The sequence below is a fragment of the Mesorhizobium sp. WSM4807 genome (genome assembly GCF_055811615.1).
Genome location: NZ_JBVVQY010000001.1, coordinates 1 through 56,061, shown reverse-complemented (window position 1 = coordinate 56,061; position 56,061 = coordinate 1). Strand labels below are relative to the sequence as shown.

General features: G+C 62.7%; 53 protein-coding genes and 1 pseudogene. 31 read left to right on the top strand and 23 right to left on the bottom strand.

Annotated elements, in window-relative coordinates; all coding sequences use genetic code 11:
* Positions 1–38: 38 nt before the first annotated feature.
* From coaA to hisB, 9 genes are read right to left on the bottom strand one after another with little or no spacing between them, the layout of a single operon-like run.
* Positions 39–998, bottom strand: a complete 960-nt coding sequence (gene coaA, locus AC0L3N_RS00270) for a type I pantothenate kinase (protein ID WP_095494005.1) — start codon at positions 996–998, stop codon at positions 39–41.
* Between the two features lie 24 nt (positions 999–1,022).
* Positions 1,023–1,349, bottom strand: coding sequence for a phosphoribosyl-ATP diphosphatase (locus AC0L3N_RS00265; RefSeq protein WP_095494006.1), 327 nt, complete (start codon positions 1,347–1,349; stop codon positions 1,023–1,025).
* 60 nt (positions 1,350–1,409) lie between these two features.
* On the bottom strand, positions 1,410–2,204 hold the full coding sequence (gene hisF / locus AC0L3N_RS00260) for an imidazole glycerol phosphate synthase subunit HisF (RefSeq protein ID WP_473545253.1): 795 nt from the start codon (positions 2,202–2,204) through the stop codon (positions 1,410–1,412).
* On the bottom strand, positions 2,201–3,037 hold the full coding sequence (locus tag AC0L3N_RS00255; RefSeq protein ID WP_473544741.1) for an arginase family protein: 837 nt from the start codon (positions 3,035–3,037) through the stop codon (positions 2,201–2,203). The genes hisF and AC0L3N_RS00255 overlap by 4 nt, the downstream gene beginning before the upstream one ends.
* Complete coding sequence (gene hisA, locus AC0L3N_RS00250; protein WP_473544739.1) at positions 3,034–3,783, bottom strand: 1-(5-phosphoribosyl)-5-[(5-phosphoribosylamino)methylideneamino]imidazole-4-carboxamide isomerase; 750 nt, start codon at positions 3,781–3,783, stop codon at positions 3,034–3,036. Before hisA ends, AC0L3N_RS00255 begins: the two co-directional genes overlap by 4 nt.
* A gap of 2 nt (positions 3,784–3,785) precedes the next feature.
* Positions 3,786–4,076 (bottom strand): DUF1330 domain-containing protein, encoded by a 291-nt coding sequence (locus tag AC0L3N_RS00245; RefSeq protein ID WP_473544737.1) that lies wholly within the window; start codon positions 4,074–4,076, stop codon positions 3,786–3,788.
* Between the two features lie 4 nt (positions 4,077–4,080).
* Positions 4,081–4,731 (bottom strand): imidazole glycerol phosphate synthase subunit HisH, encoded by a 651-nt coding sequence (gene hisH / locus AC0L3N_RS00240; RefSeq protein ID WP_473544735.1) that lies wholly within the window; start codon positions 4,729–4,731, stop codon positions 4,081–4,083.
* Between the two features lies 1 nt (position 4,732).
* Positions 4,733–5,209 (bottom strand): DUF2628 domain-containing protein, encoded by a 477-nt coding sequence (locus AC0L3N_RS00235; protein WP_473544733.1) that lies wholly within the window; start codon positions 5,207–5,209, stop codon positions 4,733–4,735.
* A gap of 3 nt (positions 5,210–5,212) precedes the next feature.
* Positions 5,213–5,812, bottom strand: a complete 600-nt coding sequence (hisB, locus tag AC0L3N_RS00230; protein WP_473544732.1) for an imidazoleglycerol-phosphate dehydratase HisB — start codon at positions 5,810–5,812, stop codon at positions 5,213–5,215.
* Between the two features lie 223 nt (positions 5,813–6,035).
* Here hisB and hslV point away from each other — a divergent pair, with 223 nt between their 5' ends.
* The 5 genes from hslV to AC0L3N_RS00205 all read left to right on the top strand — a co-directional run bounded on the left by hslV (position 6,036) and on the right by AC0L3N_RS00205 (position 10,338).
* Entirely contained in the window at positions 6,036–6,587 is a 552-nt protein-coding gene (gene hslV / locus AC0L3N_RS00225; protein ID WP_192357920.1) for an ATP-dependent protease subunit HslV, read from the top strand.
* 73 nt (positions 6,588–6,660) lie between these two features.
* Complete coding sequence (locus tag AC0L3N_RS00220; RefSeq protein ID WP_473544730.1) at positions 6,661–7,176, top strand: GNAT family N-acetyltransferase; 516 nt, start codon at positions 6,661–6,663, stop codon at positions 7,174–7,176.
* Positions 7,177–7,204: 28 nt separating this feature from the next.
* Positions 7,205–7,804: a DUF2585 domain-containing protein gene (locus tag AC0L3N_RS00215; protein WP_473544728.1), complete on the top strand. Its 600-nt coding sequence runs from the start codon at positions 7,205–7,207 to the stop codon at positions 7,802–7,804.
* Between the two features lie 4 nt (positions 7,805–7,808).
* Positions 7,809–9,122 carry an ATP-dependent protease ATPase subunit HslU gene (gene hslU / locus AC0L3N_RS00210; RefSeq protein WP_473544726.1) on the top strand — a complete coding sequence of 438 codons (1,314 nt, stop codon included), beginning with the start codon at positions 7,809–7,811 and terminating at the stop codon, positions 9,120–9,122.
* Positions 9,123–9,378: 256 nt separating this feature from the next.
* On the top strand, positions 9,379–10,338 hold the full coding sequence (locus tag AC0L3N_RS00205) for a DUF1402 family protein (RefSeq protein ID WP_473544724.1): 960 nt from the start codon (positions 9,379–9,381) through the stop codon (positions 10,336–10,338).
* A gap of 40 nt (positions 10,339–10,378) precedes the next feature.
* Here the strand turns inward: AC0L3N_RS00205 and AC0L3N_RS00200 are convergent, their stop codons facing one another.
* From AC0L3N_RS00200 to AC0L3N_RS00190, 3 genes are read right to left on the bottom strand one after another with little or no spacing between them, the layout of a single operon-like run.
* Complete coding sequence (locus tag AC0L3N_RS00200; RefSeq protein WP_473544722.1) at positions 10,379–11,608, bottom strand: NAD(P)/FAD-dependent oxidoreductase; 1,230 nt, start codon at positions 11,606–11,608, stop codon at positions 10,379–10,381.
* A gap of 5 nt (positions 11,609–11,613) precedes the next feature.
* Entirely contained in the window at positions 11,614–11,928 is a 315-nt protein-coding gene (locus AC0L3N_RS00195) for a MocE family 2Fe-2S type ferredoxin (RefSeq protein WP_473544720.1), read from the bottom strand.
* A gap of 51 nt (positions 11,929–11,979) precedes the next feature.
* Entirely contained in the window at positions 11,980–13,089 is a 1,110-nt protein-coding gene (locus tag AC0L3N_RS00190; protein ID WP_473544718.1) for a fatty acid desaturase family protein, read from the bottom strand.
* A gap of 171 nt (positions 13,090–13,260) precedes the next feature.
* On the opposite strand from AC0L3N_RS00190, the gene AC0L3N_RS00185 reads away from it, so the two are divergent.
* From AC0L3N_RS00185 to AC0L3N_RS00150, 8 genes are all read left to right on the top strand, one after another.
* Positions 13,261–14,289, top strand: a complete 1,029-nt coding sequence (locus AC0L3N_RS00185; RefSeq protein ID WP_473544716.1) for a LacI family DNA-binding transcriptional regulator — start codon at positions 13,261–13,263, stop codon at positions 14,287–14,289.
* 380 nt (positions 14,290–14,669) lie between these two features.
* A complete protein-coding gene (locus AC0L3N_RS00180; protein ID WP_473544714.1) occupies positions 14,670–15,611 on the top strand; it encodes a sugar ABC transporter substrate-binding protein in 942 nt (313 codons plus the stop codon).
* Between the two features lie 213 nt (positions 15,612–15,824).
* The gene (locus AC0L3N_RS00175; protein WP_095494027.1) at positions 15,825–16,901 is read left to right on the top strand and encodes an ABC transporter permease; all 1,077 of its coding nucleotides are present in this window, start codon (positions 15,825–15,827) and stop codon (positions 16,899–16,901) included.
* A gap of 2 nt (positions 16,902–16,903) precedes the next feature.
* On the top strand, positions 16,904–17,671 hold the full coding sequence (locus AC0L3N_RS00170; RefSeq protein WP_473544712.1) for an ATP-binding cassette domain-containing protein: 768 nt from the start codon (positions 16,904–16,906) through the stop codon (positions 17,669–17,671).
* A 129-nt stretch (positions 17,672–17,800) separates the two neighbouring features.
* Positions 17,801–18,802 carry an inositol 2-dehydrogenase gene (gene iolG, locus AC0L3N_RS00165; RefSeq protein WP_473544710.1) on the top strand — a complete coding sequence of 334 codons (1,002 nt, stop codon included), beginning with the start codon at positions 17,801–17,803 and terminating at the stop codon, positions 18,800–18,802.
* Positions 18,803–18,825: 23 nt separating this feature from the next.
* Positions 18,826–19,620: an SDR family oxidoreductase gene (locus tag AC0L3N_RS00160; protein WP_473544708.1), complete on the top strand. Its 795-nt coding sequence runs from the start codon at positions 18,826–18,828 to the stop codon at positions 19,618–19,620.
* Between the two features lie 371 nt (positions 19,621–19,991).
* Positions 19,992–21,755 (top strand): adenylate/guanylate cyclase domain-containing protein, encoded by a 1,764-nt coding sequence (locus tag AC0L3N_RS00155; protein ID WP_473544706.1) that lies wholly within the window; start codon positions 19,992–19,994, stop codon positions 21,753–21,755.
* 447 nt (positions 21,756–22,202) lie between these two features.
* Positions 22,203–23,294 carry a 3-deoxy-7-phosphoheptulonate synthase gene (locus AC0L3N_RS00150; protein ID WP_473544704.1) on the top strand — a complete coding sequence of 364 codons (1,092 nt, stop codon included), beginning with the start codon at positions 22,203–22,205 and terminating at the stop codon, positions 23,292–23,294.
* Positions 23,295–23,623: 329 nt separating this feature from the next.
* On the opposite strand, the gene AC0L3N_RS00145 is transcribed toward AC0L3N_RS00150, so the two are convergent.
* A complete protein-coding gene (locus tag AC0L3N_RS00145; RefSeq protein WP_473544703.1) occupies positions 23,624–24,733 on the bottom strand; it encodes a Gfo/Idh/MocA family protein in 1,110 nt (369 codons plus the stop codon).
* A 155-nt stretch (positions 24,734–24,888) separates the two neighbouring features.
* Between AC0L3N_RS00145 and AC0L3N_RS00140 the strand changes: the two genes are divergently transcribed.
* The 9 genes from AC0L3N_RS00140 to phnN all read left to right on the top strand — a co-directional run bounded on the left by AC0L3N_RS00140 (position 24,889) and on the right by phnN (position 34,570).
* On the top strand, positions 24,889–25,734 hold the full coding sequence (locus tag AC0L3N_RS00140) for a MurR/RpiR family transcriptional regulator (protein ID WP_473488534.1): 846 nt from the start codon (positions 24,889–24,891) through the stop codon (positions 25,732–25,734).
* 130 nt (positions 25,735–25,864) lie between these two features.
* Positions 25,865–27,799, top strand: a complete 1,935-nt coding sequence (locus AC0L3N_RS00135; protein ID WP_473544701.1) for a bifunctional 5-dehydro-2-deoxygluconokinase/5-dehydro-2-deoxyphosphogluconate aldolase — start codon at positions 25,865–25,867, stop codon at positions 27,797–27,799.
* Between the two features lie 35 nt (positions 27,800–27,834).
* Complete coding sequence (iolD, locus tag AC0L3N_RS00130) at positions 27,835–29,685, top strand: 3D-(3,5/4)-trihydroxycyclohexane-1,2-dione acylhydrolase (decyclizing) (RefSeq protein WP_473544699.1); 1,851 nt, start codon at positions 27,835–27,837, stop codon at positions 29,683–29,685.
* Between the two features lie 171 nt (positions 29,686–29,856).
* On the top strand, positions 29,857–30,774 hold the full coding sequence (iolE, locus tag AC0L3N_RS00125; protein ID WP_473544697.1) for a myo-inosose-2 dehydratase: 918 nt from the start codon (positions 29,857–29,859) through the stop codon (positions 30,772–30,774).
* Positions 30,775–30,821: 47 nt separating this feature from the next.
* On the top strand, positions 30,822–31,040 hold the full coding sequence (locus AC0L3N_RS00120; protein WP_473544695.1) for a DUF3329 domain-containing protein: 219 nt from the start codon (positions 30,822–30,824) through the stop codon (positions 31,038–31,040).
* A gap of 6 nt (positions 31,041–31,046) precedes the next feature.
* Complete coding sequence (gene iolB, locus AC0L3N_RS00115) at positions 31,047–31,859, top strand: 5-deoxy-glucuronate isomerase (RefSeq protein WP_473544693.1); 813 nt, start codon at positions 31,047–31,049, stop codon at positions 31,857–31,859.
* A 153-nt stretch (positions 31,860–32,012) separates the two neighbouring features.
* A complete protein-coding gene (locus AC0L3N_RS00110; protein ID WP_473544691.1) occupies positions 32,013–32,720 on the top strand; it encodes a DUF1045 domain-containing protein in 708 nt (235 codons plus the stop codon).
* 93 nt (positions 32,721–32,813) lie between these two features.
* Positions 32,814–33,953 carry an alpha-D-ribose 1-methylphosphonate 5-triphosphate diphosphatase gene (locus tag AC0L3N_RS00105; RefSeq protein WP_473544689.1) on the top strand — a complete coding sequence of 380 codons (1,140 nt, stop codon included), beginning with the start codon at positions 32,814–32,816 and terminating at the stop codon, positions 33,951–33,953.
* A complete protein-coding gene (gene phnN / locus AC0L3N_RS00100) occupies positions 33,950–34,570 on the top strand; it encodes a phosphonate metabolism protein/1,5-bisphosphokinase (PRPP-forming) PhnN (RefSeq protein ID WP_473544687.1) in 621 nt (206 codons plus the stop codon). Before AC0L3N_RS00105 ends, phnN begins: the two co-directional genes overlap by 4 nt.
* 237 nt (positions 34,571–34,807) lie before the next feature.
* Here the strand turns inward: phnN and AC0L3N_RS00095 are convergent, their stop codons facing one another.
* The 3 genes from AC0L3N_RS00095 to AC0L3N_RS00085 all read right to left on the bottom strand — a co-directional run bounded on the left by AC0L3N_RS00095 (position 34,808) and on the right by AC0L3N_RS00085 (position 38,568).
* On the bottom strand, positions 34,808–35,803 hold the full coding sequence (locus AC0L3N_RS00095) for an ABC transporter permease (protein WP_095494041.1): 996 nt from the start codon (positions 35,801–35,803) through the stop codon (positions 34,808–34,810).
* A 24-nt stretch (positions 35,804–35,827) separates the two neighbouring features.
* Positions 35,828–37,372, bottom strand: coding sequence for a sugar ABC transporter ATP-binding protein (locus AC0L3N_RS00090; RefSeq protein ID WP_473544685.1), 1,545 nt, complete (start codon positions 37,370–37,372; stop codon positions 35,828–35,830).
* Positions 37,373–37,605: 233 nt separating this feature from the next.
* Positions 37,606–38,568 carry a sugar-binding protein gene (locus AC0L3N_RS00085; protein WP_123146202.1) on the bottom strand — a complete coding sequence of 321 codons (963 nt, stop codon included), beginning with the start codon at positions 38,566–38,568 and terminating at the stop codon, positions 37,606–37,608.
* 611 nt (positions 38,569–39,179) lie between these two features.
* Here AC0L3N_RS00085 and AC0L3N_RS00080 point away from each other — a divergent pair.
* Both AC0L3N_RS00080 and AC0L3N_RS00075 read left to right on the top strand, forming a co-directional pair.
* A complete protein-coding gene (locus AC0L3N_RS00080; RefSeq protein ID WP_473544683.1) occupies positions 39,180–40,319 on the top strand; it encodes a LacI family DNA-binding transcriptional regulator in 1,140 nt (379 codons plus the stop codon).
* 280 nt (positions 40,320–40,599) lie between these two features.
* Entirely contained in the window at positions 40,600–41,532 is a 933-nt protein-coding gene (locus tag AC0L3N_RS00075) for a polysaccharide deacetylase family protein (protein WP_473544681.1), read from the top strand.
* Positions 41,533–41,565: 33 nt separating this feature from the next.
* Here AC0L3N_RS00075 and AC0L3N_RS00070 read toward each other — a convergent pair whose 3' ends face one another.
* Positions 41,566–41,889, bottom strand: a complete 324-nt coding sequence (locus tag AC0L3N_RS00070; protein ID WP_023796951.1) for a winged helix-turn-helix transcriptional regulator — start codon at positions 41,887–41,889, stop codon at positions 41,566–41,568.
* Here AC0L3N_RS00070 and AC0L3N_RS00065 point away from each other — a divergent pair.
* Positions 41,888–42,892 carry an NAD(P)-dependent oxidoreductase gene (locus AC0L3N_RS00065; RefSeq protein ID WP_473544678.1) on the top strand — a complete coding sequence of 335 codons (1,005 nt, stop codon included), beginning with the start codon at positions 41,888–41,890 and terminating at the stop codon, positions 42,890–42,892. The two genes, AC0L3N_RS00070 and AC0L3N_RS00065, sit on opposite strands and share 2 nt — an antisense overlap.
* Before the next feature lie 563 nt (positions 42,893–43,455).
* Here the strand turns inward: AC0L3N_RS00065 and AC0L3N_RS00060 are convergent.
* Entirely contained in the window at positions 43,456–44,532 is a 1,077-nt protein-coding gene (locus tag AC0L3N_RS00060; RefSeq protein WP_473544676.1) for a D-alanine--D-alanine ligase family protein, read from the bottom strand.
* A 260-nt stretch (positions 44,533–44,792) separates the two neighbouring features.
* Here AC0L3N_RS00060 and AC0L3N_RS00055 point away from each other — a divergent pair, with 260 nt between their 5' ends.
* The 3 genes from AC0L3N_RS00055 (at position 44,793) to secDF (ending at position 48,865) form a co-directional block, all read left to right on the top strand.
* Positions 44,793–45,122: an ArsR/SmtB family transcription factor gene (locus AC0L3N_RS00055; RefSeq protein ID WP_473544674.1), complete on the top strand. Its 330-nt coding sequence runs from the start codon at positions 44,793–44,795 to the stop codon at positions 45,120–45,122.
* Entirely contained in the window at positions 45,106–45,582 is a 477-nt protein-coding gene (locus AC0L3N_RS00050) for an SRPBCC family protein (RefSeq protein WP_473544672.1), read from the top strand. Before AC0L3N_RS00055 ends, AC0L3N_RS00050 begins: the two co-directional genes overlap by 17 nt.
* A gap of 727 nt (positions 45,583–46,309) precedes the next feature.
* On the top strand, positions 46,310–48,865 hold the full coding sequence (secDF, locus tag AC0L3N_RS00045) for a protein translocase subunit SecDF (protein ID WP_473544670.1): 2,556 nt from the start codon (positions 46,310–46,312) through the stop codon (positions 48,863–48,865).
* Here secDF and AC0L3N_RS00040 read toward each other — a convergent pair.
* The 4 genes from AC0L3N_RS00040 to AC0L3N_RS00025 form a co-directional block, all read right to left on the bottom strand.
* Complete coding sequence (locus tag AC0L3N_RS00040; RefSeq protein WP_473544669.1) at positions 48,860–49,978, bottom strand: cysteine desulfurase family protein; 1,119 nt, start codon at positions 49,976–49,978, stop codon at positions 48,860–48,862. The genes secDF and AC0L3N_RS00040 overlap by 6 nt on opposite strands.
* Positions 49,979–50,027: 49 nt before the next feature.
* Entirely contained in the window at positions 50,028–50,483 is a 456-nt protein-coding gene (locus AC0L3N_RS00035) for an EF-hand domain-containing protein (protein WP_473545252.1), read from the bottom strand.
* 180 nt (positions 50,484–50,663) lie between these two features.
* Entirely contained in the window at positions 50,664–51,935 is a 1,272-nt protein-coding gene (locus AC0L3N_RS00030) for an MFS transporter (RefSeq protein ID WP_473544667.1), read from the bottom strand.
* A gap of 3 nt (positions 51,936–51,938) precedes the next feature.
* Positions 51,939–52,679 (bottom strand): MBL fold metallo-hydrolase, encoded by a 741-nt coding sequence (locus tag AC0L3N_RS00025; protein WP_473544665.1) that lies wholly within the window; start codon positions 52,677–52,679, stop codon positions 51,939–51,941.
* 73 nt (positions 52,680–52,752) lie between these two features.
* Here AC0L3N_RS00025 and AC0L3N_RS00020 point away from each other — a divergent pair, with 73 nt between their 5' ends.
* Both AC0L3N_RS00020 and AC0L3N_RS00015 read left to right on the top strand, forming a co-directional pair.
* Positions 52,753–53,421: an ArsR/SmtB family transcription factor gene (locus AC0L3N_RS00020; protein ID WP_473544663.1), complete on the top strand. Its 669-nt coding sequence runs from the start codon at positions 52,753–52,755 to the stop codon at positions 53,419–53,421.
* Between the two features lie 24 nt (positions 53,422–53,445).
* Positions 53,446–54,288: a nucleoside phosphorylase gene (locus tag AC0L3N_RS00015; protein ID WP_473544662.1), complete on the top strand. Its 843-nt coding sequence runs from the start codon at positions 53,446–53,448 to the stop codon at positions 54,286–54,288.
* A 73-nt stretch (positions 54,289–54,361) separates the two neighbouring features.
* On the opposite strand, the gene AC0L3N_RS00010 is transcribed toward AC0L3N_RS00015, so the two are convergent.
* Positions 54,362–55,033, bottom strand: coding sequence for a hypothetical protein (locus AC0L3N_RS00010; RefSeq protein WP_473544660.1), 672 nt, complete (start codon positions 55,031–55,033; stop codon positions 54,362–54,364).
* Between the two features lie 253 nt (positions 55,034–55,286).
* Between AC0L3N_RS00010 and AC0L3N_RS00005 the strand changes: the two are divergent.
* A pseudogene (locus AC0L3N_RS00005) lies at positions 55,287–55,697 on the top strand (YbhB/YbcL family Raf kinase inhibitor-like protein); the annotation flags it as partial.
* Between the last annotated feature and the right edge of the window lie 364 nt (positions 55,698–56,061).

Here is a 56,061-nt window from a genome sequence, read left to right as displayed (position 1 = left end):
GGTAGCGGGTACTGCCTAAAGCGCCGTTAACCGCTTCGTTACAGCTTCCTGAGCGCCACTTCCTCGACCAGATGATTGGCGCCCTTGCGCAGGATGAGATCGGCGCGGGCTCGCGTCGGCAGGATGTTCTCGCGCAAATTCTTCAGATTGATGTTGGTCCAAAGGCCTTCGGCGATGGCGCGGGCCGCTGCCTGCGAAAGTTGCGAATAGCGGTGGAAGAAGGAGTCCGGATCGCGGAAGGCGGTCTCGCGCAGCCGCATGAAGCGGGCGATGTACCATTGATGGATCAGCTCCTCTTCGGCATCGATATAGATGGCGAAGTCGAAGAAATCTGACAGGAAAGGCACGATCTTGCCGTCCTTCGGCAGCTTGCCCGGCTGCAGCACGTTGATGCCTTCGAAGATCAATATATCCGGCCGGTCGATAGTCTGGAACTCGCCGGGAACGACGTCGTAGGTCAGGTGCGAATAAACAGGCGCGCGGACATTGCGCTGCGCCGATTTGATGCCCGACAGGAAACGCAGCAATGCGCCGACATCGTAGCTGTCGGGAAAGCCCTTGCGCTCCATCAGATTGTTGCGGCGCAGGATTTCGTTGGGAAGCAGGAAGCCGTCAGTGGTGATCAGATCGACCTTGGGGCTCGACGGCCAGCGCGCCAGCAATTCCTTGAGCACGCGAGCCGTGGTCGATTTGCCGACCGCGACAGAGCCGGCAATGCCGATGATGAAGGGCGTTTTGACGACATCCATCGCGTTGAAGAAGGCCTGGCGCTGCCTGAACAGAAGCTGGCTCGCCTCGACATGGGCCGACAAAAGCCGCGACAGCGAAAGATAGATGCGCTTGACCTCTTCAAGGTCGACCGGGTCGTTGAGCGAACGCAGGCGACGGACCTCGTCCTCGCCGAGCGTCATCGGCGTGTCGGCGCGGAACTGCGACCATTGCTCCGCCGAGAAAAAACGAAAGGGCGAATATTTCTCGGTGGGGGCGAGCTGGTCCATCGAGTTTCCTACCCTCCGCAGCGATCAGCCCCGGTCCTGCCGAGACGCCTTTTCGGCGATGCCCGAACGACCGGTGCGGCGTTCGAGTTCGGTCAGGACATCGGCAAGCGGAATGCCGGCGACGCCCAGAACGACAAGCCAATGATAGATGAGATCGGCGCTTTCCGAAACGAGGGCTTGTCTGTCACCGCCAACGGCCGCGATAACCGTTTCGACCGCCTCTTCGCCGAGCTTCTGCGCCGCCTTGTCGATGCCGCGTGCGAACAGCTTTGCCGTCCACGAATCCGGATCGCCGGAATGCGCGCGTTCCCTGATGATTGTCTCCAGCTCGGAGAGCGAAAACTCAGCCATTGCGCCATCTATCTGCTTGTTTAAGCATGATCTTTTCCGAAAACCGGTTGCCACTTTGCTTTAGAGCCGATCACCTGGGGTGTCCAGTCGCATCGGCAGGCCGGCGCGGGCCATATGCGCCTTGGCTTCGGCAATGCTGTAGGTGCCGAAATGGAAGATCGATGCCGCCAGCACCGCGCCGGCATGGCCGTCGCGAATGCCCTCGACCATGTGATCGAGCGTGCCGACGCCGCCGGAGGCGATGACCGGCGCACGCACGGCGTCGGCGACCGCGCGGGTGAGCGCGATGTCGTAGCCGGCCTTGGTGCCGTCGCGATCCATCGACGTCAGCAGGATCTCGCCGGCGCCGCGATCGACCATCTGCTGAGCGAATTCGACCGCGTCGATGCCGGTCTTCTCACGGCCGCCATGGGTGAAAATCTCCCAACGGTCGGCCTCGCCTTCGGCCGACACTATCTTGGCGTCGATGGCGACGACGATGCACTGGTTGCCGAACTTATCGGCCGCCTCGGCGACGAAATCGGGATTCTTCACCGCCGCCGTATTGATCGATACCTTGTCGGCGCCGGCCAAAAGCAGCTTTCTTATGTCGGCGACCTGGCGCACGCCGCCGCCGACGGTCAGTGGCATGAAGCATTGTTCGGCGGTGCGGGCGACGATGTCGAAGATGGTCTCGCGATTTTCGGACGTAGCGGTGATGTCGAGAAAGCAGAGCTCGTCGGCGCCGGCGGCATCATAGGCCTTGGCTGCCTCGACCGGATCGCCGGCATCGACCAGGTCGACGAAGTTGACGCCCTTGACGACGCGGCCGTTCTTGACGTCGAGACAGGGGATGACGCGGGCTTTCAGCATCAGATCCTTCCAAACGCGGCAAGAAAATCGCCAAGCAATTGCCCGACGACAGGCGGAACCTCGCCCTTGGCGTCAAAGGCAGGATCGTAGGCGGACAGGGTAATGCCGACGATCGGGATCGACTTGGCCAGCTCGCAAACCAGTTGCCGCAGCTGCTCCGGATTTGGACCTCCCGGCCGTGCATAGCGATTCACCTGCAGCACATCCGGATCGTGAACGTCCAGATCCAGATGCAAATGGACTTGGGCCGCGCCGGCCGCCTTGAGCTTTCCGACATTGTCGAGTGCATCGGCCCATTGGGCACGAATGATCGGCAACGTCTCTAGAAGCCCCCTTTCATCGGGGTCGAGGTCGCGTGCATCGACCAGCATGCACCGCGACGGGTCGATCGCCTGAAAGCCGGGAATCGCTGACGTCATCGGGCGCCAGCAGAGCCCCAGCGTCGTTGCCAGCGCCATGCCGTCGAGAAACCCGTAGGCGGACGTCTCGGGCGTATTGAGGTCGCCGTGCTGATCGATCCAGATGATCGAATCTGCGGTATCGCCAGCCACCGCACCGACGGCGGTCAGGCAATTTCCGGCGAGCACGATGGGAAAACGCTCATCGTCGCGCGCCATGTCGACCTTGGTGGCGACTGCCCGACAAACCGCGAAGCCTGTCGCGATTTCGCGCTTCTGGGCATCGCCGACCTCGCCGATGTCCTCGACGATGACATCATGGCCGCGCAAGGCAAGTTCATCGACAAGCCCGCCGGCAATGATGGCGTCGGGGCCCTGGCCAAAGCCGGCGTGGTAAAAGCCGCTGTCATAGGGTGCAAGGATAATCGAGAGTTTCATCGCGCCCTCGCCTTCTCCGATCCTGCCGCCAGGATGGCCAGTGCTTCGGCCGGATCGACACGCCCGTCATATAGCGCGCGGCCGGAGATGGCGCCTTCGAGTTTTTGCGCATCGGGCATGGTCATGCGCACGATGTCGGCGATCGAGGCGAGCCCCCCGGAGGCTATGACCGGGATCGAAACCGCTTCGGCGAGATCGATGGTGGCATGCCAGTTTATGCCGGTCAGCACACCGTCGCGGTCGATGTCGGTGTAGATGATGGCGGCGACGCCGGCGCCCTCGAACTTCCTCGCCAGTTCGATGACGCCGAGGCTCGAGGCCTCTGCCCAGCCCTCGACCGCCACCTTGCCGCCCTTGGCGTCGATGCCGACGGCGATCTTTCCCGGGAACGCCTTGCAGGCCTGCCTGACCAGATCGGGATCGCGCACCGCCACCGTGCCGAGAATGATCCGGGCCAGCCCGCGATCGAGCCAGTCCTCGATCTGCGCCAGGGTGCGGATGCCGCCGCCGAGCTGCACCGGGTTTTTTGTCGCCTTGAGGATGGCGCCGACCGCCGCGCTGTTGACACTCTTGCCCTTGAAGGCGCCGTTGAGGTCGACGACATGCAGCCATTCAAAGCCCTGTTGCTCGAAGGCCCTGGCCTGCGCGCCCGGGTCGTCATTGTAGATCGTCGCGGTCGCCATATCGCCGTGCTTCAGGCGCACGCACTTGCCGTCCTTCAGATCGATAGCCGGGAACAGGATCACTTTCAGGCGCCCTCGACGATCGCGAAATGGCCGGTCGAAGCCGCCAGTCGATTCCGTAGTGCGGTCTGATAGGCCGGCGACTGGTAACAATTCAGCGCTGTCTGGTAAGAGTCGAACTCGACCACAACATGCCTGTCAAATTCCGATCCTTCGGGGTTTGTGACCTCTCCGCCGCGCACGAGATAGCGACCGTCGTAGCGCGAAATGGCGTCACCGATGGCGTCGCGGTAGCGCTGGTAACCCTCGGGGTCAGTCACCGTGAGCATGACCACCCAGTAGCCTTTCTTACTCATGATCCTAGGGCCTCCAGCGTAAGAAATTGGTGATCAGCGCCAGGCCAAGCGCCTGGCTCTTTTCGGGATGGAACTGCGTGCCGGCGAGATTGTCGCTGACAACAGTGGCCGTCACCGGACCACCGTAATCGGCAATCGCCAGCACGTCCTCCGGCTTCTGCGCGTCGAGATGATAGGAATGGACGAAATAGGCGTGCAATCCCTTGGCGCCGGTCGGAATGCCGGAAAACAGCGGGTGCTTGCGCGTGAGCTCGATCGTGTTCCAGCCGATCTGCGGGATCTTCAGCGCAGGATCGGCCGGGGTGATCTCCTTGACGTCCCCGGCGATCCAGCCAAAACCTTTTGTAACGGTCTTTTCCAGGCCCCGCTCCGACATCAGCTGCATGCCGACGCAGATGCCGAGGAACGGCCGCCCCTTGACGGTCGCGACCTCCTCGATCGCTTCCCACATGCCGGCCACAGCGCGCAGCCCGGCCGCGCAATCGGCATAGGCGCCGACGCCGGGCAGGACGATGCGGTCGGCGGTTCTAACACGCTCGGCGTTGGCGGTCAGGTCGATCGCGGCGGCTATACCGGCTTCATGCGCGGCGCGCTCGAAGGCCTTGGTGGCCGAGCGCAGGTTGCCCGAGCCGTAATCGATGATTGCGACCCGCATGTCAGGGTCTTCCCGGAGTGTGGTTCAACCCCAGCGCGATGCCCATATGTGCTGGCCGGGCATGGGCTGGATCCGGGACGATGCGTTGCGCGGGCGCTTGCTCATCCGAATGCGCTTCGGCTTCCAGCACATAGCGCGTATCGGCATCATCGATCCTGTCGGCCGCGACGACGCCCCATTCAAGCCAGCCACGACGGCGCAATGCGGCAATCCGCAAGGCCTGACCTTCCAGACCGACATAGAGCGATACAAGCAGCGACAGCAGGGGGCCAGCGAGCCCAAGGCTCAATCCTTCGGCAAGCATCGAAAGGAGAGCCATGGCGACAAACGTCAGTGCTGCCTCGATCCACAACCGGTGCCAGAGCAACCACAGCGGCGGCACGAGGAAGCCGAGCCAGGAAAACCCATCCCGGACAAAGGCCGTTGTGTCAGGCTTTTTGCCGCGGCCCGGCGGTTCCATCACGACATAGATCGCCATCGCCTATCCCTTCAGAGATCCCTTGGTGGAAGGAACCGCATCCGGCTGGCGCGGGTCGCTTTCAAGCGCGATGCGCAGCGTACGCGCCACCGCCTTGAAGCAGGTCTCGGCGATGTGGTGATTGTTGGCGCCGTAATGGTTGGTGACATGCAGCGTGATGCCGGCATTCTGCGCCAGCGCCTGGAAGAACTCGCGCACCAGTTCGGTGTCGAACGTGCCGATCTTCGGCGACGAGAACGCAACGTTCCAGACAAGGAAAGGACGGCCGGAGACGTCGATCGCCGCGCGCGTCAGCGTCTCGTCCATGGCGAGATCGACCGAGGCATAGCGCATGATGCCGCGCCGCTCGCCCAACGCCTTGGCCAGCGCCTGGCCGAGCGCGATGCCGGTGTCCTCGATCGTGTGGTGGTCGTCTATGTGCAGATCGCCCTTGGCCTTGACCGTCATGTCGATCAGCGAATGGCGCGACAACTGGTCCAGCATGTGGTCGAAGAAGCCGACGCCCGTCGAAATATCGGATTTTCCCGAGCCGTCGACCTGGACCGATACGGAGATGTCGGTTTCCCCAGTCTTGCGGCTGGCGTTGGCGGAACGGGGCGGCATAACCTCATCCTTGTGCAGAGTTCAGACGTTCCAAGCGTTCACGTGCTTGAAAACGAGAGCCTTCTAGCAGCATGATCCGGCGATTGCCAGTTGCCATGCCAAGGGATATCGAGCCTGCGGATGACCGGTTTGCAATCATCGGACCTATGCATACATATGGTCGATCAAGTCACTCGTAACGCGCCAATCGCCTTTTCGGGATCGGTGCTGATCGGAGCAGAAGATGTCGAATGAACTGACCATGCACGCCACGACGATTCTGACCGTGCGCAGGGGCGGCAAGGTGGTGATCGCCGGTGATGGCCAGGTCAGCCTTGGCCAGACGATCATGAAAGGCAACGCCAAGAAGGTGCGCCGCATTGGCAAAAGCGGCAATGTCATTGCCGGTTTCGCCGGTGCCACCGCTGATGCCTTCACGCTTCTGGAGCGGCTCGAGGCCAAGCTCGAACAATATCCGGAGCAATTGACGCGGGCCTGCGTCGAACTCGCCAAGGACTGGCGCACCGACCGCTATCTGCGCCGGCTGGAAGCGATGATGCTGGTTGCCGACAAGTCGGTCTCACTGGCGCTGACCGGCACCGGCGACGTGCTCGAACCCGAACATGGCGTCATGGCCATCGGTTCGGGCGGCAACTACGCGCTGGCCGCGGCGCGCGCGCTGATGGACTCCGACAAGGATGCCGAAGAAATCGCCCGCAAGGCGATGCAGATCGCATCCGACATTTGCGTCTACACCAACAACAACTTTGTCATCGAAACCCTCGATGCCGGCTGAGCCGGCCGCTGGCTATGATCCCGAAAAGTGGAAACCGGTTTTTGCTTCGCTGACCTTCGGTTCGGAGGAGATCATGGCCAAACAAGAAAATAGATATGATTTTCGGCCGGTGACGGAGGCGGACCTGCCGATGATCGCGGCATGGCTGGCCGAGCCGCATGTCGCGGAGTGGTGGGACGATCCCGAGACGGAGATCGCGCAGATCCGCGAACACATCGACAGCATTTCCGTTGAGCCGCTGATCATCGAGCTCGACGGCTCGCCGATCGGGTACATGCAGAGCTACGACCCGCATCTCGAGGATGGCCATCCCTACAGCGACCAGCCGTTCGGCACGCTCGGCATCGATCTGTCGATCGGCAGGCCTGATCTTGTCGGACGCGGCCACGGCTCGGCAATTGTCCGGCAGTTCGTCGAACAGCTGTTCGAAGAAGGGGTGCCGCGTGTCATCATCGACCCGGATCCATCCAACGGACGAGCGATCCGCGCCTATGAAAAGGCCGGTTTCAGAGCTATCGATCGAAGGCAATCGGAATATGGCGACGCCGTGCTGATGGCAATCGACGCAGAAGAAGGTGACGCCGAATAGGGCGACGCCGAAGAGGGGCAGTAACAGCATGAGCACAACCGGCGCCGACAAACCCGTCTCGGCCTATGAAGACAGCTGGCGGATGGGACTTCTGCTCGTCCTCGGCCTGATCATATTCCAGGCCGGAGTCCTTTACGGCATGGGCCGAACCCCGATCTGCACATGCGGCTATGTCAAGCTGTGGCACGGCATCGTGCAGAGTTCGGAGAATTCCCAGCATATTTCCGACTGGTACACATTCTCGCACCTCATCCACGGCTTCCTGTTCTATGCGCTGGCGTGGGCTCTGTTCCCGCGCTCGCCGATCGGGCTCAGGCTGGCATTTGCGGTCGTCATAGAGGGCGGCTGGGAACTTCTCGAGAACAGCCCGTTGATCATCGAGCGCTATCGCGCTGGCACAATTTCCCTGGATTACTACGGCGACAGCATCATCAATTCGGTGGCGGATACGCTGGCGATGGTGCTGGGATTTGTGATGGCGCGCAGGCTTCCTATATGGGTGATCGTGACCCTCGCTCTCATCTTCGAATTCGGTGTCGGCTACATCATCCGGGACAATCTGACACTCAACGTGATCATGCTGCTGCATCCGTTCGAGTCCATCCGGCAGTGGCAAAGTGGAATTTAGTAATATGAGCACATTCTCGCCGCGCGAAATCGTTTCGGAACTCGATCGCTTCATCATCGGCCAGAAGGACGCCAAGCGCGCCGTGGCCATCGCCTTGCGCAACCGCTGGCGCCGCCAGCAGCTCGAAGGCCAGATGCGTGAAGAGGTGATGCCGAAGAACATCCTGATGATCGGCCCGACCGGCGTCGGCAAGACCGAGATCTCGCGCCGCCTGGCACGCCTTGCCGGTGCGCCGTTCGTAAAGGTCGAGGCGACCAAGTTCACCGAGGTCGGCTACGTCGGCCGCGACGTCGAACAGATCATCCGCGACCTGGTCGAGATCGCCATCGGGCTGGTGCGCGAGAAGATGCGCGAGGACGTCAAGGCGCGCGCCCATATCAACGCCGAGGAACGCGTGCTGGAAGCGCTCGTCGGCAAGACGGCGAGCCCGGCCACGCGCGACAGTTTCCGCAAGAAGCTGCGCGACGGCGAACTCGACGACAAGGAGATCGAGATCGAAGTGAGCGACACCGGCACTGGCGGCATGCCCGGTTTCGAGATCCCCGGCATGCCGGGCGCCAATATCGGCGTGTTGAACATCAACGACATGCTGTCGAAAGCGATGGGCGGCCAGAAGACCAAGACGCGCAAAACGACGGTGAAGGAATCCTACGCGGTGCTGGTCGGCGACGAGTCCGACAAGCTGCTCGACCAGGACGAGGTGGTGCGCAGGGCGCTCGAATCGACCGAAAACGACGGCATCGTCTTCCTCGACGAGATTGACAAAATCGCCTCGCGCGAAGGCGGCATGGGCGCCGGTGTTTCCCGCGAAGGCGTGCAGCGCGACCTGCTGCCGCTTGTCGAAGGCACCACGGTCGGCACCAAATACGGACCGGTGAAGACGGATCACATCCTGTTCATCGCATCGGGTGCGTTCCACGTTGCCAAGCCATCCGACCTGCTGCCCGAATTGCAGGGCCGTCTGCCGATCCGCGTCGAGCTGCGTGCGCTGGAGAAGGACGATTTCGTCCGCATCCTGACCGAGACCGAGGCCAGCCTGATCAAGCAGTACATCGCGCTGATGAAGACCGAGGGCGTCGATCTCGTCTTCACCGACGACGCCATCGATTCGCTGGCCGGCATCGCCGTCGATCTCAACGCCAGCGTCGAGAACATCGGCGCCAGGCGGCTGCAGACGGTGATGGAACGGGTGCTGGACGAGATCTCCTATGATGCGCCGGACCGCCACGGCACGGCGGTGACCATCGACGCCGCCTATGTGCAAAAGCATGTCGGCGATCTGTCCAGAAACACGGATTTGTCGCGATTTATCCTGTAGCAGGCGATCCATTCTACAAGAGATGGCGCTGGGCGACCCGGCAAGTTCCGAGACGTGTGGCCAAATGGATGCATCTGGCCAGCTTTTGTCTTGCCGGTTGCAGGGGCCCTCGACTCCCGTTCCAGCTTTACCTAGTTTGCCGGCAACACCAGCGCCGCGCATCAGTTGGACGTGCAAAGAGCGCTGAACAGTTGGTTCTGCGCATGACCCCCGAAAATCGATTCCGAGGGTCATGCGCTGTTGCAGGCGGCGGCGCATGAAAAAAACGATCCTCGTCACTCTCGGGCTGACGCTGGCGACAGCCATGTTCGCCGCCGAAGCGGCGACGATGGTGCCGCCGGGCAACAGTCATGCCGAGCAGCCCAATATACCGGGCGCCTCCAGCCGGCGCACCCAGGCCACCAACACCACCTTCCAGGCGAAATACCGCAAGGTCTACGCGCTGCTGCAGCACGACGCCGGTCTCCGCGGCAAGATCGAACAGGCAGCAGCGACCTATGGCATCGATCCGATGCATATCGTCGGCGCCATCGTCGGCGAGCACACCTACAATGTCGACGCCTACGACCGGCTGCAGACCTACTACGTCAAGGCGATCTCGTATCTGTCGAGCAAGCTGGCCTTCGCCTATGAAGGCGAGGACATCACCGATTTCGTGCAACGGCCGCAATTCCAGGAATGCGTCGGCAAATCGGATAGTTACGAGCTCTGGGAATGCCGCGAGCAGGTGTGGAACCAGTCCTTTCGCGGCAAGACTGTCAGCGGCGAGAGCTTCCCCGACGACCGCTTCGGCGCCACCTTCTTCCAGCCCTATTATGCCGGCCAGACTTTTGGCCTCGGTCAGCTCAATCCGCTGACCGCGTTGCAGATGAGCGATCTCGTGCACCAGGTTTCCGGCCTGCCGAAGCTCGACGTCGGCGATCCGAACGCGGTTTACAAAACCATCATGGATCCGGACCTGACACTGGATTATGTCGCAGCGACGATCCGGAAATCGATCGATGCCTACCAGAGCATTGCCGGCTTCGACATATCGGGCAATCCCGGCATCACATCGACGCTCTACAATGTCGGCAATCCGGAACAGCGTGCCCATGCGCTGAAGGCCGAGAACGACAGGCGCCGCGACGCGGGCGAACCGGAGAAGCTGCCCGAGGAAAATTACTACGGCTGGCTGGTCAACGACAAATTGCCGGAGCTGAAGGCGCTGTTTTAGTGGTGAAATCCGACGCTGACGACCACAGCCGCCCCGGGACTCATCCCGCCAGCAGCGACTTCAGCTTGATCGTTTGCGAACCGAGCGCCTCAGGCGCCGGCTTTGCCCTTCTTGCGATCAGCATCTCGGCCAGCCTTATGTCGCGGGCAACCGAATTGCCTGGGCCGATGCCGCTCGCCGCGACCAGCCTGCCATCCTGCGCCAGATGAAACAGGATGAAGGCGCCCTCGTCGAGATCGCGGCGCACGACCTTGCTGCCCTCGTCCGAGAGCCCAGATATCTGCAAGGTCAAGCCGTACTGATCCGACCAGAACCATGGCACCGCCGCGTGGGCCTCACCGGCGCCAAGCATGTTCCTGGCCGCAAGCGCGCCCTGCTCCTGCGCGTTGCGCCAGGCTTCCAGCCGCACGCGCCGGCCGCCATAGACGGCAAGCGGAAACGAGCAGCAATCGCCGGCGGCGAAGATGTCCGGATCGCTGGTGCGAAGCGCGGCATCGACAGCTATGCCGTTGTCGATCGTCAGCCCCGCTTCCGCGGCAAGTCCGGTCACCGGCACGGCGCCGATGCCGATCACCGCCAGATCGGCGACGATTTCCTGCCCGCCGGCAAGCGCGATGCGCATCTGGGCGCCGTCGTCGACGATCGCCGCGATGCCGTCGCCGCACAGGATTTTCACGCCTTCGGCTTCATGCGCCTCGTGGACGATTTTGGCGATCTCGGCCGGCACGCCGCGCATCAGGATGCGCGGCTGCGCCTCGATGACGGTGACCGTGGCCCCCAGCCTGCGCGCCGCGGCGGCAAGCTCGAGGCCGATGAAGCCGCCGCCAACTATGGCAATGCGGTTTCCGGCGCTGAGATGGGCGCGAATGGCCAACGCGTCGTTGAAGGTCCGGAGATAGACACAGCGCGCGCCGAGGCCGGGCAATGGCAGCCTGCGCGGTGTCGAACCAGTCGCCAGCAAGAGCTTGTCGTAAGGCAGGACCGAACCGTCCGACAGGTGTACGAGATGCGCCGCGCGGTCGATCGCCACCGCCTGGACCGAATGGATATGCCGGATCGACCTCTCGGCCAGGATCTCATCGCTGGCGATCGCCTTGATCGCGGGCGCATCGCCGACCATCGCGTCTTTCGACAGCGGCGGCCGCTCGTAGGGCAGATGCGGCTCGTCGCCGACCAGCGTCACCGGCCCATCATAGCCGAGATCGCGCAGCGCCAAGGCAGCCCGCCCGCCGCATTCGCCGGCACCGATGATCACCATCCCTTTCGTCATCACCGTCACCCGATCTGAATGAGGATTTTGCCGGCGTCGAGCTTGACCGGATATGTCCTGAGATTGACGCAGACCGGCGCTCCCCTGGCCGCCCCGGTCTTGTAGTTGAAGCGGCCATTGTGCTTCGGGCATTCGATGACGTCGTCCATCACCAGCCCGTCAGCCAGATGCACCTTCTCATGCGTGCAAAGACCGTCCGTCGCGAAATATTCGTCGTCCGGACTGCGATAGACGGCGAAGGTGCGGCCGCCATGGTCGAACCGCATCACGTCCTCTTCGTCGATGTCTTCGGCATCGCAGGCCTCGACCCAGTCGCTCATCAGTCCTCCCGGCAGTTTTTGCTTGGCCAACTTGCCCGGCACGGGCGCATGTCATTCCGCTGCTGCCGAGACAGCATCGTTGTCGTTGTGGAATTCCTCGCGATAGGGCTTCGCGGTCGGCGGCAGCGCGCGCTTGAGGAAATAGTCCTCTTTGCGCAGCTGGCGCACGAAGGCAGGCACCATCTCGCGATAGCCGGCCAGGATCGACGGCGTCGGCGCCGGCAGATCGTGCTTGATCAGCTCATGCAGCCTCGGCAGCGCGTGATAAGGCACCATCGGGAACATGTGATGCTCAACATGGTAGTTCATGTTCCAGTAGATGAAGCGGCTGATCGGGTTCATGTAGACGGTGCGGCTGTTGAGGCGGTGGTCGATGACATTTTCGGCGAGGCCGCCATGCTGCAGCAGGCCAGTCATGACGTGATGCCAGGCGCCGTAAAGACTGGGCAGCCCGACCAGCATCAAGGGCAGGAACGAGCCGCTATAAAGTGCCAGCGCGATCGTCGCGGCATAGATCGCGGCCCAGATGCGGGCAATGCGGATCGCCTTTGGCTGCTCCTGCTCCGGAATGAAGGTCTTTTCCGCCGGGCTGATGATGCCGGCCGCATTGCGAACCACGTCGGCCATGGCATGCCAGGCATCAACAATGCCGAAGAAGTTGAGCACGACGCGCAACAGGTCCGGTGGGCGCATCACCGCGATCTCCGGATCGCGGCCGACGATGATCGTATCGGTGTGATGCCGCGTATGGCTCCAGCGCCAGGTCACCGGGTTGCGCATGATCATGAAGCAGGCGATCTGATAGATCACGTCGTTCATCCACTGCGTCCTGAACGCCGTGCCGTGACCGCATTCGTGCCAGCGTGAATCGGTGGAAGAGCCGTAGAGAACGCCATAGACGAAGAAGAACGGCACGCACCACCACGTGCCCCAGAACCAGGCACCGCCCGCTCCGCTCAGGATCAGGGCGCCGAGCCAGATGATGGTGTCGCGGATCGCCGGCCCGTCGGAGCGCTGCATCAGCTCCTTCATCTGCTTGCGGGGCACGTCGGTATGATACCATTCGGCCGCCGTCAGCCCGGTCTCGACGGCAAGCTTCGCGTCGCGGCCGAGCAGGCTGTAGTCTCGCCGGCACGGTGCTGCGTCCATCGTTGCGTCCATCGGAGTGCCTCCACCAGCGTCCTGCGATCCGCCCCGGCCAATGACCGGGCCGCGGTCGTAAGCATCGTAGGCTAGAAATAGCGCCAAGCCATGATAGGCTCAATATCACAAAGATAGTTTCTATCATTTCCCATCAGAATGATGTAAACTTTGGCAAGCGGAGAGACAGCCATGGCAAAACGGCCGACAATCACCGATCTGGCGCGCGCCTCCGGCGTCAGCGTCGCCACCGTCGACCGTGTGCTGAACAATCGCCTGCCGGTGCGCGAGGAAACCGCGCGCCGTGTCTATGAGGCGGCAACCGATATCGGCTATCACGCCGCCGGGCTGATCAAGCAGCGGATGCGCCAGGAACTGCCCGAATACCGGCTCGGCTTTCTGCTGCTGAGGGGCAATGATGTTTTCTACAGCGATTTCGCGCGGGAGCTCGAACTGGCGGTGTCGCAATCGCAGCGCTTCCGCGGCGTCGCAACCATCGACTTCGCCAGTTCGCTGGCGCCTGACGAGATCGCTGCCCAGATGCGCAAGCTGGCGGCGAAATCCAGGGCCGTCGCCCTTGTCGGTCCGGACCATCCGACGCTGACGGCAGCCGTCGAGACCCTGAAGGCAAGGGGGCAACCCGTCTTCTCCCTGCTATCCGACTTTGCCGCCGGCATCCGCGAAGGCTATGTCGGCCTCGACAACCGCAAGGTTGGCCGCACCGCGGCTTGGATGATCGCCAGGGCGGCGAGGAAACCCGGCAAGGTCGCCCTTTTTGTCGGCAGCCATCGCTTCCATGGCCATGAGCTACGCGAAATCGGCTTCAGATCATTCTTCCGCGAGCATGCGCCGGAATTCACGGTGCTGGAGACGCTGGTCAATCTGGAGGCCAACCAGGTGACCCATGATGCGATGATCGATCTTCTGGCGCGGTACCCGGATCTTGCCGGCTGCTACGTCGCCGGCGGCGGCATGGAAGGCGCGGTCTCGGCGCTCAGGGCAGCGAGGCCCGTAAATATGCCGGTGGTCTGCAACGAGATCAACGCCGAGTCGCGCGCGGCGCTCGCCGACAACATCCTGACCATGGTGATTTCGACGCCGCTGGCAGCACTATGTCGCGAGCTTGTCGGGCTGATGGCGCATGCCATCGAGGCAGGCGCTGCCAATGCGCCGGGCCAGACCTTTCTGCCCTTCGATATCTATCTACCGGAAAACATCTAGGTTCGGGCAAAACGTCTGGGCTCAGACAGGGATCCAGGTTCAGATCAGGCACCATGATGCGTCGGCAATGATGTGAACCATCAAGCTGATAGATTCTTGCAGAAGATTTGCCGGCCCTCAGCCGCGTTATCCGAAAATCCGTCATCCGATTTCGGAATCTCCTTGACGCCCGCACGCAGAATGGAATAAATATTTCACCAACTAGGCATTTTGGTTCTTTCGTTCCGGAACGTATGTTTCAGGCAGAGGAATTGGCGTTCCAGTCAACGCGGAAATCGCCATCGGGAACGGAGATGGCAATCGGGAGAGGTTCCCTGGGAGATCGGGGATTCCGGGTAGATCGGTGCAGCCGGACACCAATTCTGTGGAGGAGAGTTAAAATGAAGAAACTGCTTTTGGGCGTCGTGTTTTCGGCGCTGATGAGTTCGTCCGCCCTCGCCGCCAAGATCGGCGTGTCGATGGCGCTGTTCGACGACAATTTTCTCACCGTGCTGCGCAACGGCATGATCGAGCAGGCCAAGGGCATGGATGGCGTGGAACTGCAGGTCGAGGACGCGCAGAACGACGTCGCCAAGCAGCTAGACCAGATCAAGAACTTCGTCGCCTCGGGCGTCGACGCGATCATCGTCAATCCGGTCGACACCTCGGCCACGCAGGCAATGTCGGACGCCGCGGCTGCGGCCAACGTTCCGCTGGTCTATGTCAACCGCGAGCCGGTCAACGTCGACACGCTGCCGGACAACCAGGCTTTCGTCGCCTCGAACGAGGTTGAGTCAGGCACTCTCGAGACCCAGGAAGCCTGCCGCCTGTTCAAGGAAGCCGGCAAGACCGAGGCCAATGTCTATGTGATCATGGGCGAGCTGTCGAACCAGGCCGCGGTGCAGCGCACCAAGGACATCGACGATGTGATCGCCACTCCGGAATGCAGCTTCATCAAGATCATCGACAAGCAGACGTCGAACTGGAAACGCGAGGAAGCGCAGAACCTGATGACCAACTGGCTGTCGACCGGCACGCCGTTCGACGGCGTGATCGCCAACAATGACGAAAGCGCCATCGGCGCCATCCAGGCTATGAAGGCTGCCAACATCGACATGAAGTCGGTTGTCGTCGGCGGCGTGGACGCCACTCAGGACGCGCTTTCCGCGATGCAGGCAGGCGATCTCGACGTGACCGTGTTCCAGGACGCGGCCGGCCAGGGTGCCGGGGCGCTGGACGCGGCGCTCAAGCTTTCCAAGGGCGAGGCGGTTGAACAGAAGGTCTACATCCCCTTCCAGCTGGTCACGCCGGCAAACATCGACAAGTTCCTGCAGAAGAACTGAGGCAGAGGACCGTTTTCGATAGGGAGCGGCGCGTCAGAGCATCGGACCGTTTGAGAATCCGATGTTCGAAAAACAAGAGCATCGGACCCAAAAGTGGAAGCCGGTTTTGGGGAAATCCGATGCTCAAAGCAAAGGACAGCGCCGCTCCTCCTTCCCCTCATCGCCGTAGACAGGCGGCGGGAGGGCGACTGTGGCTGATGGAGGAAGCAAGATTTGGCACAGACAACCCATGGCGTCGGCGGACTCAGCTATGATGCGAAGAAGCGCACATGGCCTGCCGAATTCAACGTTTTCCTGGCGCTCATCATCCTTGTCGGCGCCTTCGAGCTGATAGGCCGGGTCTTTCTTGGCGACAGTTTCCTTTTCAACACCCGCGCCAACGTCGATACGATCTTCAACGAAGCGCGCCTGCAGATCATCATCCTGCAGGTGTCGATCGTCGGCATCATCGCCATCGGCGTGACGCAGGTCATCATTTCCGGCGGCATCGACCTTTCCTCTGGTTCGATCGTCGGCGCCACAGCGATGATCGCCATGAGTTTCGCCCAGGTGGCGACGGTCAACGGCAACCCTAACCCCAAGGCGATGTTCCTCGCGCAGGGCTGGACCGACCTGCCGGTGATCGTGCCGGTGCTCGTCGCGATCGGCTGCGGCCTGCTGGCGGGCCTGGTCAACGGCTCGTTGATCGCCTACACCCGCATTCCGCCCTTCATCGCCACGCTCGGCATGATGGTCACCGCACGCGGCATCGCCAAATGGTGGTCCAAGGGGCAGCCGATCTCGTTTCCCACCGAAAGTTTCGCCGCCATCGGCAAGGGGCTGATGCCGGTCATCATCTTCATATCGCTGGCGATTCTGTTCCAGCTGATCCTGTCATACACCAGGTACGGGAAGCACTGTTATGCCATCGGCTCCAACGAGGATGCCGCCCGCATGTCCGGCATAAATGTCCAGAACCACAAGATCCTCGTCTTCGTCATTGCCGGTATCCTCGCCTCGCTGGCCGCCGTGGTGCTGAGCTCCAAGAACCTCACCGCTCAGGCCGGCATGGGCGTGATGTACGAACTGGACGCGATCGCCATGGCGGTCATCGGCGGCGTCTCGCTTTCGGGCGGCCGCGGCTCGATCATCGGAACGGTGATCGGTGCGCTGATCTTCGGCGTCATCATCTCCGGCTTCACCTTCCTGCGCCTCGACGCCTATTACCAAGAGATGGTCAAGGGCGTGATCATCATCGGCGCAGTCGTTCTCGACCAGTGGCGGCAGCGCCTGCGGGCAATGAGGGCTTGATCATGTCAGACATCGTCCTGAAGACCGAAAACCTGACCAAATACTATGGCGGCGTGCATGCGCTGGAAAGCGCGAACTTCGAACTGCGCAAGGGCGAGCATGTCGCCATCATGGGTGACAATGGCGCCGGCAAATCGACCTTCGTGCGCCAGATCACCGCCGTCGAGCAGCGTACCAGCGGCAAGGTCTGGTTCGACGGCAAGGAAGTGAACTTCGCGGGCCCGATCGCGGCGCGCGAGGCGGGCATCGAAACGGTGTTCCAGAACCTGGCGCTCGCCGACGATCTCGACGTGCCGTCGAACCTGTTTCTCGGCCGCGAAAAGGTGCTTTTCAATCTCGGGCCTTTCTCGATCCTCGATCGCAAGTTCATGCGCAAGGCGACCGAGGCGGCGCTGATCCGCACGGCGGTCAAGATTCCCAACCTTTCCAACACCATCCGCCACATGTCGGGCGGCCAGCGCCAGTGCGTGGCAATCGCCAGAACCGCGACTTTCGCGTCCAAGCTCATCATCATGGACGAGCCGACGGCAGCACTTGGTGTGCAGGAGACGATGCAGGTCGAAAACATCGTCCGCACGCTGAAAGCCAATGGCGAGCCGCTGATCCTGATCAGTCACAACATGCGCCAGGTGTTCGACCTTTGCGACCGCATCGTCGTGTTCCGGCGCGGCCGCATAGTCGCCAATCTGCGCAAGCAGGACACCGACGGCAATGATGTCGTCTCATACATCACCGGCGCCAAGACCGGGGAGGCCGAACTTGCCGCCTAGGGCGGATGCCGGCGCGGTGGGTCATCGGCCCGTCGCCGATCAGCCGCGATAATAAAATCTACTGCGCCTCGCCCTGAACGGTGCAGTAAAGACACACTTCCATTTCGAACCATCCTCAAAGGAATTCCCATGCCTCTCCGCTTCGCTCTTCTCGGTGCCGGCCGCATCGGCAAGGTCCACGCCCGTGCCGTCGGCTCCAATCCGCAGGCCAGGCTGGTCGCAGTTGCCGATGCCTTCGAGAAGGCCGCGACGGATCTGGCGTCGGCCTATGGTGCTGAAGTACGCAGCATCGAGGCCATCGAAAAAGCCGGGGATATCGATTCGGTCATTATCTGCACGCCGACCGACACCCATGCCGATCTGATCGAGCGGTTCGCCAAGGCCGGCAAGGCGATCTTCTGCGAGAAGCCGATCGACCTCGACGCCGGCAGAGTGGAGGAATGCCTGGCCGTGGTCGACAAGGCCGGCGCCACTTTGATGGTCGGATTCAACCGCCGCTTCGATCCGCATTTCGCCGCCGTGCGCAAGGCGATCGACGACGGCGCCATCGGCACCGTCGAGATGGTGACCATCACGTCGCGCGATCCCGGCCCGCCGCCGCTCGACTATATCGGCCGCTCGGGCGGCATCTTCCGCGACATGACCATCCATGATTTCGATATGGCGCGCTTCCTGCTCGGCGAGGAGCCGGTGGCGGTCAGCGCCCATGCCTCGGTGCTGGTCGACAAGAAGATCGGCGAGGCCGGCGATTTCGACAGCGTCAGCGTCATCCTCGAAACCGCCTCCGGCAAGCAGTGCATCATCTCCAATTCGCGGCGCGCCACTTACGGCTACGACCAGCGCATCGAGGTGCATGGCTCGAAAGGCATGGTCGCGGCCGAGAACCAGCGGCCGGTGTCGATCGAGCTGGCCAATGAAAACGGCTATACGCGCCCGCCGCTGCACGACTTCTTCATGACCCGCTATCTCGACGCCTACGCCAACGAGATCGCCGCCTTCATCGCGGCAGCGACGTCAGGCAAGAAGGCGGCGCCGAGCGGCAAGGACGGGCTCGTCGCGCTGAGGTTGGCGGACGCGGCGCTGAAATCGGCTAGGGAAGGCAAGACCATTCGCCTCGACAAGACCATCTGAATATCAAGCACAGGAGCAAGGCGATGAACGGTTCCGCCGGTCGCAATTCCGAAACACGCGCCATCGTCACCGGCGGCGCGCAAGGCATCGGCTTCGCCGTCGCCGAGACGCTGGCCGACGAGGGCTGCCGCGCCCTGGCGCTGGTCGGCCGTTCCAGGGAAAAGGGCGACAAGGCGGTCGCCGCACTTGGGAAAAACGGCGTCGACACCATCTTCATCAGCGCCGACGTCTCAGTGGTGGCCGACTGCAAGCGGGTCGTCGAAACGGCGATCGCTCATTTCGGCACCGTCAATTCGCTGGTCAACGCTGCCGCCACCTCGGCCCGCGGCTCACTGGTCGAGACCTCCGAGGAAACATTCGACCAGATATTCCAGACCAATGTGCGCGGCCCCTTCTTCCTGATGCAGGGTGTGGTGGCGCATCTGCTCGACCGCAAGGCGCCCGGCTCGATCGTCAATGTGCTGTCGATGTCGGCGCATTGTGGCCAGTCGTTCCTGGCGCCCTATTCGTCGAGCAAGGGCGCACTGGCGACGCTGACCAAGAACGTCGCCAATGCCTACCGCAGCAATCGCATCCGCTGCAACGCCGTGCTGCCCGGCTGGATGGATACCGAGGGCGAGGCGATCGTGCAGAAGAAATGGCACGACGCGCCGGACGACTGGCTGGAAAAGGCAGAGGCCGCGCAGCCGATGGGCCAGTTGGTGAAGCCGGCGCAGCTTGCCCGGCTGATCACCTATATGATCAGCTCGCAGTCCGGCGTCATGACCGGCTCGCTGGTCGACTACGACCAGAACATTGCAGGGTCGTGGCCGGAGTAGCATCGACGGAATGGCATCATCACACGCGTGGGTGGTGTCTCAGTTTGAATTTCGGCTGTGGGTGGAAAGTTGCCGTTCGGCTCGTCGATGGGAATGAGAAAGTGGCGCCAGTAGCAGGCGTTCATCGCCTGGCCTGCGAATTACCGCTTTCGATGTTAGGCAGCCCTTCCGCGGCGGGCGCGCTGCGAGGCAATTTGACTCATTTGCGTCTGTCGTGAACCGGTACTGATGTCCCTAGATGACCCTGGTCTGAATCGCATGCGAGGCCGTAGTCAGTCTTCGACGATCTATTAGAGATGACGAATATCCCGTACAGTACGACCTGCTAGCCAAGGCTAGTGGTGTGAAGCGCATCGCCTGTGGGGGTCCGTATGTCGGAACAGCAGATTACGCGCCGGCTCGCCGCCATCCTCGCCGCCGACGTCGCCGGTTACAGCAGCATGATGGAGACCGACGAGGCCGGCACGATCGCTGAGCTGCGGCAGATTTGGAGCGAGACATTCAATCCCGCCGTCGCTGCGCGTCATGGCCGCATTGTCAAAATGATGGGCGACGGTGCGCTGGTCGAGTTTGGCAGCGTCGTTGAGGCGGTCGAATGCGCGGTTGCGATCCAGCGGGCCATGAGTGGGCGCAATTTGGCTGCTCAGCGGCGCGTCGAGTTCCGCATTGGCATCAATCTCGGCGACATCGTCATCGAGGGCGATGACATATTCGGCGACGGCGTCAATGTCGCAACCCGGCTTGAAGGCCAAGCGCCGCATGGCGGCATTCTCGCCTCAGACGTCGTCCATGCCCAGGTGAGCGGCAAGATCGGCGTCACGTTTGTCGATTCTGGCGAAGTTAAGCTCAAGAACATCGATCGGCCGTTGCGGGTGTGGCGATGGCACGGCGACGAAGTCGCGTCGAAGGCAGGCCCCATGGCCAATTTCACCCGGCCGCTCGGCACCGACAAGCCGTCTATTGCGGTCCTGCCGTTTTCGGTGATGAGCAACGACCCGGAGCAGGAATTCTTTGCCGACGGCCTCGTCGAGGACATCCTTACCACCCTCTCAAAGCTCTCCGGCCTGTCCGTAATCGCGCGCCATTCAAGCTTCGTCTACAAGGGGCGCTCAGTGGACGTGCGCCAGGTCGCCCGCGAACTCGGCGTGCGCTTCGTGCTGGAGGGAGGCATCCGCAAGGCCGGCAGCCGCATCCGCATTACTGCGCAGTTGATCGACGCCACGACAGGGGTTCACATCTGGGCAAATCGTTTCGACCGTGACATCGGCGACATCTTTGCGGTGCAGGACGAGATCACGCTAACGCTCGCGACCGAGATGCAGGTCCGGCTGACCGAAGGCGAGCAGGCGCGCCTACGCTATACCACGACCACGAATGTCGAAGCGTGGAGCCTGTGGATACAGGGGCTGAACCACTATCGCGGTCCGAATACAACGAATGCCCATGTCCAGACCCGCCGCTGCTGGGAGAAGGCGCTCGCGCTTGATCCCGATTCGGCGACGCTCAACGCCATGCTCGGCTTCGAGCACTTCGCCGACGCCCGCCATGGCTGGACGGGCGAAGACCGCGAAACCGCATTGAACAAAGCGCAAGCCTATGTCGAGCGGGCGCTGACGATCGACCCCGAGAATCCCGACGCCCATCGCGCCACCGGCGGGATCTTGCTCCTAAGATCGCGGTTCGACGAGGCAGCCGCCGCTGCCCGGAAGGCTGTCAAGCTCGGCCCCAATCTGCCCGACGTGCTGGTGTTCGGAGCCTTTGTACTCGCTTGTTCCGGCCATGCCGCCGAGGGGATCGGCCAGATCGAGAGGGCCGTTACGCTAAGCCCGAATTATCAGGCGTGGTATCTCGGCGTGCTGGGCAACGCCTATCGGCTCGCCGGCCGCTCCGAGGAGGCGATTGCGGCGTTCCGTGCGTATCATGCCCGCAGTCCCGGCTATGGTTTGGCCGACATCGTGATGGTCCAGGAACAGGACGGGCGTCTCGAAGAGGCCCGCGAGACCGCCGTGCAGCTTGCCGCGGCGCGGCCAACCTTCACTGTTACGTCCTGGCTCAGAACGCAGTTCCGCGGCGATACCGAGCAGATGGCGGCCGACTTGGCCTCGCTCCGCGCTGCCGGTGTTCCGGAACAATAGATGCGTACTCAAAGGCGGTTTTGGGCGCAAGTAGGCAGGACCTGTGCCGACCGACATGTAGTCTTTTTTGCGCGAATGCGTCCATCAGTCGGCTGCAATGAATGACGGTTCGTCATCCCAATCCGGAACTTTGAGGTGATACGATGGAACGGCAGGAACGGGTCATGGGCGTGAATTCGACTGAGGGCGAACGAGCTTCCGCTTAGGGTCGTGAGCCGAAATTCAAATAGAGACACTACCGACGCGTGACAAACGCCGCGGCTTCCGATATAGGGGCGCGCATGATCCACCTGACCGCCTCGTTCTGGTACTTTAGCTACGGCAGCTCGCTGGCGGCGGGAGGATTGCGCTCGATCTGAAGATTGCAGCAACAACATCCGAACAGCCGCCAGACCTGGCGGCTTTTTTGTTTCAGCCGGCAGGTCTCCCAACCAGGAGCAGAAAGCCGTGTTGACCACCACCGACGATCTTCGGGTCAAGGAAATAAGGGAATTGAGTACGCCGGACCAGGTGATGCGGGAGATACCGCGCACGCTGACGGCGACGCGCACCGTTGCCGCGTCGCGCAACGCCATCCACGCCGTGCTGACCGGCACTGACGATCGGCTGATCGTCGTCGTCGGCCCCTGTTCAATCCACGACCCGGCCGCTGCCGTAGACTATGCCAGCCGTCTGGCGGGGTTGCGCGAGAGCCTGTCGGACCGGCTGGAGATCGTGATGCGCGTGTATTTCGAGAAGCCGCGCACAACGGTCGGCTGGAAGGGCCTGATCAACGATCCCGACCTGGACGGCAGCTTCAACATCGACAAAGGACTGCGGATGGCCCGCAACGTCCTCTCTGCGATCAACAATCTCGGCCTTCCGGCGGCGACTGAATTCCTCGACATGGCCATCCCGCAATACGTTGCCGACCTCGTCGCCTGGGGCGCGATCGGCGCGCGCACGACAGAGAGCCAGATCCATCGCGAACTTGCGTCCGGCCTGTCCTGCCCGGTCGGCTTTAAGAACGGCACCGACGGCAATTTGCGGATCGCCGCCGAGGCGGTGAAATCCGCCGCCCAGCCGCACCATTTCATGGCGGTGACAAAGGGCGGGCGCAGCGCCATCGCCACGACCACCGGCAACGAGGACTGCCACGTCATCCTGCGCGGCGGCATCGTGCCGAACTATGACGCGACGAGCATAGCTGCCGCCTGCGCGGAACTCGGCCGGATCGGCATATCGCCACGGCTGATGATCGATGTCAGCCACGCCAACAGCAACAAGAAGCCGGAGAACCAGCCGACGGTGGCGGCTGACGTGGCGGGCCAAGTCGCGGCAGGCGATGAGCGCATCATCGGCGTCATGATCGAGAGCAACCTCGTCGCTGGCCGGCAGGACATCATGCCCGGCAAGCCGCTGGTCTACGGCCAGAGCATCACCGATGGCTGCATCGACTGGACAACCACCGAGTCGGTGCTGCACGGCCTTGCCGACGCCGTCGAGCGGCGCCGGTCAGCGCGACGCGCTATGATCGACAATCGTCAAGGAGCGGCCTGAGACAGCTGGTGGAAAGCAGGGAAATTCTGCGGCGGTTGCTACCTTGCCGCTTCGTTGAAAGGCCGGCGCAGCCCCTCATTGCCCTGCCGGGCATTTCTCCCCGTATAGAGACGGGGAGAAAGACGCCGTTATCGACGGTTTCGCCAACTACAAGCGTTGCAGGAAGGGCGCCGAGGGTGCAGCCACCTTCTTTCTCCCCGTTTACGGGGAGAAATGCCCGGCAGGGCAATGAGGGGCGGCGTCAATACCGACAATTGGCATTCGCCAACACAAGTTCTCCCGCCCTGGCGTCGGTAGCGCGAGGCTCGGGGCGGCGGAGGATACGACCGTTACCGCGCCGCGATCCAGCGCTGTTCCTCGAACGAGCGCGCCATCGCATGCACCGTCCGCTCGATCTCAAGTCCTTCGTCGAAATCGATGATGCGCGCCGGCTTGCCGGCCAGCCGCGTCAAAAGCTCCCGGCATTCGATGATCTTGAGGTCGTTGAAGCCGAGACCGTGGCCGGGTGCCGGCAGGAAGGCGTCGTAGGGCTTGTGATGCGGCGCCACCAGGATGGTGCGATAGCCTTGCTCGGTCGGCCGGTCGGCGGTGAGATAGAGCTGGAACTCGTTCATCCGCTCCTGATCGTACAGGATCGAGCCCTTCGAGCCGAAGATCTGGATGGCGATGCGGCCCTTGCGGCCCCAGGCCGAACGATTGACCAGCAGCGTGCCGGCAATGCCGTTTTCGAGATGCATCAGCACGCTGGCGATGTCGTAGGTCTCAACCGCCCGGCGCCCGCCCGACGCGAGGCGGCGATCGGCATAGGGTTTTGCCATGTCGCACATGACTCGGGCGACGCGGCCGAACAGCACGGCGACCAGCGACAGCGGATGCACGGCGAAATCGTCGAGCGCGCCGTAACCGGAGGCCGCCTCATGCTTCCAGAAGAACGGCGCCTCCGAGTCGGCCATGAAATCCTCGTCCATCTCGATGCGCAGATGGTTGACCTCGCCGATGATCTTCTCGTCGAGCAGCGCACCGATATGGCGGATGGCCGGGTTCTGGATGTAGTTGTAGCCGAGCGCGGCCACCCTGCCGGACTTTTTGGCCGCCGCCGCCATGGCTTGCGCGTCGGCAAAAGTTGGCGCCATCGGCTTTTCGCACCACAGATGCTTGCCGGCTTCGAGGATGGCGATGGCCATCTCCGGGTGGAACTGGTTGGGCGTGGTCAGCGAGACGATATCGACTTCCGGATCGTCGACGACGGCGCGCCAATCGCCGGAGCCCTTGGCGAAGCCGAATTCGGTGGCACGGCGTCTGGCAAGGTCCTCTGTGACCTCGCCGAGATGGACCAGCCTTGGCTTGGCCACGTCGGGAAAGACGGTGCCGACCGTGTTCCAGGCGATGGCGTGACACTTGCCCATGAAGCCCGTGCCGATAAGACCGACTCCGACCATTTCCTTGCCTCCATCATCGGAAAGTTTTTGTGTGGATGAATTAGTCCATTTTATCCAGAAATGGAACGCATGCCTCATTTTTTATGGCCTTCTTGCACAGGCTCGCTATGATGGGGCACACACGGCATCGACTGATGGGCCTAGGCGGAGCGACGATGGACGAACGGGTGCCCCGCGATTTCGAAACGCTGCGTTCGACGATCCTGGAACGGCGCCATAGCCTGCCCAAGCGCATCGCGCAGATCGCCGCCTATGCGCTCGACAATCCCGACGATATTGCCTTTGGCACCGCCGCCAGCATCGCCGCCTCCGCCGGCGTCCAGCCTTCGACCTTGATCCGCTTCGCCCAGCAGCTCGGCTTCGACGGCTTCACCAGCCTGCAGCTGGTGTTCCGCGAGCGCCTGCGTGAGCGCAATTCGTCCTATGACGAAAGGCTGGCGGCATTGCGCGCCAAGGCCGAGGAAGGTGCCGGTCACCGGGCGATTTTCGACGGCTTCGTCGCCGCGGCCAGCACCTCGCTCAACGATATTTCAGGCAGGTTGAACGAAGACCATTTCGAAGATGCGATCGCCCTGCTGGCGAAGGCGGAGACGATCTACGTGCTGGCCAAGCGCCGTTCGTATCCGGTCGCCTCCTACATCGCCTATGCGCTGGGCAAGCTCAAGATCCGCAACCAGCTGATCGAATCGGCCGCCGGCCTCAACGCCGAGATGATCAGCTTTGCCTCGCCCAGGGATGCCGTCATCGCCATCAGTTTCTCACCCTATGCCCCGGCGGCCATCGAGGAGGCGCGCGTCATTTCCGAGCAAGGCGTGCCGATCGTGGCGATCACCGACAGTTCCTTTTCGCCGCTCGCCCAGTTCGCCAAAGTATGGTTCGAGGTCGCCGAGGCCGATTTCGCCGGCTTCCGCTCGCTGTCGGCAACGATGGCGCTGGCCATGGCGCTGACCGTTGCGGTTGGCGAAAAGCGGCGCGATGCGGGCAGGAAGCGCAAGGCCTAGACAGCCATTTTTCAGCAAAGGAATGCGCGTTCCATATTGACTATGGATTGGAATTATTATTTCATATTGCCGGCGCCACGCTGCCGCTCGCGCGTGTTACCCAAGACAACAAGGCTGATGGGAGGTTCGAATGGGCGAAGCCGTGGACGCGAAACATGCGCCGCTCGACGTCATCACCATTGGCCGCGCCTCCGTCGACCTCTACGGCCAGCAGATCGGCTCGCGCCTGGAGGACATCACCTCGTTTGCCAAATCGGTCGGCGGCTGTCCGGCCAACATCTCGGTCGGCACGGCGAGGCTCGGCCTGCGCTCGGCGCTACTCACCCGCGTCGGCGACGAGCAGATGGGCCGATTCATCCGCGAGCAGCTGACACGCGAGGGCGTTTCCGTCGCCGGCCTCAAGACCGACCCGGACCGGCTGACCGCGCTGGTGCTGCTGTCGGTCGAGGACGAAGGCGTCTCGCCGATGATCTTCTACCGCTCCGACTGCGCTGACATGGCGCTTTCGGAAGACGATATCGACGAAGCGTTCATCGCTTCGGCACGCGCCATCGTCGTCACCGGTACGCATTTCTCGCGGCCCAACAGCGACGCCGCGCAGCGCAAGGCGATCCGCACTATTAAAGCCAAAGGCGGCAAGGTGGTGTTCGACATCGACTACCGCCCTAATCTGTGGGGACTCGCCGGCCATGCCGAAGGCTTCGAGCGCTATGTGAAATCCGACCGGGTCTCCGCCCAGCTGAAGACAGTGCTGCCCGAGTGCGACCTGATCGTCGGCACCGAAGAAGAGATCATGATCGCCTCCGGTGCGGACGATTGCCTGAGTGCGTTGAAGACGATCCGCTCACTGTCCAAGGCCACCATCGTGCTGAAGCGCGGCGCCATGGGTTGCATCGTCTATGACGGGCCGATCAGCGATGATCTCGAAGACGGCATCGTCGGCAAGGGCTTTCCGATCGAGGTCTACAATGTGCTGGGTGCCGGCGATGCCTTCATGTCGGGTTTTTTGCGCGGCTGGCTCGGCGAGGAAAGCCTGGAGACGGCGGCGACCTGGGCCAATGCCTGCGGCGCCTTCGCCGTGTCGCGGCTGCTCTGCGCGCCGGAATACCCGACCTTCGAGGAATTGCAGTTCTTCCTGAAGCACGGCAGCCAGCACCTGGCGCTGCGCAAGGACGAGGCGATCAACCATATCCATTGGGCGACGACGCGCCGGCGCGATATTCCCTCGCTGATGGCGCTGGCCTGCGATCATCGCATCCAGCTTGACGATGTCGCCGCGAAAGCCGGCGCCGACCCGTCGCGCATCCATGATTTCAAGGTGCTGACGGTCAAGGCGGCGGCAAAGATTGCCGCCGGCCGCGCCGGCTACGGCATGCTGCTCGACGAAAAATACGGCCGCGAGGCGATGTTCGAATTCGCCCGCCATTCCTTCGCCTGGCTTGGCCGGCCAGTCGAATTGCCCGGATCTCGGCCGCTTCGTTTCGAATTCTCGCAGGATATCGGCTCGCAATTGATCGAGTGGCCGGTCGACCATTGCATCAAGTGCCTGTGCTTCTACCACCCCGACGACCCGGAGGCGCTGAAGACCGAGCAGCAGCAGAAGCTCAAAAGCCTGTTCGAGGCCGCGCGGAAAGTGGGGAGAGAACTTCTCATCGAGATCATCGCCGGCAAGCACGGCGAGCTCGACGACACGACGATCCCGCGCGCGCTCGAGGAACTCTATGCGCTTGATATCAAGCCCGACTGGTGGAAGCTTGAACCGCAGGCCTCAGCCGGGGCCTGGGCGAAGATCGAAGCGGTGATCCTGAAGAACGATCCGTGGTGCCGCGGGATTGTGCTGCTCGGCCTGGAAGCGCCACAGGACGAGCTGGAAGCGGCCTTCGCCGCCACCGCCAAGGCGCCCATCGTCAAGGGCTTCGCCGTCGGACGCACCATCTTCATCAACGCGGCCGAACAATGGCTTGCCGGCAAGATGTCGGACGACGAGGCAGTTGCCGACATGGCGTCGCGCTTCGAGAGGCTGACCGAGGCATGGCTTGCCGCGCGCGGCCGCAAAGCAGCATAAGAAGGCGCGGCATAAGGACTGCGGAGGAAAACACCATGACCAAGACAATCCGCCTGACGATGGCGCAGGCGTTGACCCGCTTTCTTGCTCGCCAGATGACCGAGATCGACGGCAAAAAAATTCCGATCTTCGGCGGCGTCTGGGCGATCTTCGGCCATGGCAACGTCGCCGGCGTCGGCGAGGCGCTCTATCAGGTGCGCGACGAATTGCCGACCTTTCGCGCCCACAACGAACAGGCGATGGCGCATGCGGCGATCGCCTACGCCAAGGCCAATTTCCGTCGTCGGTTCATGGCGGCGACCAGTTCGATCGGCCCCGGCGCGCTCAACATGGTGACGGCGGCGGCACTTGCGCATGTAAACAGGTTGCCCGTCCTGTTTCTCCCCGGCGACGTCTTCGCCAATCGTATCCCCGACCCCGTCCTGCAGCAGGCCGAAGATTTCTCCGACGGCACGGCGACGGTCAATGACTGCTTCCGCCCGGTGTCGCGCTATTTCGACCGCATCACCCGGCCCGAGCAGATCATCCCGGCGCTGAACCGCGCGATGCAGGTGCTGACCGATCCGGCCGAATGCGGACCGGTGACGCTGGCGCTCTGCCAAGACGTGCAGGCCGAGGCCTATGATTACCCCGAGAGCTTCTTTGCCGAACGGGTCTGGACCCAGCGCCGACCGCGTCCGGACCGCCAGGAGCTGGCGGCCGCGGTGGCAGCACTGAAGGGCGCGAAGAAGCCATTGGTGATTGCCGGCGGTGGCGTGCTTTATTCGCAGGCTTCCGGTGAATTGGCGAAGCTGGTGCAAGGCGCCGGTATCCCGGTCTGTGAGACGCAGGGCGGCAAATCCTCGCTTCCGGACGATCATCCGCTCAACATGGCGGCCGTCGGCGTCACCGGCACTTCGGCTGCCAACCGGCTGGCTGAAGAAGCCGATGTCGTGCTTGCCGTCGGCACCAGATTGCAGGATTTCACGACCGGCTCGTGGGCGCTGTTCAAGAATTCCGGCAAGACCATCATCGGGCTGAACGTCCAGCCTTTCGACGCGGGAAAACACCAGGCGCTGCCGCTGGTCACTGATGCGGCGGAAGGGCTCGCCGAGCTTGGCGCGGCGCTGAACGGCTGGAAGGCGCCGGCTGCCTGGACCGACAATGCGGCCAGGGGCAAGAGGGACTGGCAGGCCGATGCTGGCAAGGTGACGGCGTCGACCAATGCCGCCTATCCGTCCGACGCGCAGGTGGTCGGCGCCGTGCAGCGCGCCATGGGCTCCGGCGTGATACTGCTTCATGCCGCCGGCGGCCTGCCCGGCGAATTGCACAAGCTTTGGCAAGCTGGCGCGCCCGGCTCCTACCACGCCGAATACGGCTTCTCGACCATGGGCTACGAGATCGCAGGCGGGCTCGGCGTCAAGATGGCCAAGCCCGACGAGGAGGTCGTCGTGATGATCGGCGACGGCTCCTATCTGATGCTCAATTCCGAGATCGCGACCTCGGTCATGCTCGGCCTCAAGCTGACCATCGTGCTGCTCGATAACAGAGGCTATGGCTGCATCAACCGGCTGCAGATGGCGACCGGCGGCGCCAAATTCAACAATCTGCTGAAGGACGCACGCCACGAGATTTTGCCCGACATCGACTTCGCGGCGCATGCGGCAAGCCTGGGTGCGATCGCCGAGAAGGTTTCGTCGATCGCCGGGCTGGAAACGGCGCTGGCGCAAGCGAAGAAGAATACAAGGACCACAGTGCTGGTCATCGACACCGACCCACTGGTGTCGACCGATGTCGGCGGCCATTGGTGGGATGTCGCCGTGCCGGAAGTTTCTTCGCGGCCGCAGGTCAACGCCGCACGCAAAGCCTATGAAGAAAAGCGGCGGATGCAGAGTGTTGGTGATTGATGTCGGCGCTGCCCCTCACCCTTACCCTCTCCCCGTAAGGACGGGGAGAGGGGGTCGCGAACGTTGACGTTTGTCCCTTCTCCCCGTCCTTACGGGGAGAAGGTGCCGGCAGGCGGATGAGGGGCAGCGCCGACGAATGAAAATTGAACGATCTGACATTGGAGCAACGACTTGAAAGCCAAACTGGGCATGTCCCCAATTGCATGGTGGAACGACGATCTTGCGGAACTCAGCGATGACGTGTCGCTGGAGGAATGCTTGGCGCAATCGCGTTCGGCGGGCTTCACCGGCATGGAAATGGGCCGCCGTTTTCCCAGTGATCCGAAAATCATGCTGCCGATCCTGAAGGAGGCCGACGTGACGCTTTGCGGCGGCTGGTTCTCCGGGACGCTGGTCGACGAAGACATGGCCAGGAATAAGGATCGCATCCAGCCTATGATCGATCTGTTCAAGGCGGTGAACGCGCCTTGCATCGTTTATGGCGAGGTCGGCCGCTCCATCCAGGGCGACCGCTCGAAGCCGCTCGCCACCAAGCCAAGGCTTTCGGACGACGAGATGAAAGCCTATGCGAGGCGCCTCACCCAATTCGGCGAATGGTGCGCCGAGCAGGGCATGCCGCTCTCGTATCACCATCATATGGCGGCGGTGGTCGAGACCGAGCCGGAACTCGACGCTTTCATGCGCTATTCGGGAGAAGGCATTCCCTTGCTGCTCGATGCCGGTCACCTGGCGTTTGCCGGCGGTGACGTTCTGCGCGCCATCGACAACCATCACCAGCGCATCAACCACGTGCATGTGAAGGATGTGCGCATGGGGGTGATTGAAAAACTGGATCGCCAGATGCAATCCTTTCTCGATGCCGTGGCGCTTGGCGCCTTCACGGTGCCGGGAGATGGTTCGCTGGATTTCGGTGCCATTGTGGAAAGACTGGCGAACTACGGCTATGAAGGCTGGTTCGTGGTCGAAGCCGAGCAGGACCCGAAGAAGAATCCGCCGCTCAGGATGGCGCAAGTCGGCTACAAGGAGTTGATGCGGGTGATGACGGCCGCCGGCTACACGGTTGCAACACAGGGCTTCCCCAATGCTTGAATGCAGTATTCCCAGCGAAGGGCTGATCCGATGCGGGGGTTGATCCGATGAAGGACTCTGAGCATCCGTTCTTCCGGCCATTGTGGCGGCGCGTTGCCATCGTCGCGGTCTGCCTGGGCTGGGCCGTGGTCGAGTTTGCCACCGGCGCGCCGTTCTGGGGCACGATCGCGCTCGGCTTCGCCGGCTATGCGGTCTGGCAGTTCTTCTATCTCTTCAAGCCGGCCGACGGCGACAAGACCTCGGACGACACCGAACCTAAGGAATGACCCTAGATGTCGAAACTGCTCGTCAAAGCCGATAAGGGGCATGGCCGCGTCGCCCATGTGACGCCGCAAAACGCCGGCTGGACCTATGTCGGTTTCGATCTGCATCGATTGCGGCCAGGCGAAACAGCCTCCGGACAGACGGCGGATCGCGAAATCTGCCTGGTGTTCGTCACCGGCAAGGGCAAGGCCAAGGCCGGCGACAAGGATCTCGGCCTGCTCGGCGAACGCATGTCGCCCTTCGAAGGCAAGCCGTGGTCGGTCTACGTACCGCAGGGCTCTGACTGGTCGGTGACCGCCGATACCGATCTCGAAGTTGCGGTCTGCTCGGCGCCGGGGCTTGGCGGCGGCCTGCCGGTCCGCGTCATTGCGCCGAAGGATCTCGGCCAGGAGGTTCGCGGCAAGGGCACCAACACGCGCTATGTCACCAACATCCTGCCGGAAGGCAAGCCGGCCGATTCATTGCTGGTGGTCGAGGTCATTACGCCTGGCGGCCATACATCAAGCTATCCGCCGCACAAGCATGACCAGGACAATCTGCCGGCCGAATCCTATCTTGAGGAGACCTATTACCACCGCCTCAATCCGCCGCAGGGCTTTGCCTTCCAGCGCGTCTACACCGATGCCGATCGGAATGGCGCTCGTTCGCTCGACGAGGCGATGGCAATCGAAGACGGCGACGTCGTGCTGGTGCCAAAGGGCTATCACCCTTGTGCCGCCTGCCATGGCTACGACCTCTACTACCTCAACGTCATGGCCGGGCCGAAGCGGACGTGGAAATTCCACAATGCGCCCGAGCACGAATGGCTGATGAAGGCCTAAGGCGCTGCCCGTCCGGGTCGGCAAACTGGCCCAAGGCGAAAAAATCGTCGGCTAATGACCCGCCTGAGCAACTTTGTTATCAGGAGCGATCATCAGCTTCGTCATTTCGTCATGCAAATCGCCTATGGCAGCGGGAGTTGACGAGGACTTTCGATGCGCTACGCTATCTATTTCACCCCCCGGCAGGACGAACCGCTGGCGCGGATCGCCGCCAATTGGCTCGGCCGCGACCCGTTCGGCGCTGCCACGAGGCCGGCCGAGGCCGTGGGCGAACTGTCGGCGGCGGAAGTCGCCTTCCACACTGCTTCGGCGCGCCGCTACGGCTTTCATGCGACGCTGAAGGCGCCTTTCCGGCTGGCTTCGAACGAAACGGAAGGCGCGCTTCGCGCGGCACTGGACGATTTCGCCGAGACGACGCCGGTGGTGACGATCCCGCGGCTGGTCGTCAGCCAGATCGACGGCTTCTTCGCGCTGGTGCCGGAAGGACCGCTGCCGGCGCTCAACCGCTTCGCCGACGACGTGGTGCGCGACTTCGACCGTTTTCGCGCACCGCTGAGCGAGGCTGAGATCGAGCGGCGCAGCCCCGATTCGCTGAAGCCGGCTGAATTCCGCAACCTCTGCCAGTGGGGTTACCCCTATGTCTTCGGGACCTTTCGTTTTCATATGACGCTGTCCGGCCGTGTCTCGTCACAGGAAGGCCCTCGTCTTCGCGCAGCAATCGACAGCCTGTTTGCGCAGGTCCTGCACCGGCCGGTGCCGGTGGACGCACTGACCCTGTTTGTCGAAACCGAACCTGGCGCCCCGTTCATGGTGCTTTCCCATCACGCGCTCGGGCGCCGCCCGGTCAGAAAAACTGCCTGAAATGGCTATTTGTTTTAACCGCATTTGTGCGACGCCAATTCACCCAATCGGTGATTCCAATTGGCTGCAAAAATGCTCCAAGGACCGCCTGAAATGACTGTCGAGACCGTTCTCAACAATGCCCGCATCGTGCTTGCCGACGAGATCGTCGAAGGCTCGATCGTGCTGCGCGACGGCTTGATCGCCGGGATCGACGCCGGTGCCGGCCGGAGCGGCGAGGACATGGGCGGCGATTTCATCATTCCCGGGCTGGTCGAGCTTCACACCGACCACCTCGAAGGCCATTACGCGCCGCGGCCGAAGGTGCGCTGGAACCCGATCGCCGCGGTGCTCGCTCACGACGCGCAAGTGGCGACCGCCGGCATCACCACCGTGCTCGATGCCTTGCGCGTCGGCATGGACGACGACGCCGACATGAATTCGGCCGACATGCGCAAGCTGGCCGATGCGATCGAGGACAGCGTCCAGCAGGACCGGCTGCGGGCCGACCATTTCATCCATCTGCGCTGCGAGGTTTCGGCGCCGGATTGCCTCGCAGCCTTCGCGCATTTTGACGGCGATGACAGGATCAAGCTGGCGTCGCTGATGGACCATGCGCCGGGACAGCGCCAGTTCGTCGATTTGGAAACCTATGCCTATTACTACCAGCGCAAGCTGAAGCTGACGGATCGCGAATTCCAGCAATTCTGTCAGAAGCGGATGGCGGAGTCGGCGACGAATTCTGGGCCGAACCGCGCCTTCATCGCTGCTGCCTGCCATCAGCGCGGCATCGTGCTGGCCAGCCATGACGACGCCACGACCGGCCATGTCGACGAGGCGATCGAACAAGGCGTCCGCGTCGCCGAATTCCCGACCACCAAAGAGGCCGCAAAAGCTTCGAAGGCGGCAGGGCTCGGGGTGCTGATGGGCGCCCCGAACGTCATGCGCGGCGCCTCGCATTCGGGCAACGTCTCGGCCCGCACGCTCGCCGGCGAAGGCCTGCTCGACATATTGTCGTCCGATTACATTCCCTTCAGCCTGATCCAGTCGGCGTTTTTCCTCGGCGACGTGGTCGACGGCATTTCCCTGCCTCAGGCGGTCGCCATGGTTTCGAAGAACCCGGCCGAGGCAGTCGGCCTCGCCGACCGCGGCGTCATCGAACAGGGCCGGCGCGCCGATGTGGTTCGCGTCCGTCTCGACGACCATGTCCCGGTTGTCCGCACGGTCTGGCGGCAGGGACGCCGGGTCGCGTGATGGCGTCGGCGTTGATCGAGCGTGAATTGCTCGCCGCGGCGTTACCGATCCGCGACGGCGTCTTCGTCGCCGTCGTCGGCCCGAGCGGCGCCGGCAAGGACACGGTGATCGGCTATGCCCGGTCGCTATTTGCCGACGAGACGCGGCTGGAGTTCGTCCGCCGGGTCATCACCCGGCCGAGCGACACGGCAAGCGAGGATCACGACACGCTTGCCGATGCGGCCTTCGTCGAGGCGGAAGCGGATGGTGCCTTCGCCATCTCCTGGGAGGCGCATGGCTTGCGCTACGGCATCCCGGCTGATGTCGACCGGTCGGTCGCCAACGGCCGCGTCGCCATCGCCAATGTCTCCCGCGCCATCATCCCGGCGCTGCGTGATCGCTATGCCAATCTGGCGATCGTCGAGATCACCGCTTCGCCGCAAATCCTGGCCGAGCGACTGGCGATGCGCGGCCGCGAGTCGCGCGGTGAAGTGCTGGCGCGGCTGGCGCGTAGCGCCAATGTGGCGTTGTCCGGACCAGATGTCACCTCGATCGACAATAGCGGCCCGCGCGAAGCGGCCGGCGAGCGCTTTGCCGACGTGCTGCGCAAGGCGATGACCTTCTCCGACCGACCGTGACATCGATCAAAGAATGCAGGCGGGGGCAAACTAATCTGTAGCGATCCTTCGCGCCCCCCTCTGTCCTGCCGGACATCTCCCCCACTTGGGGGGAGATTGGATGTCGCATCGGGTTTCGCCAATCTCAAATGCTGAAGAATGGCGCCGTCGGCAGAGCTGCCAATCTCCCCCCTTGTGGGGGAGATGTCCGGCAGGACAGAGGGGGCGCTGTCCCGCCCACTCAAGGTTCGTGAAGCGCTATTCCGCTGCCGCACCTGCCGTGCCCTTGCGGGTTGCCTCCAGCATCAGCCGCCGCTCCCGGTACACGCCCCATTGCTGGTCGACCAATACGCCGATGAGGATTACCCCCCCCATCACCGCGAAATTGAGCGAGGAGGGGATGCCGAGCAGGTTGACGAGGTTCTGCAGTTCCTGCAGCAGGACCGTTCCGAGGATGACGCCGATCAGCGAGCCCTCGCCGCCGCGCAGCGAGAAGCCGCCGAGCACGGCTGCGGCAATGGCGTAGAGTTCATAGAACTGGCCGTGGCTCGCCGGCGAGATCGAGCGCGTGTACATCGCGAAATAGATCGCCGACAGCGCCGTCAGCACGCCGCAGATGACATAGGCGGCCATGACGACGCGGCCGGTGCGGATGCCGGAATATTTCGCCGCCTCCTCATTCTTGCCGATGGCGTAGAGGTAGCGGCCGAACACCGAGCGGTGCAGCACCACCCACATCACGATGGCGATGACGATCAGCGCGATGAAGCTGTTTGGCACGCCATAGGATCGCCCGGCGGTCAGGAACTCGAGTTCCGGAAAGTTCTGTCCGAAGGCAAAGCCCGCCGTGCCGTCGGCTGTGTAGAACCGCGCGACGCCGCGATAGATCAACAGCCCGCACAGCGTCACCACGAAAGGCTGCAATTTGAGCCGCGTGATCAGCCAGCCATGTGCTAGCCCGATGATGCCGCCGAGCACGAGGATCAGCGGCAGCGCGACCGGCCATGCCATGCCGCGCGTGGCGATGAAATCGACAAACAGGACGCCGAGCAGCGCAACCACCGAGCCGACCGACAATTCGATGCCGCCGGTGATGATGACGAAAGCCTGGCCGATCGCGAGGATGCCGAACAGCCCGATCAGGTTCGAGGTGTTGGCGAGGTTGATCGGCAGCAGGAAGCGCGGATTGATGATCGCCACCACCGCTCCCACCACAAGGATCAGGATCAGCAGGCCGAGATCTTTCTTGCTCATCGTCTTCTCCCAAATGCCCGCGAATTATTTCGGCTGTTTGCCAACCGCCAGCAGCAGCACGTTTTCCTGGCTGAACTGTTCCTTGTCGAGAACGCCTGAGATCTGGCCCTCATGCATGACGGCGATGCGATCGGAGACGCCGATCACCTCCTCCATGTCGCTCGAGATCATCAGCACCGCGACGCCGGCATCGGCCAGCGCCCGCATCAGCCCGTAGATCTCGGCCTTGGCGCCGATGTCGATGCCGCGCGTCGGCTCATCGAGGATCATCACCCTGGGGCTCATGGCCAGCCATTTGGCCAGCACGACTTTTTGCTGGTTGCCGCCGGACAGCGTGCCGGTGCGCGTCGCCACCGAGGGCGCCTTGACGCCGAGATTGCTTTTCTGCTTCTCGGCGGTGACGGCCTCGGCGCTGGTAGAAACCAGGAACCGCCGGGCATGCGCCGGAAGATTGGGGAGCGAAATATTCTGGGCAATCGACAGATCGAGCAGGATTCCGGTCAGCTTGCGATCCTCGGGCACGAGGAAGATCCCGTTGGCCACAGCGTCGGCGGCCGAACCAACAACCAGATCTTTTCCATCAAGCTGGAGCGCGCCGCCAAGGCTCTTCTCGATGCCGAAAAGCACGCGCGCCAGCTCGGTCCGGCCGGAGCCGACAAGACCCGCCAGGCCAAGAATTTCGCCATGCCTGACGCCGAGATCGACCGGCCGGTCGGGATAGGCGCTGGTGCGAATGGCTTTGGCCGACAGGGCGACGGTGCCGGGCGGGCGCGCCGATTCTGCGGCCTTCTCCCTCTCCTTCAGCATGCGGCCGATCATCAGCTTGACCATTTGGTCGTGGTTGATGGCGTTCTTCGCCAGCGTGCCGGCAAGCATACCGTCCCTCAGCACGACGACGCGATCGGCGACCCGCTCGACCTCGTGAAGACGGTGCGAGATGAAGATGACGCTGATGCCCTCCGCCTTCAGCGCCTTGATGACATCGAGCAGCTTGTCGGTTTCGGCAAGTGGCAGGCTCGATGTCGGCTCGTCGAGGATCACCAGCCTTGCCTCGATCGACAGCGCCTTGGCGATTTCGACCATCTGCTGCTGGGCGAGCGATAGCGTCGATACCGGCGTGTCGGCCGAAAAATTGGCGCCCACGCGTTTGAGCAGCGGCGCCGACAGCGCGCGCAGCCTGGCGCGGTCGACCAGCCTGAGCGGACCGGCGCGCAAAGGCTCACGGCCGAAAAAGATGTTGGCGGCAACGTCGAGGTTCTCGAACAGGTTGAGTTCCTGATGAACGAAGGCGATGCCGGAACCGATGCTGGCTTCGACGGTCAGCCCGTCATGGGCGATGCCGTCGACGGTGATGGTGCCGGTGTCGGGGGTGGTCACGCCGCCGAGGATCTTCATCAGCGTCGACTTGCCGGCGCCGTTTTCGCCGACGAGGCCGACGACCTCGCCGGGCCTGACCTCCATCGAAAATCCATCCAGTGCGACCACGCCGGGATAGGTCTTGCGCACGCCCTCAAGACTGAGGAACGGGGCGGTCGTGGATGCGCCGATGGATGCGTCGGAATAATTCATTCACGCCTGACAGCAGTTGGCGGGGTCGGCCTCCCCGCAGATTGACGAGCCTGATCAAGCCCGTCAATAACAAGGGGAGCCAGTCACGCCAGCGTCGCGCTGCCCCTCACCCTTACGCTCTCCCCGTCAAGAACGCGGAGAAGGATCGCCAGCGTTGCAACCACTGCCCTTCTCCCCCGTTCTTCACGGGGAGAAGGTGCCGGCAGGCGGATGAGGGGCAGCGCCGACGACGCTCAGTTTCCAGACATCGCCTTCAGATTGGCGGCATAGGCGTCGACATCGTCCTTGCCGATGATCTTGGTCGGCACGATGATCAATCCGTCGGCGGGAACACCCGACTTGTCGCCCTTGAGATAGGCGGCCATCAGCTTCATGCCTTGATAGGCCCACTCGAAGGGCTGCTGGACCACCGTGGCGGCAACGGTGCCTTCCTTGACGCCGCCCAGCGTGATCGGATCGTCGTCGAAGCCGACGACCGTGATCTGACCGAGCTTGCCGGCGTCGCGCAGCGCTTCATAGATACGCGGCGTGTTGTAGGAATAGAAGCCGACCATGCAGGTGACGTCGGGGCTGGCGACCAGCGCATCCTCGACGTTCTTCTTGGCGCGGGCCTGGTCGATGTCGTCGCCACGCACGTCGATCAGCTCGATCTTGGTGCCGGCGAGCCCTTCCTTCATGCCCTCGATGCGCTCCTTGGCATTATCGGCGCCAAGCAGGCCGACGAAGCCGAGGCATTTGCCGCCGTCGGGCATCGCCTTCTTGGCGATCTCGGCCGCCTGCTTGCCGGCATCGATGTTGGACGAGCCGATATAGGCGACCCGCTTGGTCTGCGGCGCGTCGCTGTCGGTGGTGAACAGCGCCGTCTCCGAGGCGATCTTGTTGAGTCCGTCGGTAGACGTCTTGGGATCAACGGCCGAAACCATGATCGCCTTGACACCGGCCGTCACCAGATCGTCCATCAGCCGCTGCTGGATGGCGACCGATGACTGCTCCGGATATTTGAGCTCGAGATTGTAGTCGGGCAGTTCGGCCTGGGCCTTCTTGACGCCGGCTTCGGCCGCCTTCCAGAAATCGGAAGCGCCGTTGACGACGAAGGCCAGCGTCGGTTTATCCTGGGCACGGGCAATCGCCGTGATGGACAGACCGAGAGCCAAGGCCGCGGCAGCGACGGACGCATTTCGTATCGCAGATTTCATGTTCAACCTCCCATTTGATTCAGTCATTTTCGCTGATCTGAACTTGTCGAATGCGGCTGGACGCCTCCTCCTCAAGGGGTGCTGGCAGCGAAAGAACGGCGCCATTCCAGCCGCGATTTTGGACTTTAGAGACTCATTGGCTGTTCGTATAGTCGGATTTGTCTGACATTTCCGTAATTGCGTGGCGTTGCTTTGCCGGCCCAAGAGCCGCGGATGCCGCGCCACGCGCCTGCTTCCCGTCACGGCCCGTTCGGTCCCGAGCCGGGCATGACGAATTGACAATAGAACGCTTACGCCTATTAGTAAATAGTATTAGTCTCTGGATGGAAACCTGGTGCCGCTGGCGATTGGCTGCCTGCCGTGTGGTGAGAAAGGGGGGCTTCCGAGGCCGTTTAACCGCCTTGAAATTGGACCACATTCCCAGAAATCGATCTTCCAGAAACCGCGTATCGCTCTCTCCGCGCTGCTAGCCATTCGGCTGCCAGGATGATAATAATGATTTATCGAGTGCCTGTTTTATAAACGCGAAGCGTCGTCGGGCGCCTTACCGTCTTTAATGACGTCCAGGACGAGCTCTGGTTAGCCAAGCCGGGAATTTGGAACACAACGCCATGAGCGAACCGACGGATCTGCGCGATCCTGCCCTTGAAGCCTCCCGGCGCCGAAAGCCATCGGCTAAGAATCCCAAGAGTCGCGTCACCATGACCGATATCGCCAGGGCCGCCGGCTGCTCGCAGGCAACGGTTTCGTTCGTCCTCAACAACACGCCAGGCATAAGGCTCTCGCAGCAGACCCGCCAACGGGTGATCGAGGCCGCGCGGGGTCTCGGCTATGCGCCACCAGCCTTCTCTGCTCTTCGCAGCCCTATCGCCTCGTTCGAGGGGCTGGACGGGGTGATCGGCTTCGCGGTCGATCAACTGGCGACCAGTCCCGAAGCGGTCGTCGCCATAGAAGGAGCGCGACAGGCCTCGTGGAATGCCGGGAACGTCGTGCTGGTCGCTCAGACTTTGGGTGATTCCGTCATGGAGCCGCGCGCGATTGCGGCACTGACCAAGCGAGGCATTTCGGCGCTGATCTACATGACCATCTTCACGCGCGAGATCGCCGCGCCCGACTATCTCTACGACCTCGATATCCCGGTCATCCTGCTCAATTGCTATACCGCCGACTACGCCTTCCCCGCCGTGGTGCCGAGCGAAATCGCCGGCGGGCAGAGCTCCACCCGCCACCTGATCAGCCATGGCCACCGCCGCATCGCCACCATCACCGGCGAGCCGTGGATGCAGGCGGCGCAGGATCGGCTGAAGGGCTACCGCCGGGCGCTGGCGACGGCCGACATCCCGTTCGATGCGGAGCTGGTGGTCGAGGGCGACTGGTCGGCGAGCGCCGGCTACGCCGCGACCGTCAAGCTTCTGGCGCTCAAGGACCGCCCAACCGCCATCTTCTGCCAGAACGACCGCACCGCGATCGGCTGCTACGAAGCGCTGAAGGAAGCCGGCCTGCACATCCCTGGGGATATTTCGGTGATCGGCTATGACGACGAGGAAATCGCCCGGCATCTGTTCCCGCCTTTGACGACGTCGATCCTGCCGCATATGGCGATGGGGCAATGGGCGATCGAGCAATTGGAGGTCCCTGCACCGCCCGGCCGCGGCCGCTACCCCATTACCAAGCTTGAATGCCCGCTGGTCGAGCGGGAATCGGTCAGTGCTGTGGCGCCTGGGCGCACACACGGACTGACAGCCAGCTGAGCACCTCCAGACTTCCGTCAATGCAAACGCCGTACTGATGCCGCTCCAAGCCAGACAGGCGCCCCCGCAAAGGGCGATGGCCCCAAATTGTCGCCTGGCATGGTGGATCGGGATTCTTGTATCCCGAGTTCTGCGGATTGACATACGGTTTGCTGCAGTCTGGTTGTGGCGAAATCCTGGATCCAAGGGTAAATCTGATCTGGTTCGCCGTTCCGCGCCGGCCTTCGAGCCCGATTTCCTCGCTGACCCGAATCGGCAACCTGCCAGGAGTTATACTGCCATGAAGCTCCAGCATCGCCATGGCCCGCCGCGCGATTTCGTCGGTTACGGCCGGCGGCCGCCGCAGATCATCTGGCCGGACGGACGTCTGGTCGCAGTCAATCTCGTGGTCTGCTACGAGGAAGGGTCGGAATATTCGCTATTCGAGGGCGACGACCATAGCGATGGCTGGGGCGAATATCCGTTGTCGGCGCCGGCCGGCATCCGCGATCTCGGCACCGAAACGCATTTCGAGTATGGCAGCCGCGTCGGCATCTGGCGCATCGCCAGACTGCTCGAGCGACACGGCATCCACGCCACGATCTCAAGCTGTGCCGAGGCGCTGCGGCGCAACCCGGAGGTGACGGCATGGCTGCGCCAATCGGGTCACGATCTGCTCGGCCATGGCCTGCGCTGGACCGAACAATGGACCCTGAGCCGTGACGAGGAGCGCGACCAACTGCAGCGCGCCGTCGCGCTGTTCATCGAGCTGCTCGGCGAGCGGCCGATCGGCTGGAACAGCCGTTCCTTTCCCAGTGTCAACACGCGCGACATCCTGATCGAAGAAGGCGGCTTCCTGTACGATTCGGATCCGTGCAATGACGACCTGCCCTATTTCGTGCCGGCACAGAACAGGCGCCTTCTGGTCGTTCCCTATTCCAAGACATTGAACGACAGCCGCTATCTGGTCAGCCCGGGCTATGTGACGCCGAAGGACTTCGTCGACAACGTCGAAGCCTATCTGGACTTCCTGATCAGGGAAGCCAGGAAAGAAGGCGGGCGCATGATGACGATAGCCGTCCATGCGCGGTGGACCGGCCAGCCCAACCGGGCCGCGGCATTGGAAGGCATAATCGAGACGGTGCTGTCCAGGCCGGAGGCCGTCTTCATGCGCCGCAACGATATCGCCCGGTATTGGCTGTCGCTGTTTCCGGCCGAGGGCGAAGCGCCATGAGCCGACGTCCAACTCGCATGGCGAACGGCATCCTTAAGCATCGGTGCGGGAAGGGAATTGCTCACCCCAACGGCATAACGCCTCTGCTCCAGCATTGAGCGCCGCTCCGCTTTCTGTCAGCGAATAGACGACCTTCGTCGGCGATCCCGGATAGACTTCTCGGTTCACAAGCCCGTCAGCCTCCAGTTCGCGTAATTGCTGCGTCAGCATCTTTTCACTGATCGCCGGAATCGACTGCCTCAACCGGCCGAACCTGCGAGATGCCGTTCCAAGCTCGCAAAGAATATCCACTTTCCACTTCCCTTCGATCGCCTTGATCGCGGTTGCGAAGCCGCAATTGCCCGTCGGCTCATTCATGATATTCTCCTTACCGTTGGGTAACCACTTACCTCCAGGTGCGTATTGTGCGCGCCACTCACTCCAACATACCTCTGCCCGTGACGAAAATTGGCACCTATTGGTATGGAGTGTTGTAATGAAGCTTTCAATCAGCGTTGTGGGGACGGGTCGTATGGGATCAGCGCTCGCCCGCGCCCTGCTTCAGTCGGGATATCGGACGACGGTCTGGAACAGGACGAAACAGAAGGCCGAACCGCTGGCCACGCTCGGCGCCACTGTCGCGGGGTCCGTCCTGGAAGCTGTCAAAGCGGCTGAAATTGTCATTGTGAACGTAAGCGACTACCAAGCAACCGCTGCAGTTCTGCACGACGATGCTGTTGCTTCAGCCATTCGCGGCAAGCTGGTCGTGGAACTCACTTCGGGAACGCCGCATGGCGCACGCGAAGCCGCTGAATGGTTTGCCGAGCACGGAGCCAGCTATCTCGATGGCGCGATCATGGCCACGCCGGATTTCATCGGCACAGATGCCGGGACGATACTGATCTCGGGGCCAAGGCAGGCTTTCGACGCGAACGAGGAGATGTTTCGTGCCTTGGGCGGCAATGTCCAGCATGTCGGGGAAGAACCGGGACGTGCGAACGCACTTGATAGCGCGCTGCTTGCTCTCATGTGGGGCGCGCTGTTCGGAGCGCTCCATGCGATCGCCGTGTGTCAGGCCGAAGAGATCGACCTCGGCGAGTTGGTACGGCAGTGGACCGCAACAGCGCCTGTTGTTGACGGGCTTGTCGTCGACCTGATCAAGCGGACAAATGCTGGCCGTTTTGCCAGCGACGACGAGACGCTCTCGTCGATCTCCCCGCATTACGGCGCATTCCAGCATCTCCTGGAGCTGATGGAGGCGCGCAAGATCGACCGCTCTGTGGTCGACGGTTACGACGCGATCTTCCAACGGGCGATTGCAGCTGGCCACTTACATGATGATTTTGCCGCGTTGTCGCAGTTTCTGGGAAAGTCCGGATAGGAGACCTCTCCGACCTGGATTGCGAGAAGGTGACTGGCTGAGCGGATTTTCATTATGCAGTTTTCGGCCTTAGGCGGGCTTTGTCGTCAGCCAGCGGGCCTTTTAACGATGAGCTGGTTGCGGCAAAGAAGGCGAGCATGAGCCGAGTCAGACCAGTGACCTGCATTAGGGGAATAGGATGCCTTTAACGCTTCTCATCGATTCGTATTGTGCTGCTTGGTCCGATGAGAACGCCCAGCAGCGGCGGGCGTTGCTGTTGCCGATCTGGAGCGATAGCGCGACATACACAGATCCTACAGTCCATGCGACCGGCGCGGAAGAACTGCTCGCGCACGTCGCAAGAGTTCTGGCCAAGCATCCCGGTGCCCGCATCTTACGGACAAGTGACGTGGACGTTCATCATGGGATCGCACGCTTTGCGTGGAAGTTTGTGATGCCTGATGGATCGTCCTTCCCTGAGGGTTTGGACATAGCCTTCCTAGACCCTGGCCAGAAGCGAATAACACGTATCATCGGCTTTTTTGGGCCGTTGGTAAGATCCTCGGTGTCATAAGCCTTCGCCATCAAGCCGATCGACCGGCGCGTGCCAGCCCGTGCGCAACCAGCCGATCGATAATCTCGCAATAGCTGACGCCGCTTGCCGCCATCGCCTTGGAATACATGCTGATATCGGTGAAACCGGGAATGGTGTTGAGCTCGTTGATGAGGACGCGCATGTCGGGGGTCACGAAGAAATCAACGCGGGCCATGCCGTCGCAGCCGACCGCATGGAAGGCCTTTGCCGCTATCTCGCGGATCTTGCCTTCGATCTCCTGCGGCAGTTCGGCCGGGACTTTCAGCGCCGCGCCGTCCTCGTCGATATATTTGGCGTCGTAGCTGTAGAAACCGTGGCTCTGTGCCGGCACGATCTCGCCTGGACGGGAAACGAAGAGGCCGCCTTCCCTATCCTCCAGCACGCTGCACTCGATCTCGCGGCCTCGAATGAATTCTTCGGCCAGCAGCTTGCGGTCGTGGCCAAAACCTTCTGTCAGCGCTGCCTCGTAGTCTTTTTCAGCCGAAACCTTACTGACGCCGACAGAGGAGCCCTGCCGGGCCGGTTTGATGAAAAGCGGAAGCCCAAGCGCGCTCTGCAGTTCCGCAAATGCCGGTGCGGCGCCATGGTGGATTGTGACGGACCGCGCGGTGGGCAGGCCCGCCTCATTCAGCAGCCGCTTGGCAATGTCCTTGTCGAGGGCGGCGGCCGAACCGAGAATGCCGCAGCCGGCGAGCGGCACGCGCGCCACTTCCGCGAGTCCTTGGACGGAGCCGTCCTCGCCATGGAGGCCATGCAGGGCGGGAAACAGGATGTCGATGTCAGGCAGTTCGTGCGGCGCGCCATGGATCGGGATCGCCATCATCCGTCCCTGTCCACCCGGCACGAGGCAGACTTCGGTACCGCTCGATGGTTTCGCCAGCGTGCCATTCTCGAAGCTGCTCAGCAGCCATTGTCCTTCGCGGGTGACGAAGACGGGAACGGCATCGTATTTCGCGGGTTCCAGCGCACGCATGACATTGGTTGCCGACAGCACCGAAACGTCATGCTCGGCGGAGCGTCCGCCAAAGAGCACGGCAATACGCAGTCTTTTCGAGGTGTCGGCCATGAGCGTCTCCAAAATGGTCTGGCAGAAATGCGGCCGCAGGGGTCCGAATCTCGGTGCGCAGCCCGATCGTTTGCCGACGAAAGCACAGCCTTCAGGCCCTGTCTGAGAAGGGGTGCTTTGGTTCGGTCTCCTCCCCAGTGCTCCTCTTATTGAAGCGAGCGTAGCATGAGACTTGAATGGGGAGAGAATACGCTGCCCTCTGCTCGGCTTCGCAAACAGCTGGGGTTGCCTTAATCATAAATCTGTGTTTATCATAAGCCATGGTTTATGATTACGCAGGTATGGTCGCGCTGGCCGACCCCACGCGCAGAAAGGTATTCGAGCTTGTGGCCGAAGGGCCGCGTTCGGTGGCTAACCTCGCTCGAACCCTGCCGGTGTCTCAGCCCGCGATCTCTCATCACCTGAAGGTGCTGAAGGAGGCACGGCTGGTCCGCGCCGAGCCTCGCGGCGCCAGCAACATATACCATGTCGACCCTCATGGTCTCGGCGAGATGCGTGCCTGGCTCGACCAGATGTGGGGGAACGCGCTCGACGCCTTCCGAAACGAGATCAACAAAGCCAAGGAGCGAAATAATGACGGCGATCATTAAACCAGCGCCTGTGCGCAAGTCGGTCACCGTGGACGTGCCGGTTGCCACGGCGTTTGAAGTGTTCACGAGCGGGTTCGGACGTTGGTGGCCGGCGTCCCACTCGATAGGCAAGTCCGCGCTCAGGAGCGCGACTATCGAGCCAAAGGCAGGCGGCCGCTGGTTTGAGACCGGCGAGGATGGGACGGAATGCGACTGGGGCGAAGTGCTGGCGTGGGAACCGCCAAACCGCATCGTCCTGGCATGGCGGATTCGCGCCGACTGGCAATATGATCCGTCGCTGCTGACCGAAGTCGAGGTCAAGTTCTCCGAGGCCGGCGAGAACGCGACTCGCGTCGAGCTCGAGCACCGTCAGCTTGAGAACATGGGCGCGGCCGGTGAAGCGGTGCGTGAGATCTTCGAATCCGATCGTGGCTGGAGCGGTATCCTGCAAAACTATGTCCGGTTGATCGAGAAGCGGTAGGCTGCCAACCGATCGGCCAACTGACTTACCCTTTGAGTACGTGAAAGGTCGCTTCAATTCGCAATGCATGTGCTATAGCCAAAGACTAGGAAATGCGGCCGGCCTCCTACTGAGGCAACGAAGACGAAGGTGCATTAGTCGAAGTGTATGAACTGTATGAAGAGCCGTACCGGTGAGATGAGACGAAGCAGTCCAAGACAGGCTAGCACAAGGCCCGGCGTTCTGCTCAGCGTGAGCGCTGGTCTGCGGCTGCTCGCTTCGTTGCTCTTTTTGATCTGGACCATTCCTGCGGCTACAGCCGACCAGGTCGGACAGGCCAAAGAGCAAATAAGGCTCGCTGCGTCCAAACCGGTCGCCCACCCGACCATCCTTGTCCGCGACATTGCGCGCCGTGTTGGTGCTGAGACTTCCCGTTTCAAGACGGGAACGCCCGCCATTGCGGGAAGCGGCAAGCCCTTTTGCACTATCCCGGATTTGCGCCTGCCGCTCGAAACCGCGTCAGCCGCACCGTTTGGCATAGGGTCTGAAGACCGGCCGAAACTGTCGCCGATCCGCGCCTTTGATGCGCGCGCGCCTCCGCTTCTCCCGGCATGATCCTGGCCGCGCGACCGCGGCCCCCGACTCCCAAAACTTTCACATCGCGTTTCGTTCGGGCTCTCGCCGATCGGAACGCCAAAGCTCTTGTCGGAGGCGGTTTCCGCCCGATATGGGCTGAACGGACAAGAACATGCTGCATTTTTCGCGCTGGAAGACCATTCTCATCTGGCTGACGGTCCTGGCCGGTATCCTGTACGCAGCTCCGAATCTGGTTCCCGCCTCCACTCTGGCATCGCTGCCGAATTGGCTGCCAAAGCAGCAACTGACGTTGGGCCTAGACCTGCAGGGCGGCTCGCACATCCTGCTCCAGATCGATCGGCAGGACCTCGCCAGCGAACGCCTCGAATCGGCACGCGACGAGGTCCGCACGTCGCTGCGCGATGCCCAGATCGGCTATACCGGGCTTTCCGGCACCGCCAATTCTATTCAGGTCCGCATTCGCGACCAAGGCCAGATCGAAGCTGCGAAGAGCGCGCTCGAAAGATTGACGCAGCCGATCTCGACCGGGCTTTTCATGAGCGGCTCGGTGACCGAGATGGAGATGACCGAGCCGGAACCGGGCCTGCTGCGTTTCACGCTGACCGAAGCCGGGGTCGACTACCGTCTCGCCGCGGCGCTGACCCAATCGATCGAGGTGGTGGGCCGGCGCGTCAACGAGCTCGGCACGACCGAGCCGATCATCCAGCGCCAAGGATCTGAGCGCATCATGGTCCAGGTGCCGGGCCTGCAGGATCCGCAGCGGCTGAAGGATATCCTCGGACAGACCGCGAAGCTGACCTTCCAGATGGTCGACCGGTCGATGCCGGTCGAGGAGGCGATCTCCGGCCGCCCGCCGGCGGGCTCGACGGTGTTGTATTCGACGGACGAGCCGCGGGTTCCCTATCTGATCGAGAACCGGATCATCGTCTCCGGCGAAAATCTCGTCGACGCGCAGGCAACCTTCGATCAGCGCACCAACGAGCCGGTGGTCTCGTTTCGCTTCGACAGCCGCGGCGCCACCCGCTTCGGTCAGGCTACTCAGGCCAATGTCGGGCGCCTGTTCGCGATCATCCTCGACAACGAGGTGATCTCCGCGCCTCAGATCCGCGAACCGATCCTGGGCGGCACCGGGCAGATATCCGGCAGTTTCACGGTGGAGAGTGCGAACGACCTTGCGGTCCTGCTGCGCGCCGGCGCACTGCCTGTTGACCTCACCATCGTCGAGGAACGCACCGTCGGTCCGAGCCTCGGCAGCGATTCGATCGAGGCGGGCCAGTTCGCGTCAATCATCGCCGGGTTCCTCGTCATCGGCTTCATGCTGTTCGCCTATGGGCGACTGGGACTGATCGCGAATATCGCGCTGCTGGCCAACGTCGCACTGATCATCGCCGTCCTGTCCGTGCTCGGCGCAACGCTGACGCTGCCTGGCATCGCCGGCATCGTGCTGACGATGGGCATGGCGGTCGATTCCAACGTCATCATCTTCGAGCGCGTCCGGGAAGAGAACCGCCAAGGGCGCTCGATCGTGCAGTCGATGGATTCCGGGTTCAAACAGGCGCTGGCGACCGTCGTCGATGCCAATGTGACGACGCTGATTGCCGCCGTCATCCTGTTCTTCCTCGGCTCTGGGCCGATCAAGGGGTTTGCCGTCACCCTCGCCATCGGCATCGTCACCACCGTGTTCACGGCCTTCACGCTGACGCGCTGGCTGGTCGCGTTCTGGCTTCGCCGGCAGCGCCCGAAAGCCATGCCCAGCGGTGTCATGCGGCTGGTGCCCGACGACACGCGCGTGCCGTTCATGGCATTCCGAAAATACGCCTTCACGCTGTCCTTGCTGTTGTCGATCGCTTCGGCCGTGCTGTTCTTCACTGTCGGCATGAACTACGGCATCGACTTCCGCGGCGGTTCGAGCATCGAGGTGCAGGCGAAGGGCCAGCAGGCCGACATCGGCGACATCCGTGAGCGACTGACGGGCCTCGAACTGGGTGAGGTTCAGGTGCAGGAGTTCGGCTCGACCCGGGACGTGCTGATCCGCATCGGCACCCAGGGGGGCGGCGACATTGCCGAACAGTCCGCCGTTGAGAAAGTGAGGAGCGCACTCGAAACCGACTACGAGTTCCGCCGCATCGAGGTTGTCGGTCCGACAGTGTCCTCCGAACTCGCGTTCAACGGCACAATGGGCGTGCTCGCCTCGCTGCTGGCGATGCTCGTCTACATCTGGATCAGGTTCGAGTGGCAGTTCGGACTCGGCGCCATCATTTCGACGTTCCACGACGTGATCCTGATGGTCGGCTTCTACGTCGTCGCGGGCATAGAGTTCAATTTGACCTCGATAGCCGCGATCCTGACTATTGTCGGCTATTCCATCAACGATACAGTTGTTGTTTACGATCGGGTCCGCGAGAATCTGCGCCGCTATAAAAGGATGCCGATTGCCGAACTGCTCGATCTGTCGATGAACCAGACACTGGCGCGAACGGTCCTGACCGGCGTGACCACGTTGTTTGCTCTGGCGGCGCTTTCGATCTGGGGCGGCGAGGTCATCCAGTCCTTCACGGTCGCGATGATCTTCGGCATCCTCGCCGGGACCTATTCCTCCATCTTCGTCGCCGGGCCGCTGCTGATCCTGTTCAAGCTCCGGCCCGGCGCCCTCAGCCCAGAGGAAACCGCAGCGGCGAAAGAGCCGCCGGCGCGACAGGCCTTATGATGTGACGGTTCGAAGCTGATCCACGACAGCGTCGGTTTCGGCGCTGGTCGTGGCTCGACCAAGACTGAAGCGAACGGCGCCCATGCCGATCTTCTCGGGCACGCCCATGGCCGTGAGCACCGGGGAGAGCTCGACCCGGCCGGCGTGACAGGCCGAACCGGTCGACGCCGCGACCCCGTCGAGACGCGAAAGCACCTCGGCACCGATCATGCCGACGAACGAAACGCTGAGCGTGTTGGGAAGGCGGTGCTGAGGGTGCCCGTTGAGTGCGACACGGTCGCCGAAACTCTCCTGCAGCGCGTCCCAAAAGCGATCGCGCAGCACGCGGATGCGCGCCATCGGCTCCAGGTCGCCGGCGAGCGCACAGGCGGCGCCGAGGCCGACCGCGAGCAAGGCGCTCTCGGTGCCAGCGCGCCGGCCATGTTCGTGCCCGGCGCCGTGGATCAGCGGCTCGAGCCTGAGCCCGCCTCGAACATAGAGCGCACCGACACCCTTCGGCGCGTAAAGCTTGTGACCGGCGATGGTCAGCAGATCGACGCCAAGCGTGTCGACCCTGGTTGCAATCTTGCCGACCGACTGCGCAGCGTCGGTGTGAAACCGGACGCCATGCTCCCGCGCAATAGCACCGATCTCCTCGATCGGCTGGATGGTGCCGACCTCATTGTTGGCGTGCATGACGCTGATCAGGATGGTGCGCGGCGTGACGACACGACGCACATCCTCGGGATCGACCCGGCCCGTGCTGTCGACCGGCACATAGGTCACTGCCGCGCCGAGCTGCTCGAGGAACCGGCAAGGGGCGAGAATGGCCGGATGCTCGACCGTGGTGGTAACGATATGCTCGCCCTTGTCCCGCAGGGCGAAGAACGTGCCCTTGATCGCCAGGTTGTTGGCCTCGCTGCCGCCGCTTGTGAACACGATCTCGTCGGGTGCGCAGTCGAGCAGCGCCGCAACCTGGCTGCGGGCCTTCTCCAGCGCAGCCTTCGCCGGCAGGCTCGCCCAATGCCCGCTTGATGGATTGCCGAAAGCCTCATCCAGATATGGCCGCATGGCAGCCGCAACCGAAGGATCGATCGGCGTGCTCGCGTTATAGTCGAGGTAGATCGATGTCATGCCCGGGAGCCTCCTTCGCGGTTTGTCGCCCGGCGATCAGCTTGCGCGGCTATTCCCGCATGAATGCCTGAACCTCTTCGGATGTCACTTTGCCGTCCTTGTTTGCGTCCACCTTGTCGAAGATTCGCTTATGGATGGCGGTGATCTCTTCGAAGGAAAGTGCGCTGTCACCGTCCGTGTCGGCAATGGCGAACATGATCTTCATCATGTGCCCGCGCATGCGCATCATCGGCATTGCGCCCATCATGCCGGGCTGCATCATCTCGCCCATCATGCCCTGACCCATGCCTTGGCCCATCATGCCCTGGCCCATCATGCCGGGTTGAGCGGGCTGTGCACCTTGGTCTTGTCCCGCCATACCTCCAGGCTCGGGAGACGGCGCCGCCTGCGCGACCTTCGTATCGTGGGGATCGGCTGCGGTCGTTTGCGCGGCGGCTGTAGCCGTCGCGCCGGCGGCGACAGTGGCGGCGAGCGCGGCCGCGCTGATCAGTGCAATCAACGTCATAATATCCTCCTTCCTCTCATGGGGCTCGTTCCAACTCGCTGGCGGCTCTGCGGCCGGAGATGCTTTCAGCTCTTTCCCTACTGCCGGCAAACCGCCGGTCGCGGTCAAATTTCAATGTAAGCCAAAGGCGTGGCGAATTTGCGCCGGATCAATTGCTTGGGCAGCGATCTGCCGACGCTGTCATGTTGCCTTCCTCGACGGATGAGGCTCGGTTTCGCTCATCACCGCAGCCACGACTACCCCTGAGAGAAACGTCAGCGCGGCAATCGATGCGATCGCCGATGACAGCCCGAAGCTGTCGGCGATGAGGCCGGCGGAAAGCGCACCGATCGCGTAGCCGAGATCCCGCCAGAACCGGTAGACGCTGAGTGAGCGGGCGCGCCAGGTCGGATGCGAGGCATCGGAGACGGCTGCGATCAAGCTCGGGTAGACCATTGCCGTGCCGAGGCCGAGCAGAAGGCTGCCGACGAGCCACCACTCGAACCGGTGCGTCGCCGCGGTGAGAAACAGACCGGCGGCCTGAACCCACATGCCGGCGACGATCAGGCCTTTGCGCCCCCAGCGATCGCTCAGGGAGCCCGTGGCGATCTGCAAGATACCCCATGTCGCGGGATAGATCGCCTTGAGGATGCCGATGCGCTCGACGCCGAGGCCGAAGGAAGCGAAGAACAATGGGAAAATGCCCCAGCTCATGCCGTCGTTGAGATTGTTGACGAGACCGGCCTGCGAGGCGGCGAACAGGTTGCGATCCCCGAACGAGGTGAGCGCGAAGACCTGCCGAAAGCTGATCGGCGCGGGCTGCGCGTGGGATGAAGCCTCCAGCCGAACGTGGGCCCGCGTGTCGCGCACGAGCAGGATCGACAGTGCGGCACCGACGACGGCATAGCCGATGCCGAGATAGATCGGTACTGGCCGAAGTCCGTATTGCGCGGCGAGATAGCCGGTCAGGAACGCCGTCACCCCGACGGCGAGATAGCCGGCGAACTCGTTGAGGCCGACGGCAAGGCCGCGCGACTTCGGCCCGACGAGATCGACTTTCATGATCACTGTCATCGACCAGGCGAGCCCCTGGTTGACGCCGAGCAATGCGTTGGCCGCAATCACCCATTCCCAGGTCGGCGCCCAGATGATCATGAACGGCACCGGCAGCCCGACCAGCCATCCCAAAACGAGCACGCGCTTGCGGCCCCACGCGTCGGCAAGCTGGCCGGAGACCAGATTGGCCAGCGCCTTGACGACGCCGAAACTGACGATGAAGGAGACGATGAGCGTCGTCGACGTGACGTGGAACTCCTCCGATCCGATCAGCGGCACCACCGTTCGTTCTATTCCGACCATGCCGCCGACAAAGGCGTTGATCACGACGAGCAGCGCGAATTGCGGCCAGTTCTCCCTGAGGCCGAGCCTGACGGGTGAACCCGCCTTGCCTGGAACCGATGCCGCTTCGTCCATGGCTCAGGCCGCCGCCGCAGCAGAGGCGGAATTGGCGGCCCGGAGCGCCGCGGCCTGCGGCGGAGCCGGCGGAATCTCGGCGAGCATGAAGCGAATGAACGCGGCTTCGTCCTCGATCCGGAGGGCCTCGTTGTGGCGTTTCTCGAAACCGATGGTCGACCACGGCTTGCCGCTCAGGCGCCGGCCGCAGACCGAGCCAGCATAGGCGCCGGGGAGTACTTCGACATGATCGGGGAGAGCCTTAAGCCGGCCGGCGCTGCGAAACAGATCCTTTGCGCCTTGCTCGGCGCTGGCGGCGAGTTCGGTGCGACCGAGATCGCCGGCCATCAGCGTGTGGCCGGTCAGCACGAACCACGGCTCGTCGGCACGCGTGCGGTCGCTGACGAGAAGGCAGATGTGCTCCGGGGTGTGACCCGGCGTGTGCAGGACGGTTGCGATGACGTTGCCGAGCGAGAGGACTTCTCCGTCGCGCACGCCTTTGAACGGGAACGCAACATCCGCCTCCGCCGAGAGCACGTAAGCGGCGCCCGCCGCTTCGGCGAGCGCGCGGCCGGCAGAGAGATGGTCGGCATGAACATGCGTGTCGACGACGAAATGGATGCGCATGCCGGCGTCTTCGGCGGCACGCAGGTAGAACGCGATGTCGCCGACCGGATCGACGACGGCCGCAGCTGCTTTGCCGCCGCAACCGAACAGGTAGGAGACGCCGACCGGATCGGTGTGAAGGAACTGGCGAAGGATCATGGTCTTGCGTTCCTCGTTGCAAAGGGCTAGAAATATTCAATCATTCCGCTGAATGTTTCACTGAGGAGAAGCCGTGTCAAGCACCGGACCGAAACAGGCGATCTACGCGAGCCTTGCCGAAGTGGCTCAGGCACTCGGCCATCCGCATCGGCTCGAGCTTCTGGAGCACCTGGCGCAAGGGATGCGCAGTGTCGAGGACCTCTCCGCGCGAGCCCATCTGAGTTTCGCCAACACGTCGCGCCACCTGCAGATCCTGCGGCGGGTGCGCCTCGTCGAGGCGGAGCGCCGCGGCAAGCACGTGCTCTATAGCCTCGCCGGCGAGGTCGAGGTGGTGGCACTGATCAAGGCGCTCGGCCGCGTCGGCGAGCGAAACATGGCCGAAATCGGCCGCGTCATGGCCGACTACTTCCGCGCTCGCGATGCGATGGAACCGGTGTCGCGAGACGACCTCGTCTCGAGGCTGCATGACGGCATGGTCACGGTTCTCGACGTGCGGCCAGAGGACGAGTTTGCGGTCGGACATCTTCCAGGCGCCCTCAACATCCCGCTGGCCGAGCTGAAGCGTCGCTTGGGCGAACTACCTGCGGATCGGGAAGTGATCGCCTATTGCCGCGGCCCCTACTGCGTTCTCTCGTTCGAAGCGGTCGCCGCCTTGCGAGAGCGGGGCTACCTCGTCCGTAGGCTTGAGGACGGCTACCCCGAATGGAAGGCCGCCGGCCTGCCGGTCGAAACGGCCGCCTGAAGCAGAACACGCGAGGCGAACCCCATGGATCAGAAGGCCGCATGGCCGATCGTGAACCATAAGGATCATGCTTCTCCTTCCGTGTTTCGGCCGGAGGCGCTATTGCGCGAGGCGCGCCGGCAGAAGCGACTGCCGCTCGCCGCTGTCCCTCCGGTGTGTGTCCTCGATCCCGACGGCGACGTGGTGCGGCACCTCAAACTTGCGGGACAGAGCCGCGCACACGAGGGGTGGGCGTGTTACCATACCGAACTTCTTGCCTTCGATCTCGACGGCGTCGGAGTGGTCGGCATCATCGGCTGCGCAGTGGGCGCGTCCTTTGCGGTGCTCATTGCCGAGCAGCTTTTTGCGGCCGGCTGCCGACTGCTCGTCAGCGTCACATCCGCCGGCCAGATCACCGACAACGGACCCACGCCATACTTTGTTCTGATCGACCGCGCTCTCCGGGACGAGGGGACGAGTTATCATTATCTGCCGCCGGCAATCTTCGCGGAGGCGCCAGACGCGAGGCTTATCGCTCGCATTGAAGACGCCTTGTCGGGGCTTTCCGGCATTGTCGCCCGCCGGGGCTCAACCTGGACGACCGATGCTCCTTATCGCGAAACCGAGACCGCGATCGCATCTGCGCGGGAACTGGGCGCCCTCGCCGTCGAGATGGAAGCCGCGGCTTTGTACGCGTTTGCCGCTGCAACACACCACCCCGTCGTGTGCTTTGCGCATGTGACGAACGCCATGGCGCAAACCGAGGGAGATTTTGAGAAGGGCGAGGCGAACGGAACAAAAGCGACGCTCACGGTCATCGCCGCAGTTGCACGAGTTTGGCTGTCCTCCATCGAAGCCGAACAGCACGCAGGAGCAAGCGGGGTATAGCGAGCCCAGCGACCACCCTTCTGAGGCGTATATGCCCTGACAAACATCTATCCGCAGGTCCCGGCCGGCATGGTCATACCGTCGGCCGTGCCAAGGCGGCCTCGATCACTCCCTCGTAATCCCTACCGAGGCTTGTCCTGATCAGTGCCGCCAAGAGACGCGGGAAGTCACGCCGATCGACCAGCCCTGCCAGAGCGCGAGCATCGTTTCCCAATCCCAGTTGCACCGCTGCAGCAAGCGCCTTCGTGTCGGCAAAAGGATAAAGCTCGGGCCATGCGACCTGTACCTCGCGGCAGAAGATGTCGGCCCCAACATCGCCGATGCCTTTGAATTCCTTCAGCAGTTGTCGCTCCGTCGCCGGATCGTTTCGCGCTAGCCCGCGCAATGCCCGAAGGTCGCCGCCGTATTTGCTCAGAAGCAGGTGCGCGGTGTCGCCCAGCATCCGCGACGTGCTCTCGTCGTAGCGGGCGTACCCTGCATGGTTCAGCACGCGCGTCCGATCGGCCCAGGTCGCCTCCGCCATTCTGCGCGGGGTGGTCCAGCCCTGATCGGACAGAGCTTTCGCCGCCATGAGTGCAAGGTTCGCGCTGATGCGGGTGCTGAAGAGAATTGATGCGCAGAGCCAGCGGAAGAGCGGTGAAGGCGTGTTTTTCTGGATATCGATTCCCAGTTCCGAGCAGTAGGTGCGGCCCGAGCGGTCGAGCAACGCTGCCACGATCTGCTCTCTTGCCGGTTTTCGCGCCATGTTCGAGGTTCCGCACAGCTCCGCCTGTTCCAGCCGAAACGCCTGCCGCCGCTGGCAGTTCCGAGCTCCCGGCCCGGAACAAGAACCTGCTGCACCCGCCGCACACAAGCCAGCGCGCGAGGTGAAGACCGGAACTTGCGTGGCTGAGAATGCGTTGGACCGGAAAACCAGGAGACAGTGGAGGCTGTCACCATGCGGCTATGGAGCGATGCGTTCGGTGAGAACGAGGCCGTTCCGGTGAAAATTCACCAAGGACGGCTACAACACCTCGCCACCCTTCAGCTGGGGTGGTCTCCCGGACGGTACGCGCGAGCTCGCGCTCCTTTTTGAGGGGGTGACGCCAGCCACGCACGAGCCGTGGGTCCATTGGCTCGTCTATAAGATTCCGGCGGACGCCGAAGATCTGCCCAGCGGTTTCAAGCATGCACGCGAGCCAGAGGAGCCGATGCACGTGCTGCAAGGCAGCAACGGACTGGGCAGTATCGGCTATGACGGGCCATCGGGCACCGTTGGCCGCACCTATCGCTACCGCATTCGGCTTTTCGCGCTTGACCGCGCCATGGATCTGGAGCCTGGACTCGACTGGAAGACGTTCGAGCGCGCGATCAAAGGGCACGTGCTGGACCGGGCGGAGCTCCACGCCCGCTACGAGCGACCGGGATGATGCCCGTGGCGGCGTCAGTTGCCGGCGTCGGGCAAAATTCGTGGCCCATGAACAGTGGCCCCCCGGTGAGACGCTGCATGCGTGTGCGCGACGCTAACCATAGGGCGCCGCTCGAGCCCCTTGATTGGCGGCTGCAGTGACGCCAATGAACTGCTGCCGGCTCTTACTTTCATCCCATTGCTCGTCCGGGTTCACCGAGGTGTGATCCGCTTAGAATATTCCAAGCTCGCGGCGATTTCGATCGTGCCCGGGTGCAACTCGTCCCACTAGCTTGTATAATGAGTATTGACTTATCGGCATGAGCCATAAATGCAGCGCGGAAGACTTGATATGCGTCTGGCCTTTCTGGCCGTCGCACGGGAAG

What these genes read in the sequence shown, in the direction of transcription:
- coaA (WP_095494005.1), bottom strand. Translation starts at nt 998, where the DNA reads ATGGACCAGCTCGCCCCCACCGAGAAATATTCGCCCTTTCGTTTTTTC.
- AC0L3N_RS00265 (WP_095494006.1), bottom strand. Translation starts at nt 1,349, where the DNA reads ATGGCTGAGTTTTCGCTCTCCGAGCTGGAGACAATCATCAGGGAACGC.
- AC0L3N_RS00255 (WP_473544741.1), bottom strand. Translation starts at nt 3,037, where the DNA reads ATGAAACTCTCGATTATCCTTGCACCCTATGACAGCGGCTTTTACCAC.
- AC0L3N_RS00245 (WP_473544737.1), bottom strand. Translation starts at nt 4,076, where the DNA reads ATGAGTAAGAAAGGCTACTGGGTGGTCATGCTCACGGTGACTGACCCC.
- hisH (WP_473544735.1), bottom strand. Translation starts at nt 4,731, where the DNA reads ATGCGGGTCGCAATCATCGATTACGGCTCGGGCAACCTGCGCTCGGCC.
- AC0L3N_RS00235 (WP_473544733.1), bottom strand. Translation starts at nt 5,209, where the DNA reads ATGGCGATCTATGTCGTGATGGAACCGCCGGGCCGCGGCAAAAAGCCT.
- hisB (WP_473544732.1), bottom strand. Translation starts at nt 5,812, where the DNA reads ATGCCGCCCCGTTCCGCCAACGCCAGCCGCAAGACTGGGGAAACCGAC.
- hslV (WP_192357920.1), top strand. Translation starts at nt 6,036, where the DNA reads ATGTCGAATGAACTGACCATGCACGCCACGACGATTCTGACCGTGCGC.
- AC0L3N_RS00220 (WP_473544730.1), top strand. Translation starts at nt 6,661, where the DNA reads ATGGCCAAACAAGAAAATAGATATGATTTTCGGCCGGTGACGGAGGCG.
- AC0L3N_RS00215 (WP_473544728.1), top strand. Translation starts at nt 7,205, where the DNA reads ATGAGCACAACCGGCGCCGACAAACCCGTCTCGGCCTATGAAGACAGC.
- hslU (WP_473544726.1), top strand. Translation starts at nt 7,809, where the DNA reads ATGAGCACATTCTCGCCGCGCGAAATCGTTTCGGAACTCGATCGCTTC.
- AC0L3N_RS00205 (WP_473544724.1), top strand. Translation starts at nt 9,379, where the DNA reads ATGAAAAAAACGATCCTCGTCACTCTCGGGCTGACGCTGGCGACAGCC.
- AC0L3N_RS00200 (WP_473544722.1), bottom strand. Translation starts at nt 11,608, where the DNA reads ATGACGAAAGGGATGGTGATCATCGGTGCCGGCGAATGCGGCGGGCGG.
- AC0L3N_RS00195 (WP_473544720.1), bottom strand. Translation starts at nt 11,928, where the DNA reads ATGAGCGACTGGGTCGAGGCCTGCGATGCCGAAGACATCGACGAAGAG.
- AC0L3N_RS00190 (WP_473544718.1), bottom strand. Translation starts at nt 13,089, where the DNA reads ATGGACGCAACGATGGACGCAGCACCGTGCCGGCGAGACTACAGCCTG.
- AC0L3N_RS00185 (WP_473544716.1), top strand. Translation starts at nt 13,261, where the DNA reads ATGGCAAAACGGCCGACAATCACCGATCTGGCGCGCGCCTCCGGCGTC.
- AC0L3N_RS00180 (WP_473544714.1), top strand. Translation starts at nt 14,670, where the DNA reads ATGAAGAAACTGCTTTTGGGCGTCGTGTTTTCGGCGCTGATGAGTTCG.
- AC0L3N_RS00170 (WP_473544712.1), top strand. Translation starts at nt 16,904, where the DNA reads ATGTCAGACATCGTCCTGAAGACCGAAAACCTGACCAAATACTATGGC.
- iolG (WP_473544710.1), top strand. Translation starts at nt 17,801, where the DNA reads ATGCCTCTCCGCTTCGCTCTTCTCGGTGCCGGCCGCATCGGCAAGGTC.
- AC0L3N_RS00160 (WP_473544708.1), top strand. Translation starts at nt 18,826, where the DNA reads ATGAACGGTTCCGCCGGTCGCAATTCCGAAACACGCGCCATCGTCACC.
- AC0L3N_RS00155 (WP_473544706.1), top strand. Translation starts at nt 19,992, where the DNA reads ATGTCGGAACAGCAGATTACGCGCCGGCTCGCCGCCATCCTCGCCGCC.
- AC0L3N_RS00145 (WP_473544703.1), bottom strand. Translation starts at nt 24,733, where the DNA reads ATGGTCGGAGTCGGTCTTATCGGCACGGGCTTCATGGGCAAGTGTCAC.
- AC0L3N_RS00140 (WP_473488534.1), top strand. Translation starts at nt 24,889, where the DNA reads ATGGACGAACGGGTGCCCCGCGATTTCGAAACGCTGCGTTCGACGATC.
- AC0L3N_RS00135 (WP_473544701.1), top strand. Translation starts at nt 25,865, where the DNA reads ATGGGCGAAGCCGTGGACGCGAAACATGCGCCGCTCGACGTCATCACC.
- iolD (WP_473544699.1), top strand. Translation starts at nt 27,835, where the DNA reads ATGACCAAGACAATCCGCCTGACGATGGCGCAGGCGTTGACCCGCTTT.
- AC0L3N_RS00120 (WP_473544695.1), top strand. Translation starts at nt 30,822, where the DNA reads ATGAAGGACTCTGAGCATCCGTTCTTCCGGCCATTGTGGCGGCGCGTT.
- iolB (WP_473544693.1), top strand. Translation starts at nt 31,047, where the DNA reads ATGTCGAAACTGCTCGTCAAAGCCGATAAGGGGCATGGCCGCGTCGCC.
- AC0L3N_RS00110 (WP_473544691.1), top strand. Translation starts at nt 32,013, where the DNA reads ATGCGCTACGCTATCTATTTCACCCCCCGGCAGGACGAACCGCTGGCG.
- AC0L3N_RS00105 (WP_473544689.1), top strand. Translation starts at nt 32,814, where the DNA reads ATGACTGTCGAGACCGTTCTCAACAATGCCCGCATCGTGCTTGCCGAC.
- AC0L3N_RS00095 (WP_095494041.1), bottom strand. Translation starts at nt 35,803, where the DNA reads ATGAGCAAGAAAGATCTCGGCCTGCTGATCCTGATCCTTGTGGTGGGA.
- AC0L3N_RS00090 (WP_473544685.1), bottom strand. Translation starts at nt 37,372, where the DNA reads ATGAATTATTCCGACGCATCCATCGGCGCATCCACGACCGCCCCGTTC.
- AC0L3N_RS00085 (WP_123146202.1), bottom strand. Translation starts at nt 38,568, where the DNA reads ATGAAATCTGCGATACGAAATGCGTCCGTCGCTGCCGCGGCCTTGGCT.
- AC0L3N_RS00080 (WP_473544683.1), top strand. Translation starts at nt 39,180, where the DNA reads ATGAGCGAACCGACGGATCTGCGCGATCCTGCCCTTGAAGCCTCCCGG.
- AC0L3N_RS00075 (WP_473544681.1), top strand. Translation starts at nt 40,600, where the DNA reads ATGAAGCTCCAGCATCGCCATGGCCCGCCGCGCGATTTCGTCGGTTAC.
- AC0L3N_RS00065 (WP_473544678.1), top strand. Translation starts at nt 41,888, where the DNA reads ATGATATTCTCCTTACCGTTGGGTAACCACTTACCTCCAGGTGCGTAT.
- AC0L3N_RS00070 (WP_023796951.1), bottom strand. Translation starts at nt 41,889, where the DNA reads ATGAATGAGCCGACGGGCAATTGCGGCTTCGCAACCGCGATCAAGGCG.
- AC0L3N_RS00060 (WP_473544676.1), bottom strand. Translation starts at nt 44,532, where the DNA reads ATGGCCGACACCTCGAAAAGACTGCGTATTGCCGTGCTCTTTGGCGGA.
- AC0L3N_RS00055 (WP_473544674.1), top strand. Translation starts at nt 44,793, where the DNA reads ATGGTTTATGATTACGCAGGTATGGTCGCGCTGGCCGACCCCACGCGC.
- AC0L3N_RS00050 (WP_473544672.1), top strand. Translation starts at nt 45,106, where the DNA reads ATGACGGCGATCATTAAACCAGCGCCTGTGCGCAAGTCGGTCACCGTG.
- secDF (WP_473544670.1), top strand. Translation starts at nt 46,310, where the DNA reads ATGCTGCATTTTTCGCGCTGGAAGACCATTCTCATCTGGCTGACGGTC.
- AC0L3N_RS00040 (WP_473544669.1), bottom strand. Translation starts at nt 49,978, where the DNA reads ATGACATCGATCTACCTCGACTATAACGCGAGCACGCCGATCGATCCT.
- AC0L3N_RS00035 (WP_473545252.1), bottom strand. Translation starts at nt 50,483, where the DNA reads ATGACGTTGATTGCACTGATCAGCGCGGCCGCGCTCGCCGCCACTGTC.
- AC0L3N_RS00030 (WP_473544667.1), bottom strand. Translation starts at nt 51,935, where the DNA reads ATGGACGAAGCGGCATCGGTTCCAGGCAAGGCGGGTTCACCCGTCAGG.
- AC0L3N_RS00025 (WP_473544665.1), bottom strand. Translation starts at nt 52,679, where the DNA reads ATGATCCTTCGCCAGTTCCTTCACACCGATCCGGTCGGCGTCTCCTAC.
- AC0L3N_RS00015 (WP_473544662.1), top strand. Translation starts at nt 53,446, where the DNA reads ATGGATCAGAAGGCCGCATGGCCGATCGTGAACCATAAGGATCATGCT.
- AC0L3N_RS00010 (WP_473544660.1), bottom strand. Translation starts at nt 55,033, where the DNA reads ATGGCGCGAAAACCGGCAAGAGAGCAGATCGTGGCAGCGTTGCTCGAC.